Source organism: Homoserinimonas aerilata, from assembly GCF_006716125.1.
In the GTDB taxonomy this organism is placed as follows: domain Bacteria; phylum Actinomycetota; class Actinomycetes; order Actinomycetales; family Microbacteriaceae; genus Homoserinimonas; species Homoserinimonas aerilata.
Genome location: NZ_VFOM01000001.1, coordinates 114,150 through 169,773, shown reverse-complemented (window position 1 = coordinate 169,773; position 55,624 = coordinate 114,150). Strand labels below are relative to the sequence as shown.

Genomic DNA, 55,624 nt, shown 5'->3' with positions numbered 1-55,624 from the left:
AGGCATGCCTTCACGTTGATCTATAGGACGCTCCACGAGCCAACACGAGTGCCTCAGAAAGGTTTGCGCTCGAAGTTCACTTCGCGGCTCTAGCCGCTATGCGTTCACCAGCGCACCGAGCAGCGCTGGCACCACCATCTGGAATGTCACGACTACGAGCGCGATCGCGGCCGCCGCGACCCAGAGCATCCGTCGCGTGCGCGCCTGATTGACTTCTCTGCGAAGCGCCCCGAAAGCCTGCAGGTGGGCATCGTCGACTGCCCCATCCGCCGTCCTATGCCAGGTGCGAGCATCCGATGCAGCCTCCGCGATTTGCACCACATCCGCCGCGTCGAGCGTGGGCTTGCGGCGCTTCAGCCAACGCACCAACTCCCGTGCCGTCAACACCGTCACCCGATCAGGCTGCTGCTTGACAGTGACAGAAGCCGGGTCAACGATGACCAACAGCGAGCGCGCCACCACCGGCAACCCGGCCGCCAGCGACAACAACTTCGACGCCCGCTCAGCCTCATGCACCGAATTGCGCACATGGTCGGTCTTTTGCCCCGCGATCATCACCATGCGCGACCCCACCCAGACCTTCGCCCCCGAATGGTGCTTCGTGTTCACCGTGAACACCCCAGGCGGGCCCACCACAACATGGTCGATATCGCTCTCGCCCTTACCGACCGGCACCGCATGCAGAACCACCCACTCGGGCCCGAGCCGCTCAAGCTGCGAACCCACATGGATCTCGCCGACCGCGCCTGCGAACCAACTGCGAGCATCCGGATGCAACGGATTGAACCCCAGGATGCGCCGGAGCGAGCCGCGAGGCCTGGCCGAGAGCTGAAAGTCCAGGCACTCCCGGATGACCGAGTAGCCAGCCGGCCGACCGCGCAGTGATGCTTGCATAGTGTGCTCCCCCAAGTTGCTGCGCTCCCCCGAACGCCGCGTGGCAACAGGCTAGCGGGTGCCACACCGCCCTAGGAGCCAGCGAACCGACGACGTGTGTGAGAAGGCGCACGGCATCGGGCTCAACGTTGTGCGCCTTTTGTGTCGTTGTGCGCTGCCGGACGTGCACAACGACACAAATCACGCACAACGTTGCGGCGCGTGAGGCGTGGGGTTGGTCTCGAGACTGTCGCGGTAGACCGCGACACCTCGACCAGCGGGGAGGGCGCCGCGACACCTCGACCAGCGGGGTGGGGCGGGGCGTCAGGCGTAGAACTCGCCGAGGGTCAGGGCCAGCGCGTGGGCGTCGTCGACGTGGCAGAGCTCGCGGGCGGAGTGCATGCTGAGCAGCGGCACCCCGACGTCCACAGTGCGGATGCCCAGGCGGGTGGCCGTCAGCGGGCCGATCGTGGAGCCGCACGGAACCGTGTTGTTCGAAACGAAATCCTGCACGCGCGTGCCCGCAGCATCCGCCAGCCCTGCCCACAGTGCCGCACCGTGAGCATCCGACGCATACTTCTGGTTCGCGTTCAGCTTCAGCAGCGTGCCGCCGCCCGCAACCGGGCGATTCGCCGGGTCGTGCCGCTCCGAATAGTTCGGGTGCACCGCGTGGCCCGCATCCGCCGAAACGCACCACGACGCCGCATACGCGCGCAGACGATCCGACGCGGATGCCCCCAGGCCGTCGCCGATGCGCGTCAGGATGTCATCCAGCAGCGGCCCCGACGCCCCCGAGCGCGAATTCGACCCCAACTCCTCATGGTCGAATGCCGCCAGAACGCTGATCGACCCCTTCGCCGGCTTCGCCGCCAGCAGCGCGTGCAGCCCCGCGAACACCGACGACAGGTTGTCGAGCCGCCCAGCCGCGAACAGCTTGCCGCCCACACCGAAACGGGCCGGCGCCTGCGTATCCGCCGTCACAACATCGAAACCGCGCACCTCGCGGCGCCTCACACCCGCACTCGCCGCGAGCGCCTCCAGCACATCACCACCGTCAGCCTCAACACCGAAAACGGGCTGCACATGCTGCTGCTTGTCGAGCTTCAGCCCATCATTCACACCGCGGTCGAGGTGGATCGCCAGCTGCGGGATGCGCAGAAACGGCCCCGTGCGCGCCAACAGCTCACGGCCATCCGACAGCACCAGGCGGCCCGCCAACTCCAGCTCGCGATCCAGCCACGAATTCAGCAGCGGCCCGCCATACACCTCAACGGAAGCCTGGCTCCAGCCGTGCGCAGACGTGCCGCCGTTCGGCTTCAACTTGAAACCCGGCGAATCAGTGTGCGCACCCACAATGTTGAACGGCGTCGACGCCGTCGCGCCCGCCGGCTGAACCCACGCCACGATCGCCCCATCACGCAGCACAAAGAACCGGCCCGCCCTGCCGCGCCGCGGCGCAGGCCACTGGGCACGCTCATCCAGCTGCGAGAAACCCGCCTCGCGCAGCAACCGGGCGGCCTCCGCCGCAGCGTGGTAACTCGACGGCGACTCGCGGATGAACGCGGCGAGTTCCTCTATATAGGTGGCAGCATCCGACATGGCTCTATCCAAGCACGCGGCGGCAGGCGTGCTGCGTCAGGCATGCGGTGTCAGGCCTGGCTATGGCAGGCCTGCTGCGTCAGGAATGCGGCGTCAGCGCTCGGCGAGGATGCCGTCTTCATCGGCCCACAGCATCCGGCCCGGTGTGAATGTGACGCCGCCGAAGGCGAGCGGCACATCGAGCTCACCCTCGCCCAGCTTCGCGCTCTTGCGCGGGTTGCTGCCCAGCGCTCTCACGCCCAGGTCGAGCTCGGCGAGCGCCACCCTGTCGCGGATCGCCCCGTTGATGACCACGCCAGCCCAGCCATTCTCGACAGCGGATGCCGCGATCAGGTCACCCATGAGCGCCGATTCGAGCGAGCCTCCGCCATCCACGACGAGCACCGCGCCACTGCCCGGCGTCGCCAGGGTCTGCTTCACCAGCGCGTTGTCGCGGAAGCAGCGCACCGTGCGGATGCGGCCCGCGAACCGTGGGCGGCCGCCCAGTTCGAGCAGCTGCAGCCCCAGTGATTGCAGCGCGTCGCCGTGCTCGTCGTAGAGGTCGGCGGTCGAGAACTCGGGCTCACTCATGCCTCCACGCTACGAGCCGCGGATGCTCGCGTGCGGCTTCGCGCATCCGTCACCTCTCGCATTCTTCGCGATTGCGCAAAAAAGGCCCTTCTTCGATCGCGTTCGGGCCAGAAGTGACCACTCGCGGGGTTGCTGCGGGGTGACTGCTCCTCGCTCTCGTGGAAACCGTGTGACGCTGTCAGCGGGTACTGAGAGGGTGGGGGTATGACCGACGCGACCCGAGCATCCGCCCTCACCGTACTGCGAACGCTCGTCGGCTCCGACGCGGCCGACTTCCACGATGGCCAGTTCGAAGCCATCGAGACCCTCGTCGACGGGCGCCGTCGCGCGCTCGTCGTGCAGCGCACCGGATGGGGCAAATCGGCCGTCTACTTCGTCGCGACCCTTCTGCTGCGGCAGCGGGGCGCCGGGCCGACCGTGCTCGTGTCGCCGCTGCTCGCCCTGATGCGCGACCAGATCTCGGCCGCCGAACGCGCCGGGGTGCGCGCCGTCGCCATCAACTCCACCAACGCGCACGAATGGGGCGACGTGATCGCCGCCCTCGACCGCGACGAGGTCGACGTGCTGCTCGTGTCGCCCGAGCGGCTCAACAACCCATCGTTTCGTGAGCAGCAACTGCCCGCGCTGATCAAACGCATCGGGATGCTCGTCGTCGACGAAGCACACTGCATCAGCGACTGGGGCCACGACTTCAGGCCCGACTACCGGCGGCTGCGCGACCTCATCGCGCAGATGCCCGAAGGCGTGCCCGTGCTCGCCACCACCGCCACCGCCAACTCGCGCGTCGTCGCCGACGTGGCCGAGCAGCTCGGCACCGACAGCGCCACCGACGTCGTCACCATTCGCGGGCCTCTCGCCCGCGCCTCACTGCGGCTCGGCGTGCTGCGACTGCCCGACTCGAAGGCGCGACTCGGCTGGCTGCTCAGCCACCTCGGCGAGCTGCCCGCATCCGGAATCATCTACACGCTCACCGTCTCAGCCGCAGAAGACACCGCCCGGCTGCTGCGCGACGCCGGCCACGACGTGCGCGCCTACACCGGCCAGACCGACCCGCAGGAGCGCGAAGAACTCGAAGCCCGCCTCAAACGCAACGAAGTGAAAGCACTCGTCGCCACCAGCGCACTCGGCATGGGCTTCGACAAACCCGACCTCGGCTTCGTGCTGCACCTCGGGGCGCCGTCATCACCCGTCGCGTACTACCAGCAGGTCGGCCGCGCCGGCCGCGCCACCGACAACGCCGACGTACTGCTGCTACCCGGAACAGAAGACCCCGAAATCTGGAAGTACTTCGCCACCTCATCCATGCCCGACCAGGCGCGCGCCGAACGCGTCATCGCGGCACTCGGCGACCAACCACTCTCGACCGTCGCGCTCGAAGCGCGCGTCGACATCCGCCGCACCCCACTCGAACTGCTGCTCAAAGTGCTCGACGTCGACGGGGCCGTGCGCCGCGTGCAGGGCGGCTGGGTCTCCACCGGGCAGCCCTGGCAATACGACGCAGACCGCTACGGGCGCATCGCCGCCGCCCGTGTGGCCGAACAGCAGCACATGATCGACTACGAAACCACCGACGGATGCCGCATGGAATTCCTGCAGCGCACCCTCGACGACGACACCGCCACCCCCTGCGGGCGCTGCGACAACTGCGCCGGCGCCTGGTACCCCAGCGACGTCAACTCCGACGCGGCCACCTCGGCGAGCGCCGCCCTCGAGAGGGTCGGCGTGCCCATCGAGCCTCGCGCGCAATGGCCCAGCGGGGCCGACCGACTCGGAATCCCAGCGAAAGGCCGCATCGCCGTCGACGAACGGATGCTCGAAGGCCGCGCCCTCTCCCGCCTCACCGACCTCGGATGGGGCAACACCCTGCGCGAACTCTTCGCCGCAGGAGCACCGGATGCTGCGGTCACGCCCGCAATGACAGCCGCCGCCATCAGAGTGCTCGCCGACTGGGGCTGGGAGGAGCGCCCCGCCGCCATCATCACCATGCCCTCGCGCCGGCACCCGCAACTGATCGCATCCCTCGCCGCAGGACTCTCAACGGCCGGACGGCTGCCCGTACTCGGCGCGCTCGAATACGCGAACGACGGGCCCAGCGGCGAACCCGGCGGCAACAGCGCCTACCGGCTCGCCGGCGTATGGGACCGCATCCGGGTACCCTCCGAACTCGCGGCCGACCTCGCCGGGCTCGCCCAAACAAAACCCGGGGCACCCGTGCTGCTCATCGACGACCTCGCCGACAGCCGCTGGACGCTCACCGTCGCCGCCCGCGAACTGCGGCGGGCCGGGGCAGCCGGAGTGCTGCCGTTCACGCTCGGGGTTGTTCGGTAGCGCTGGAACATCCCGCTGGTCGAGGTGTCGCGCTCTGGCGCGACAGTCTCGAGACCAGGCCCACGCCCAGCGGGGTTGCTCGCGGGCAGGTCTCGAGACGGCACTCCGTGCCCCTCGACCAGCAGAAGCGCGTGCCCCTCTACCAGCAGAAGCGCGTGCCCCTCGACCAGCGGCGGGGCGGGGGCGGGTGGCTGATCACACGGCGGCAGGCAGCACGAAGCCCAGCTTGGCCGACAGCCCGGCCGCCCCGCGCTGCGCGAGCTCCGCCCACTCCGACTCCGGGCGCTGCTGCCAGCGCGCCACAGGAACCGACGTACTGATGGCCGCCACAACCGCGCCCGAAGAGTCGCGCACGGGGGCTGCCGCGCACATGATGCCGGGCGTCGACTCCTCATACTCGAACGCGACACCGCGGTCACGCACCCGCGCCAGCTCCTCCTCCAGCTCAGCCAGAGTGGCGATACTCCTGCCCGTCATCACCGGCAGATGCTCAGGGTCGGCAAAAAGCCCGCGCAGGGTCTGCGGCGAAACATAGGCGAGCAGCACCTTGCCGAGCCCCGTCGCATTGGCAGGCAGGCGCTGCCCGATGCTGGAGGGCAGGCGCAGATTGTCGCGACTCTCCACTTTGGCCAGGTAGAAGACATCCGCCCCCTCCCGCAGGGCCACACTGACGGTCTCGCCGCTCAGGTTGGAGAGTTCGCGGGCCGCCTCATTGGCGGCGGCGAGCATGTCGAAGCGAGCAGAGTAGGCGTTACCGAGCTGCAGCAACCGCACACCGAGCCGGAACGTGTTGGTGGAGTCATCCTTCTGCAGGTAGTCGCGGGCGACGAGAGTGGAGAGCAGTTCGTGCGCGGTGGTGCGGGGCACGCCGGTGAGCCGCACGACGTCGGGCGCGCTGAGCGCGGTGTCATCCTCAAGGAAGAGCTCAAGGATGTCGAGCGTGCGCACAACGGCGGGAGTCAGACGGGCCATGCCTTATGAATACTCGGGATTCAGATGCTGTGCAAATGCGCGCACGCATTGACATCCGTCACACTTCCGTGTTCGATATATAGAACAAGCGCCGAAGTATCGAACAACGCGCACAATCTCCAGCGAAGAAAGGGGCGTGACATGGCCGAGCCAGTACACGCAGCCATCATCGGATCGGGAAACATCGGTACCGACCTGATGATCAAGATGCTCCGAGGCAAGGGCATTCTCAAGGTCACGGCCCTCGTCGGCATCGACCCCGAGAGCGACGGCCTGCGCCGCGCCAACAGTATGGGCGTCGCCGGCATCGCGACCGGCGTCGACGGGCTCATCGCCTCCCCCGAATTCGAGACCATCGACATCGTGTTCGACGCCACCTCCGCGGGCGCCCACCAGTACAACGCGACCCAGCTTCAGGCAGCTAAGCCGGGCATCCGCCTCATCGACCTCACGCCGGCCGCTATCGGCCCGTACTGCATCGCGGCGGTGAACCTCGAGGAGCACATCGACGCGCCCAACCTCAACATGGTCACCTGCGGCGGCCAGGCCACCATCCCCATGGTCGCCGCCGTCGCGAGCGTTGTTCCGGTGCGCTACGCCGAGATCGTCGCCTCGATCAGCAGCAAGTCGGCCGGCCCCGGAACCCGCGCGAACATCGACGAGTTCACCGAGACCACCGCCGACGCCATCCAGAAGGTCGGCGGCGCCGAGGCCAGCAAGGCACTCATCATCCTGAACCCCGCCGAGCCGCCGCTGCTCATGCGCGACACCGTCTTCACCCTGACCGCGGATGCCGACCGTGGCGCCATCGAGAAGGCCATCGCAGAGATGGTCGAGAAGGTGCAGGGCTACGTGCCCGGCTACCGCCTCAAGCAGAGCGTGCAGTTCGATGAGATCACGACGCCCGTGAACGTGCCCGGCATCGGCGAGTTCACCGGCCTCAAGACGAGCATCTTCCTCGAGGTGGAGGGCGCCGCCCACTACCTGCCCGCCTACGCCGGCAACCTCGACATCATGACGTCGGCCGCCCTGCGCGCCGCCGAGACCATCGCGCTGCGCGCCCAGAAGCAGGAGGAGGCGGCATGACCGCGTTCGACCCCACAACAGACAAGCTCTTCATCTCGGATGTCACGCTGCGCGACGGCAGCCACGCCGTGCGTCACCAGTACAGCACCCAGAATGTGCGCGACATCGTCAGCGCGCTCGACAGGGCGGGCGTCGACAGTGTCGAGGTCGCCCACGGTGACGGGCTCAACGGCTCGAGCATGAACTACGGCTTCGCGGCGCACTCCGATGTGGAGCTCATCGAGGCGGCCGCCGAGGTCGCCGAGAACATCGCCATCGCGACTCTGCTGCTGCCCGGCGTCGGAACCATCCACGACCTCAAGCGGGCAGCATCCGCCGGCGTCAGCTATGTTCGCGTGGCAACGCACTGCACCGAGGCGGATGTCTCGGCTCAGCACATCGCGACGGCGCGCGAACTCGGGCTCAACACGACCGGCTTCCTCATGATGAGCGCGCTGACCACACCGGCCGAGCTCGGCAAGCAGGCCAAGCTCATGGAGGGCTACGGCGCGCAGTGCGTGTACGTGGTCGACTCGAGCGGCGGGCAGACGATGGATGATGTGACCGACCGCGTCAACGCGCTGCGCGACGTGCTCGACCCCGGCACCGAGATCGGCATCCACGCCCACCACAACCTGTCTCTCGGCGTCGCCAACTCGGTCGCCGCCGTCAAGGCCGGCGTGAACCGCGTCGACGCGAGCCTCACCGGCATGGGCGCGGGCGCCGGCAATGCGCCGCTCGAGGTCTTCATCGCCGTCGCCGACAAGCTCGGCTGGAATCACGGCACCGACCTCTTCGCCCTCATGAACGCGGCCGACGACATCGTGCGCCCGCTGCAGGTGCGGCCGGTGCAGGTCGACCGCGAGACCCTGAGCCTCGGCTATGCGAACGTATACTCGAGCTTCCTGCTGCACGCCGAGACGGCATCCGCCAAGTACGGTATCTCCACCATGGAGATCCTGCTCGAGCTCGGCAAGCGCAAGATGATCGGTGGCCAGGAAGACATGATCGTGGATGTGGCGCTCGACCTGATCGCGGCGAAGAAGGCGGCGGCGTGAGCGCGGCCAGCACGGTCGGCCTCGGCGATGCGCTGCTCGGGGCGTATGCCTCGCGTGAGCCGATCGCCCCACTCACCGCCACGAATCCAGATCTGAGCGTCGAGGACGCCTACGCGGTGCAGCTGCACCAGGTCGCCGCATGGAAGGCCGCTGGGCGCACCGTCGTCGGCTACAAGGTGGGGCTCACCTCGCAGGCCATGCAGCAGCAGCTCGGCGTCGACCAGCCCGACTTCGGCCACCTCTTCGACGACATGGTTCTGGATGCCTCGGCGCCGATCAACCTCGACGGCCACATCGCGCCGCGCATCGAGCCCGAGATCTCGTTCGTGCTCAAGAAGGACCTCCGTGGGCCGGGGCTCACAGCCCAGGACGTGACGGATGCCGTGGGTCACGCGGTCATCTCCCTCGAGATCATCGACTCCCGCATCGCCGACTGGAAGATCACGCTGGCCGACACGATCGCCGACAACGCGTCATCCGGTGCCCTCGTGCTGGGCGACCGCAAGATCGCGCTCGACGACGTCGATCTGGCGGCCGCACCCGTGACCCTCAGCCGCAACGGCGAGGTCGTCGGAACGGGCCTCGGCTCGGCCGTGCTCGGCCACCCCATCGAGGGCGCAGTGTGGCTCGCGAACACGCTGGGCGCGCTCGGGCAGACGCTCGAGGCGGGCTCGATCATCATGGCCGGCTCGATCACGGCCGCCGTGGCGATCGCGCCGGGAGACACCGTGACCGCCGACTTCGGCGAGCTGGGTGCGCTCACCATCGAGTTCGCGGGATAGAAACGCGCGAAGGCTGCTTGGCTCTGTGTGATGAGCCAAGCAGCCTTCGCGAATTACAGCTAGGCGACAACAGCCTCGGCTTCTTCAGAGTCCGACTCCAGCATCTTTCCGCGAGTCTCCGGCAGGAAGGCGAACACCAGAATCGCGGCGAGGAGATAGAAGCCCGCAGTGCTGCCGAGCGCCACGGCGGGGCCGAACGCGATCAGCAGGAATCCGACCAGAGCCGGGGCGACGGCACTGATGGCACGACCCGTGTTGTAGATGAAGCCCGTTGCGAATGCCCGAATCTCTGTCGGGAACAGCTCGGCGAATGTCGGCCCGAATCCACTGTAGAAGCCGGTGCCCACGAAGGCCATGACCGTGCCGAAGATGATCACCGACACATCGCCCTTGACCAGCAGGAAGATCGGAACCATGACGGCGGCGGCGATGAAGAAGGCCATGAACGTCTTGCGGCGACCGATGCGGTCAGAGATGTAGCCGAAGCTGATGAAGCCGGCGGCGGAACCGACCTGCATGATGATGATCCAGGTGGTCGACTTGAGCAGATCGAGGCCCTGCCCGCCGTCTGCGACCGGGGTGGCCAGATAGCTCGGGATCCAGGTGAACAGGCCCCAGTAGCCGCACGACGCTGCCGCAGTGAATCCGAGGCACGCGAGAACAGCCTTCGGATGCTCGGCGAAGAGCTTCTTCACGGCACCCTTCGCGCTGACACGCTTGGCCTTCTTCCAGATCTCCGGCTCCTCCGTGTTGTGACGCACCCAGAAGGCCAGGACCGCGGGGATGACACCCACGAAGAAGGCCCAGCGCCAGCCGCCCAGCGGGATGGCGATGGCGGCCACGATGGCGGCGAGGGCATAACCGGTGGCGAACGCGCTCTGCACCCACGCCATCACCTTGCCGCGGTGGCGGGCCGGCCACGTCTCCGACACGAGCGCAGCGCCGGCGCCCCACTCGCCGCCGACACCTAGGCCCACGATGATGCGGAAGACGAACAGCATCTGCAGGTTGGGGGCGAAACCGCACAGGAGCGTTCCGATGGAATAGCAGAGGATGCTGAGCATCATCGACTTGGTGCGGCCGATGCGGTCAGCGAGGAACCCGAAGACGATGCCGCCGAAAGCGGAGGCGATGAGGGTGCCCGATGCCACGAGACCGGCGGCGCCGGCATCCGCTTCGAATTCGGCGATCACGTAGGTGATGACGAACGAGAAGATGATGAGGTCCATCACGTCGAGCATCCAGCCCATGTAGGCGCCGGCGAATGCGCGCCACTGGTTCTTCGTCGCTCCGCGATACCAGGGACCGGTTGGGGTCTCGGCGGGGACTGGTGATGACATGTGACTCTCCTTTGATGTCGTGACGCATCACGTCGTGGTGCACGCCTGCCGTGCGTCTCTGCGTAAGCGTGCAGTATTCGAAACCCAATGTCAACAATTTGTATCGATCAGCAATAGATGTATATTGACCAGCGAGACAACCACTGTCGATTGTGATCCCTGAAACGAAGGAGCGCTGCCATGCCGACGCCGACGTTGGTGCTGCACGAAGACGTGCTGGCGCCGAACAACCCACCCGTCTACCTGCCTCGCGGCCCCCGCAGCATCTACGTGCGCGACGGCTCCGTGCACCTCGACAGCGACGCCGCGACCCAATACCTCGCCGAGGCGCACGGCATGGTCACGACAGACCAGCTCACCGTGAGAGCCGGCGCATCGGGTGCCCGCATCTGGCGCTGGGAACTCGTCGACCCCGAATTCGCCGACCAGCCCCAGACACTGCGCTCCGCCCCAACGGCGACATCAGAGCTCAAACATCAGGCCCAGGTCGACCTCGACCCGCGCCTCGACTGGCTCATGCGCCTCGACAGCGTCACCTTCCCCGCCGGCGGCACGGCCTGGACGCACCAGCACCAGGGCCCCGGAATTCGCATCTGCCAGTCCGGCGAGATCACCATCGAGACCAAGGGGACCATCAACACCTACAGCCCCGGCGAAGCCTGGTCAGAGACAGGAGTCGACCCCGTGCTCGCCCCCACGACGCCCGACTCGGCGACCACATTCATCCGCTGCCTCGTGTTGCCCGCCCACACCCGGGGCACATCGTCGCTACGGGTGATGCTGCCCGAAGATCGCACGAAGCCCAACACGCAGAGCTACCACATCTTCAGCGAACGGATGCTCGACCCTGTTTACTAGGACGGAACCAGTGTCTCGACAAGCGAGACACTCCCCGAACGAAGGACACTGCGATGACTGGAGCAGCCACATCCGCCCCTGAGGGATCCGACGCCGCCTCAGTAACGGCGCTGCGCATCATCGAAGCCATGCTCCAGGGCGCCGGAACGAGTGGCGTGTCAGAGATCGCCGCACGCCTCGGCCTGCCCAAAGCGCGCGTCCACCGTCACCTCACCCAGCTGCGCACATCCGGCTACGTTCTGCACGACCCGAAGACTCGGCGCTACGAGATCGGCTGGCGACTGGCCCTGCTCGGCAATCGCATCGCCACACAGGCCAGCTTCGTCATCGTCGCCAAACCACGCATGGAGCAGCTTCGCGACGAGGTGAACCAGACGATCGTCTTCTCCCAGGTCAACGAGACCGGAGTCGTCGTGATGGAGGTTCTGCCCGGCAACGCCCCCATGGACATCCTGTTTCACCCCGGCACCACATTCGGGTTCAATGCCGCCGCGCAGGGCAAGATCGCGCTCGCGTTCGGATCGCTCGAACAGCTGCGAACCTGGGAGAGCCTCGACCCGGAGGTGCGCACGCCGCAGACCATAACCGACCGGGCCCGGCTCGACGAAGCCGTCGCGCAAGCCCGCATCCGCGGCTGGGCCTCCGCGCCCGAAGAGACCTACCTCGGCGTCAACGCCATCGCCGCGCCCGTGCGCGACTCCAAAGGTTCACTCGTCGGCACCCTCGCCATCATCGGCTCGGTGCACTACCTCCCCGACCCTCCCGCGCAGGAGACGATCGACGCCCTGCTGGCAGCATCCGCCCGCCTCTCGGCCGACTTCGGCTTCGAAGCGCCCGACCAGACCACAACCAACCCCAACGAAAACGAGGAACCCTGATGCCCATCGTGCAGATCAGCATCGTGAAGGGCCGCGACCGCGGCGCCATCACCACCTGCATCAAAGAGGTCGCCCAGACAGTGGCGCGAACGCTCGGCGCACCGCTGGCGAGTGTGCGCGTGATGGTCAACGAGATGGAGCCCGACTTCTTCGCCGTCGGCACGACACTGAAAAGCGAGACGCAGACACCGGATGCCGCACCGGCAGCCCCGACGCCACCCACAACCCGCTGGACCATCGACAGCGCCGCCCGCCACCTGCTCGACGCCGAAGCAGATCGCCGCGACGTGACCCGCATCACCGACGAGTGGAGCGAGCTCGACATCCCGACCGGATACCTGGTGCAGGAGGCCATCATCCGCGACAAGGTGGCCAACGGCGACACCGTCGTGGGTGTGAAGTTGGGGCTCACCTCGCGCGCCAAGCAGAAGCGCATGGGCATCGACTCGCCGCTGACCGCCGTCGTCACGCAGCGGATGCACCTGCCGGCGGGAGTTCCCGTCGACATGAGCCGGTTCATCCACCCGCGCATCGAGCCGGAGATCGTGTTCACGATGAAGCACGACCTGCGTGGCCCCGGCGTGACCGCCGACGCGGCGATGGCCGCCGTCGGAGAGGTTCGGGCCGGCTTCGAACTCATCGACAGCAGGTACAAGGACTTCAGCTTCGCACTGCCCGACGTGATCGCCGACAACGCATCATCCGCCGGCTTCTACATCGGCGACATCGCGCACGACCCCGCCGATCTCGACCTCGCGCTGGAGGCCTGCATCGTGCGCATCAACGGCGAAGTCGTCGACACCGCCACCGGCGCTGCCGTGCAGGGGCACCCCGGCGAGGCCCTCGCCCTCGCAGCGAACTCGCTCGCGGCCCGAGGCCAGTACATCAAGGCCGGCGACACCGTGCTCACCGGCGGGATGACCGACGCCGTCTTCGTGAACGCCGGAGACGAGATCTCAGCCCAGTTCACGAACCTGGGCTCGATCGTCGTCACGGCCTAGCCGCAGCATCCGCTGGTCGAGGTGTCGCGCACCGGCAGCATCCGCTGGTCGAGGTGTCGTCGTCTACGGCGACAGTCTCGAGACCGCACCTCGACCAGCAACATGCGGCACGGTCACAGGATGCGTGCCTACGCTGGGCTCATGGCTTTCGACAACATCGAACTCACCCGTATCGACGGCACCCCCGACTCGTTCGACAACTACCGCGACAGGGTTGTGCTGGTGGTGAATGTGGCGTCACGCTGCGGCCTCGCGCCGCAGTACGAGCAGTTGGAGCAGCTTCAGGAGAAGTACGGGCCGCGCGGTTTCACCGTTCTGGGCTTCCCGAGCAACCAGTTCGCGCAGGAGCTGAAGACTGCCGAAGACATCCAGGAGTACTGCTCCACGACGTGGGGCGTCACCTTCCCCATGTTCGAGAAGACGAAGGTGAACGGCAAGAACAAGCACCCCATCTACAAGGAGCTGCACAAGGCGAAGGATTCTGCCGGGCTGGGCGGCCCGATCGTGTGGAACTTCGAGAAGTTCCTCATCCTGCCCGGCGGCGAGGTGCACCGCTTCCGCCCGCCCATGAAGCCGGACGACCCCGAGATCGTGGCGCTCATCGAGGGCGCCCTCGCGAAGGCGGCATGACCATGACCGACACCGCTGATGGCATCCAGCCGAAGGCCACCCATGAGCCGGATGCTCAGCGTTACGTCCTGCGCGTCGGCAGCGAGATCGTCAGCGTGGTCGACTACAGGGTGAACGGCGACCGCGTCTCCATGACGCGCACGTTCACGAATCCTGCGCACCGCGGCAAGGGCTACGCGGCCCAGATCGTCGCATTCGCGGTGGACGATGTGGAGGCGGCAGGCCGCGCCGTCGTGCCCATGTGCTGGTACGTGGCGCATTGGTTCGACGAGCACCCCGAGAGGGTCGCGCTGCTCGCGAAGTGACGCCAGAGCGGCAGTGGGCCTGCCATTTTCGCGACCCCGAGCATCCGGAATCTCTTTCGTTGCCCACATGTTTCTGCTCTGCAGGACTTTTGAGTCGACATGCCGCACCGCGGCCCGTTTCGGTCGGTGTGGCGCGAGTTTCTCCTGCGGAGCGCAGCGTATGCGCATCGTATGCGCATCGGCCGCAACCGCGAAAGGCCGATTCTCGCCTCCAACGAGTTTCGTTGGGGCGAGAATCGGCCTCTCGCGCAGAGGTTGCGTTACTTCGCGACGGCGAAGCCACCCGTCCAGGTGACCTTCTCGCCAGCGGCGAGCGTCAGCTGCAGGAAGCCGAGGGCCTCCAGCTCGCGGGCACGCTTGAGCGCGCCGGCGTCGATGACGGAGATGCCGCCGGCCTCGACGACGGATGCGAAGGAAGCCTTCGCGTCGGCGTCGTCACCCGCGACGAGCACGGTGACGGGGTGGCCGCCGACCTCACCGGTCGCGAGGGTCGCGGCGAAGTTCGTGTTGAACGCCTTCAGAACCTTCGCGCCGGGCACGCGGGCCTGGATCTCGGATGCTGCGGAGCCGTCCGCGGGAACCACCAGGCTGTCGAAGGTGGAGAAGTCGAGCGGGTTGGTGATGTCGACGATGATCTTGCCGTCGAGCTTGCCCTCGTAGGCGGCGAGGACCTCGTCGACTGCGGGGTACGGGAGGGCGAGCACGACGATGTCGCCGGTGATGGCGTCGCCGACGGCGCCTGCGGTGGAGAGCTCACCGGCGGCGGCGGCCGCGGCCTTCTCTGCGTCGCGAGCGAGAACCTGCACGCGCGCTCCGCCCTTTGCTGCGATGCCGGCGATCGCGGTACCCATTCCGCCTGCTCCGATGATGGTGACGTTGCTCATTAGTTTCTCCTTTGCGCCTCGTCGGGTTCACGACTCGCGGGGCATCCGATTGATTGTTGCTACAAGCAATATACGCCTACTTACTTGAAGCGTCAACTATTTGATAGAATGTTTTCATGAACGACACCCCCTGGCTCGACGAGCGGCAACTTCGCGCCTGGAAGAACTTCGTCGCCGTCGTCGAACGGCTGCCCGGAGCGCTCGACAGTCAGCTGCAGCGCGACGCCGAACTCAGCCACTTCGAGTACTACGTGCTCGCCATGCTCAGTGAAGCGCCCGGCCGCACCCTGCGCATGACCGCCCTCGCCGACATGACCAACGCGACACTCCCCCGCCTCTCACACGTCGTCGCACGCCTCGAGAAGCGCGGCTACATCGACCGCAGCCAGTGCGCAGAAGACCGCCGCGCCACCAACGCGACGCTCACCGAACTCGGCTGGACCAAGGTCGTCGCCACCGCACCCGGGCACGTGCGCAACGTGCGCGCCAACGTCATCGACCGCCTCAGCGACGAACAGCTCGACCAGCTCGGCGCCATCGCCGAAGCACTGATGCCGCGCGAGGAGTAGCACGCCCGGCAGGTTGCCCCACGGCGCTCAAGTACGCCAATCGCATGCTCGAGCCCCGATGTGCAGCATCCGGTCTTAGAATCGCTCCACCAAGCTGGAGGTTCCGGATGCGCAAAGTGACGTATGCGATGAGCGTCTCGCTCGACGGTTACATCGCCGGGCCCGACGGCGGCTTCGACTGGGGTGCCCCCAGCGAAGACCTCTTTCGTTTCTATATTGATGAGATGCGGGATGTCGGGGTGCACCTGCTGGGGCGGCGGCTGTACGAGACGATGCTGTACTGGGAGGACCCCGCGCAGGCAGCGTCGTTCGACGAGGCGGAGCAGGAGTGGGCCACGCTGTGGAATCCGCTCCCCAAGGTTGTGTTCTCAACCACGCTGTCCGCCGTGGAGGGCAACGCCCGGTTGGCTTCGGGTGGCCTCGCCGAGGAGATCGAGCGGCTGCGATCCGAGCCTGGCGATGGCGACATCGCGATCGGCGGCGCAACCCTCGCCATCCAGGCCGCCGAGTTGGGGCTCATCGACGAGTATCAGGTCACCATCTGCCCGGTGCTGGTTGGTGGTGGCACTCCCTACTTCGCCCACAACGAGCGCCAGGTTGACCTCGCACTCGTCGAGACCCGCACCTTCGACTCGGGTGCGGTCTTCCTCCGCTACCGCGTGGTCAGTAGTGGTCGCGGGCCTGCAGGATGACGATGTGGGTGTCGGTGACGAGATAGACGAGGCGATTCGCCTCATCGATACGCCTCGACCACGCGCCCGAAAGGATGTGCTTGAGCGGCTCGGGCTTACCCGTGCCAGCGAATGGGTCTCGCATGATCTCCTGGATCAACGCGTTGACCCGCTTCAGAATTTTGCGGTCCTGACTCTGCCAGTAGGTGCAGTCCTCCCACCCGTCCCGGTCGAAGGCGAGCTGTCGACTCACGCCTCGTGCAGCTCGTGAGTCTCGAACTCGCCACGCCCGGCACGCTCGAGGGCGCCGAGTAGCCGCTCCGCGCCTTTCGCGTTGCGCAGCAGGTAGGCCGTCTCGGTGATCGCGTCGTAGTCATCCTTGGAGATGATGACGGCATTGCCATGCTTCGACACGACCTCGACCGGGGCATGGTCGTCGTTGACCTGCTGGATGAGGCCGAAGAGATTGCGCCGAGCATCGGTCGCCGTGATTGCAGACATAGGATCACTCCTTTCGAGTGGTACAAGAAAGCGTACCACTTTCACGACGACTATCTCCTAGCGCCAGCCCGCCGCCGGCGCCACGTACCGCACCACCGAGTCGAGCAGCCGGGCGTTGTAGTCGACACCCAACTGGTTGGGGATCGTCAGCAGCACCGTGTCAGCGGCCTGCACCGCAGCATCCGCCGCCAGCTCTTCCGCGATCTTGTCGGGCTCGCCGATGTAGCTGCGGCCGAAGCGCGCCAGCGTGCCCTCGAGCCGGCCGACCTGGTCCTTGCCGTCGACCTGGCCGCGCAGGCCGAAGTAGCGGCGGTCCTCGCCGGTGACGAGCGGGAACACACTGCGGCTGACAGACACGCGCGGCTGCCAGTCGTGGCCGGCGGCCGCCCACGCGTCGCGGTAGGCCCGGATCTGCTCCGCCTGCAACTCATCGAACGGCACACCCGTGTCCTCGATGAGCAGCGTGGAACTCATCAGGTTCATGCCCTGCTCGGCGGTCCAGACTGCGGTCGCACGGCTGCCGCTCCCCCACCAGATGCGGCGGGCAAGCCCCGGAGACTGCGGCTCGATCGCGAGCGCACCCTCCGCGCCGCCCGTCATCTGCGGGTTCGCGCGGGCCACCCCGGCACCATCGATCGCGGCACGGAACAGCCCTGTCTTCTCGCGGGCCGCATCCGCATCCGTCTGCCCGTCGCCCGCGGCATAGCCGAACGACTCGTAACCGTTGAGAGCCGTCTCGGGTGAACCGCGGCTGAGACCAAGCTGCAGTCGACCGCCCGAGATGAGGTCGGCGGCGGCCGCATCCTCGGCCATGTAGAGCGGGTTCTCGTAGCGCATGTCGATGACGCCCGTGCCGAGCTCGATGCGGCCCGTGCGCGCGCCCATCGCCGCCAACAGTGGGAACGGCGACGCCAACTGCGGCGCAAAATGGTGCACCCGCACGTACGCGCCATCGAACCCGATGTCCTCGGCGGCGACAGCCAACTCGATCGTCTGCAGCAGGGCATCGGATGCGCTGGTCACCAACGAACCGGGCACATCCTGATAGTGGCCGAACGACAGGAACCCGAGTTTCTTCATACCCGGTGCAGCGCCCGGGGCGGCGACGCTATTCCCGGGCCGGATGGTCACCTCCCCCGTGGCTTCTCCCGTGACTTCTCCTGTGGCGGCTGTGGTTTGTCGCGACGGCGGTGGAAAGTTCCGCAGCCGTCGCGACAAAGCACAGCCGCAGCCGCCACCGCCGCGACAAACCACAGCCGCAGCCGCCCCGCACCCGCTGTTCACCTTGCTCGGCTACTTCTTGTCGGGTGGATCAACTGATCGAGTGGGCGACGGATGCTGCGGGCTCACCGTGGGTGTACGCGATCGTCTTCGTGCTGACCGTGTCGGATGCGTTCCTGGTGGTCGTTCCGAGTGAGACGGTCGTCGTAGCCCTGGGCGCGCTCGCGCTGGCCACGGGCGAACCCGAGCTGGCCGTGCTCGTGCCGGTCGCGGCGGTGGCCGCCATCATCGGCGACAACCTCACCTATCTGCTGGGCCGCACCATGGGCGTGACCCGGTTCCGCTGGATGCGCCGCCCCCGCATCGTGGCCGTGTTCGCGTGGGCGTCACGCGCGCTCGGGCGGCGGGCGGCCGTCGTGATGCTGACGGCACGCTTCGTGCCGTTCGGGCGCATCGCCGTGAACCTGGTGGCGGGCGCGACGCGGTTCCGGTACCGCCACTTTCTGCCGCTGAGCGTGATCGCCGGATGCGGCTGGTCGCTCTACAACGCGCTCATCGGCGCCGCGTTCGGCACCTGGTTCCGCGAGAACCCGGTGCTGGCGGTCGTGCTGTCGATCGTGGTCGCCATCTCGCTCGGGCTGCTCGTCGACCAGGTGTCGGCGTGGGTCGCGCGGAGGCGGCTCTCAGGGTCTGAAGCCAAGCAGTCGTAGGGTGGAAGGATGACGGCGTCACAGCATCCGGAGCATGCAGGGCAGGCGGATGCTGCGCGCCTGCACCCGCACCCGGAACGCCTGCCGCGCGGTCGCGCCAGCCTCGAGCTGCTGCGCGCGGAAGCCGCCCAGGAAATCGACACGATCATCGAGGAGCGGCTGCACGGCGGCCAGGACCCGTGGCAGTTCATGGACGAACTGCCGAGCGTCGACGAGATGGTCGTGTACCTGCTGCGGGCGGATGCCATCAATGCGAACGAGGGGCAGCTTCCGTCGCCGACCCGCGAATACAGGGTGCTGCGTCAGATCGCCCTGCAGCATCCGGGGCTCACACCGACGGTGTGGCGGATGCTCGGGCGCGACGGATCACTCGAAGCCGGCTGAGCAAGACCGCTGAACCGAAACCCGCTGAGCAAGACAGCACAGGCCGGGCCCCACGAGGGAACCCGGCCCGCGCATCCGCCACCGCTAATAAGAGCTGCGTGTCAGATGCTCGTGTACGCGCCGTCGACCAGGTACTGCGCGCCGGTGACGAAGCTGGCCTTGTCGCTCAGCAGGAACAGTACGACCTCCGCGACCTCCTCCGAGGTGCCGAGGCGGCCGATCGGATGCTTCGCCACGAGCCCGTCGTAGGCCTCCTTGGGCAGGTTCGCCAGAAGGGGCGTGTCGATGTAGCCGGGGTGCACCGAGTTGACCCGGATGCCCTGCTCGGCATATCCGAGGGCGGTCGCCTTGGTCATCCCTGCGACGCCGTGCTTGGCCGCCACGTAGGGCACCGCAGTCGCGTCGCCCACGACGCCGAGGATCGACGAGGTGTTCACGATCGCGCCGCCGCCCGCCTTCAGCATTTCGGGGATCTGGTAGTGCATGCCGTAGAAGACGGAGTGCAGGTTGACGTCCATGAGGCTCAGGTAGCCCTCGATGTCGATGTCGGCGGTGAGGCCGAGCGGGCCGCCGATGCCCGCGTTGTTGAACGCGAGGTGCAGGGCACCGAACTCCGTGACCGCTGCGTCGACGACGGCCTTCACATCATCCGCCTTGCCGACGTTGCCGGCCACCGCGAGACCCCTGCCGCCCGCGGCGACGATCTCGTCGACCACAGCCTGTGCGACTTCCTGCTTGAGGTCGTTGACGACCACATTCGCGCCCTGGGCGCCGAGTGCGACGGCGACGGCCTTGCCGATGCCGGAGCCTCCGCCGGTGACGATCGCGGTCTTGTCCTCGAACTGCTTGGTCATGATGTCTCCCTCTTCGGGCCCGCGTGGGGCACTCTCTGCTGGCCGACCCGGTCAGTCTGTTCTCTTGATTCAACACCCCCGCACCAGAAACATTCCATGCATATGCATAAAGATTGCGGATGCTGTCCCAGCGCATCATTGCGGTTAGCCTCGAACCATGGCCACCCGCGAAGAATTCACCCCCACTGAGGGCATCACCATGTTCAGCACCACCTGGTGTGGTTACTGCCGAAACCTGAAGGGACAGCTCGACCGGGCCGGCATCCCCTACACGGAGGTCAACATCGAAGAGGTGGAGGGCACCGCGGAACTCGTGGCGGCCGTCAACGGCGGCAATCAGACCGTGCCGACCGTCATCTTCCCGGACGGCACGAGCGCCACGAACCCGTCACTCGCGGAGGTCAGCGCGCGCCTCTCCGCCTGAGTCGCGCACTCCCGAGTCGTTTTCGGCGGTCCGAGCCCGCGATGGCGGGCTCGGACCGCCGAAAACGGCTCGAACCCGCGAGCAACCCGAGCAACCCGAGCCACCCGGGCCGCTCCCCGGCACGAAGAGCACCCGAACTGGGGGCGAATCGCCGCAATTTGTTCACCACGCGTTGGCTACAAGGTGCTGGACTGTGTCGCATGAGTTACACGGCCGCGTACGCGCGCCCCGACCACTTCATCCTGCACCTCAGCGACACGCATCTGCTCGCCGGGGGCAGAAAGCTGTACGACACCGTCGACAGCGAGCAGCACCTGGCCGCTCTGTTCCGGCGGCTCGAGCAGTCGGGCGCCCGGCCGGAGGCGATCGTTCTCACCGGCGATCTGGCCGACCACGGCGAACCGGAGGCCTACCGCAACCTGCGGGCCATCGTCGAGCCGGCCGCCGAGCGGCTGGGCGCGCAGGTGGTGTGGGTGATGGGCAACCACGACGACCGCGGCGCCTTCCATGAGGGGCTCCTCGATGAGCCGGCGTCGACGGCTCCCGTCGACCGGGTGCACGACGTGAACGGGCTGCGTGTGATCGCGCTCGATTCGACCGTGCCAGGCCACCATCACGGCGAGATCAGTGACGCGCAGCTCGCCTGGCTTGCCGGCGTTCTGGAGACGCCCGCCCCGCACGGCACCATCCTCGCGCTGCACCACCCGCCGGTTCCGAGCGTGCAGGATCTTGCCGTGCTTGTGGAGCTCCGCGGCCAGGCCCCTCTCGCCCGTGTGCTCAGGGGCACGGATGTCCGCAGCATCATCGCAGGCCATCTGCACTATTCGACGACGGCGACGTTCGCGGGCATCCCTGTCTCGGTCGCATCCGCCACCTGCTACACGCAGGACATCGGCGGCCCGACGCGCAGCACACGACCTCAGGATGCTGCCCAGTCGTACAATCTCATCCACGTGTTCGACACGACGATCACGCATTCGGTGGTTCCTGTGGCCGGGCCGACGGCGCTCGGATTCACGTCGTCCGCCGAGACCGAGCGCATCCTCGCGAAGGCCGGCGTCAGCATCCCGCCGGCCGTGAACGCCCACGTGACGCCGCAGCCGGCGGCCGTGCCGATCGTCTAGAAGACGTCAGCCCTACTCGACGTCGGGGTTCTCCCACGGCGCGGGGATCGGGTAGTACTGCTCCAGGAAGCGGCGCACCTCGCGCTCCCGCTCGGCGGCGTCGAGCTCAGGGAAGCTGCCGTCGTTGAGGCAGAAGAAGTCGAGGTCGTGGCGGCGCAGCAGCCTGCGCATGTCGGCGACCCCCTGCCGTGCGGTGGTGTCGATGTAGCCGACGCGGGCGTCCTCCTGCAGCACCGCCCGCCCGGTCACGAACGCGTAGTAGTGGTACAGCGAGTTCGTCACCGAGACATCCGTCGCCTGCCGGAATGCCGCCGCAGCCGTGCGCGTGAACTCGGCCGGGAACTCCCGCTCGAGCTCCTCCACGACGGAGCGTCGCAGCGGGGTCGCCGCATGCTCCAGGTGGCGGGTGATGGTCACGCCGAAGCGCTCGCGCAGCAGCGCCCGGTTGACCCGCGCCGCGTTCTCGAAGCCGCTGCGGCCCTGATGCGATTCGCCCAGGCCGATACGCGTCGGCGCCTGGATGAACTTGGTCACCCCGCCGGGCGAGAAGAACATGCTCGGCGCCACCGGCCGACCGAAGAACATGTCGTCGTTGGAGTACAGGAAGTGCTCGCTGAGCCCCTCGATGCGGTGCAGCTGGCTCTCGACCGCGTGCGAGTTGTGGGTCGGCAGCACACTGGGGTCGGCGAAGAACTCCTCGCTGCGCACGAACGTGACTTTCGGATGCTCGGCCAACCACTCGGGCCGGGGCGAGTCGGTCGCCACGAAGATGCGCCGCACCCAGGGCGCGTTGACGTGCACCGAGCGCAGCGCGTAGCGCAGTTCGTCGAGCTGACGGAAGCGCGCCTCGTGATCGTCGCCCTCGCCGACGACGTAGCCGGCCATGCGGGCCGCCCGCTGCCGCTGCCAGTCGAGATCGGAGCCGTCGACCCACGAGAACACCATGTCGATGTCGAAGCGGATGTCCTCCACGAGCGGGTCGAACATGCCCTCAACGCTCGGCCAGTCCGTTCCGTCGCGCTGCACGTTCGTGCGCACGAGCTCCGCCGCGGGCGTGTGCCGGCGCATGAGCGCGTTCGGCGCGGGAGCGACGGCCTCATCGTCGCCGTGCCGCCAGAATTCGAGCCGAACGCCTTCACGCCAGCCGAGGCGCAGACCGCCGTGGTCGCCGACGCGCGGGCGGAACAGTGTGAAGGCCGGCGCATCCGGACGCTGCGACAGCAGCCCCTCGGAGAGCAGCACGGTGCGGTCGCCGCCGCGCGACGGCTTGTCGGCACGCCCGTAGAACGGCTCCCCCTTGCACGCCTCGGCGAGCGCGGCGGAGAGATCCTCACGCGATTCCCGGTCGACGGCGATGACCGGCCTCGCGTCATTGCCGCGCACCAGGATGAACGGGATCTCGGATGCGTCGAGCACGCCGCGCAGAAAGGCCAGATCCTGCCGCGCAGCCTCGGCGGGCGTGACTCCGCCCATGCGGAGCGCGATGCGGCCGCGGCGCTCCACGACGTTGTCGCGGGCTTCGAAGGCAGACGAAGAAGAATCAGTGAACAGGGTGGTCCAATCGTTGGAGCCGGGCGACCACTCAGAGGGCGCATCCGACCTTGAGCATAACCCCGGGCGGCTGTGAACGCGGGCGAGCGCGGTGCTACGCGGCGAGCGCGATCAGCTTGCGAACGGTTGCGAGGTTGCGGGCTGTGCCGGCGACCCCCAGCGCTTTCGCGAGGGCAGCCGAGTTCAGTTGGGCGCGACCGGCCCCGTCGGCGTACTGGATGAACTGCTCGCGGCCCGCCAACTGCCACTGGTCGGCGCCGCACGGCACGAGTCTCGCGCGGGCGATCGCATCCGGTGTCGGCTCCCCGACGAGAAAGTTCACGTACGAGAAGCGCTCCTCCACGACCTCGAAGGGGTAGCCCTCGAGCGCCGCGACCAGCTCATCGCGGCTGCGCGACATGACCTCACGAAAGAAGCCGAAGCGCTGCCGGATGCCCTCCTCGAGCGCCCGGTCGAAGGCATCCGGATGCCCCGGCACGGCGCACAGCAGATTGCCTGACGCGATGTAGGTGGCCACCTGGGTGGCGCCGAGCTCCTCGGCCAGCGCCCGCAGTTCTGCCATGGGCAGCTTTGCGGTGCCGCCGACGTTGACGGCGCGGATCAGGATGATGCGCTTGTCGCTCATGCGAACAGCATGCCACCCCGCACCGAGGCGCGCACGGGCGCGGGAGGGCTCAGTCGCGCCCGATGATCAGCTCGTCGAGCGGCCGGCGGCTGCGCGGCTGCACCTCGCGCTCGCGCAGCACCTCGTTGGTGAGCAGTTCCGGCCCGCCGAGCACGCCGAGCGCGGTGACGGAGAGGGGGCGCAGCGTCTCGTCCAGGCCGAAGGCGGCGCGCAGCCCGTCGACGAGGATGCCGCCCATCTGGTGCACGTGCAGCCCGTCGTGGTGCGCCTGCACGCTGAGGTGCGCGGCGGCCTGGCCGAGGTCGTACTCGGCGAACCTCATCGGCTTGCCCTCGGCATCCTGCGTCACGGCGATGTTCACGATGAGAACCGGGGCGGATGCGGCCCACACCTGGTTGAAGCCCATCAGGTTCTCGACGATGGTCGCATGCTCGGGGGTGCCGCGGCGGGCGACGACGAAGCGCCACGGCTGCGTGTTGCCGGCCGACGGCGACCAGCGGGCGGCCTCCAGCGCGGAGGTCAGCTGCTCCTGCGTCACCTCGACGGTGGTGTCGAACGAGCGGGGGCTCCACCTCTCGGCGAGCACCTCGACGATGGGGGCGCTGGTCTGGGCGGTGCGGCTGGGGATTGTGATCGACATTGTTGTTCTCCGTGGCTCGATGGGCGGTCGGTCGCCTTTGACCCAACTCCATACAACCGCATGAGTATCCGGGTATTCCCTCAGGCCCGCCGCCTATGGTGGAGACCATGCGTCTCCTCCTCATCCGCCACGGTCAGACCCCCGCCAATGTGCTCGGCCAGCTCGACACCGCACACCCCGGGCCGGGTCTCACGGAGCTCGGCCTGCGGCAGGCGGCGGCGATTCCGGATGCGCTCCAGCAGCAGCCCATCGACGCCCTGTATGCGTCGACCCTGCTGCGCACCCACCTCACCGCGGCACCCCTCGCGGGCGCTCGCGGACTCGACGTCGGCATCCGGCCCGGCCTGCACGAGATCGAGGCGGGCCGACTGGAGGGGCTGAACGACAAGCAGTCGGTGCGCGCCTACCTGGAGACCGTCTTCGCGTGGGGCAGCGGGCAGCTCGACGTGGCCATGCCGGGCGGGCCGAACGGTCACGACTTCTTCGGGCGCTACAACGACGACCTCTCAGCGATCGCCGGCTCCGGCGCGTCCGCGGCCGCCGTCGTCAGCCACGGCGCCGCCATCCGCGTGTGGGTGGCCGCCAATGCGCGCAACATCGACCCCATGTTCACGGCCGAGAACCCGCTCGAGAACACGGGCATCGTCGTGCTCGACGGCTCATTCGCCACCGGCTGGGATCTCGTGCAGTGGGCTGGTGAGCCGATCGGCGGCGCAGCGCTCGACGACCTGACGGCCGAAGACGCGACAGGCGAGACGCTGGGCGAAGCGAAAGCCGAAGCAGAGGCCACAGCCCCCGCAGAGTGACTACGCCTTGGCGAACCAGGGCGGGTGGATCGACACCCGCGGCGCGTGCGACGCCGAACGCAACGCCTCGCGCACCTCGTCACGCGCCCTGCTGTTGGCGACACCGATGAGCGAGATCGACTCGAACGGGAACGACTCCCACACGAGCAGTTCGGCGCGCGACAGCGGAGAGACATCGACGGATGCGTCGGCCCCCTCGTCTGCTGCGGCCATCTCGGCGGCCTCGGCGAGCATCCGGCGCAGCTCGCGCTCCCCCGCATCGGGGTCGACGGCGAAGCGCGTTCCCTCGGCGGCGGCGTCACCATCGGCGACCACCAGGTTCTCGCGCCCGGCCGCACCGATGGTGCTCACGAGCACAACGAAATCGGCGGGGGTGTGCGTGCGCGCCTCAGCGCTCAGACGCGGGTCGACGACACCGGAACGGATGCCCCGCCACAGCTGAGAATCAGGCGACACGAAGAACGGCACGAACTGGGCGACCTTGTTGTCGGCGCCATCACCATCGCCGACGGGCGCCTCGCGGCGCTCCTGCCGGGTGCTGCCCGACGAGATGTCGACCTCGGGGGCCGCACCATGGGCATCCGCCAGAAGGCCACCGGATGCGACGATGCGCTCAAGATTGCGGATGTGCGTCACATGAAAGATGCGCTGCTCGACGAGACTCACGGGCGGCTTCATGGGTGCGGCGTTGCGCGGCGAACGGCCCGAACCGCGGCGGGGCGTGGTGGAGCGCACAGGCTTGGGAGGCGCCGTCGGCGCAGCCTTCGGCGTGCACACATCGCACAACACTTCGTCGAGACCGTGAATGCACTCGCTCACGTCTGGTCCTCCACCCCGGCGACCGCACGGAACGGGCACCTACTCCTAGGCTACGTGCTGCTCGCGCCCCTCGTTCACCTGATCGCCGAAGTCAGCCGTCACAAGGATGGGCATGTGGTCGGATGTGCCGCGCGGCAGAGTCTCGACATTGTCGATCTGCAGACCGATCGAGGTGGCCAGATCGAAGTGCCCACGAAAGAACTTGTAGCGGGTGTAGGTGCGGTTGTCGCTGAGCGTGAGGTCATAACCGGATGCGACGATGCGCCTGCTCAGCTGGTTCTTGAAGATGGGGTAGTTGAAGTCGCCGACCATGAGCGTGGGCAGCCCCGGGCCCATGTCGTGCAGCTGCTCATGCGCGGACCGGATCTGCTCGCGGCGCAACGAATTGAGCGCCGTCAACGGTGCCGCATGGAACGACGCGGCAATGAACTCGCGCCCGCTCTCCAGATCGGTGAGGCGGCTGGCGAGCAGCCGCTCATGAGCCGGCTTCATCACGTGGTCGTGCAGCGACTTCTTCAGCTCGAACGCCTTCGTCGCTGTGCAGGTGAACTTCTCACTGCGGTAGTACAGCGCAAGGCCCAGCCTGTTGCGGCGCGTCGAATCGGCCAGACGCAGGCCGCCGACCTCCTCCATGAGCGTCGTCGTGTCCGACTCCTGCAGGCACAGCAGATCGGCCTCGAAACGGTTGACGAGGTCAGAGAGTTCCCCGCTGGCACGGTTGTTTCGCAGGTTGTAGCTGATGATCTTCACGTGGATTTTTCCCCGGGGTTCGTTGCTTCCACCATAGGCCCGCAAGGCCGACAGCCCACACAGGCTATTCAGCGAATCTCACGGCCTCCTGCAGGCGCGTGCGCACCTCGAACAGTTCGGTGCCGCCCAGCTGCGGCGCCCCGTCGAGGCCCGCACGCATGAGGCCGGGCAGTCGCGAACGGTGCACGACCGCTGTGGCGATTCCGCGCATCCGGCCCACTGTGAGCGCCTCGTCGATGGCGTCGTCGGGCACCACGATGGCGAGCGTCGTGAAGCGCACGCGGGCCGCCCGCGCGACCGCCTTGGCACGCACCGCGAGATCATGCAGCGGCCTCTCGCCGGCCGCGAGCACGTCGCCGACGACCTCGTTGCGCCGGATGCCGATCTCGCCGCCCCAGTCCTCCGACTGCACGGCGAAGAGGCCGCTCGGCCCGAGAACGATGTGGTCGAGCTTGGCGGGCACGACGGCGGCATTCGTGGCCACGTCATGCCACAGGGTGAACCCGATTCCGAGCTCGGCGAGCTGGGTGGCGGTCGCCTCCTCGGCGAGCGCATCGGCCAGCAGATGGCGGATGTCGCGCGGCGCCGAGCGCACCAGGTCGGCGGCGTACGGGTCGGCGAGGGGCACACCGCGGCCCACCCATTCGCGCATCAGCGTGAGATAGCGCTCACGATTGTGCCCGCCCGGATGCCCGAAGGCGCGGGCGGCAGGGCGGCTGTCACGAGGCTTGCGCGGCGCGGCGGGTGCCCAGCTTGCGCGGCTCCGCTCGGTGGGCGCACCCTTGCCGCGATCCCAGGCGGCGCGGGCCTGCGGGGTCCCGATGAGCTCCCAGGCGTGCTGCACGGCGTGGAAGCGCTTCGGGTCGCCGCCCGTATCCGGGTGCGTCTTGCGGAGCATCAGACGATACGCCCTGCGCAGTTCGTCGTCACTCGCGCCGGGGTGCACGCCGAGGGTCTCGTACGGAGACGGAGTGAGAGGACTGCGGGGCACCGTACAAGGGTAGCGTCGACTTCTCGCGCGTCACCCGAGGCTGCGCCCCCGGATGTGCGGGGTCAGACGCCGCCCCCGCCTCCGCCTCCTCCGCCACCGCCCGCCATGGCCCCACCGGAGGAGCCACCGCTCGACGCGCTGTAGGAGGAGGCCGTGCTGGTGGCGACGGAACCGATGCTGCTCGCGAAGAGCACCGCGTTGAACCCGCTGTGCCCCGCATACCAGCCGGGCTGGGTTCCGAGGTTCTCATAGTGCACCCCGAGCTCCTGCGCCCAGCGCTTCTCATGTCCGAACAGCATGGCGTAGGGCAGCAGGCGCTCGTTCAGCTTCACCAGCTGCGCCTCGTCGTCGGTGGCGATCGGCTCACGCAGCGCCCCCTCCGGCGACTGCAGGAAGCGGATGCGGTCAGCCTCGGCGAGCGCGATGTACTGCTCCAGCCCGGTCAGGTACTCCTTGAGTTCCACACCCTTCTCATCGAGCGGTGTGCGGAACAGCAGGATGCAGGCCACGACGACCGCCGTGATGGAGGCGCCCAGGAAGAGGCCCGGCCATGCCCCGCCGTACGCCTGATCGAGTGAGATGACGGCGAACAGCGCGCCGACGACAGCCGCGACAGCGGTGAAGCCCAGCACGGCCGAGATCGCGCCGGCCCGCACCTTGCGGCGATAACCCTGCGTGACAGCATCCTTCGGCACTGTCGCCACAAGCTTCGCGATGCGGCCGGCCGCCGTGCTGTCGGCCTTGCCGAGTTCGCGGTGCTCACCCGGGGTGAGTTCCTTGCCGAAGAGGGCATGCAGCATGCCGCGCTCGTAGTCGCCCGCGCCGTCGGCGGTGACGAAATCGAGGCGATAGCGGCCCTTCTTCCCTTCCTTGACGGAGCCGAGCTCGACGATGCGGATGTTGCCGGCGACGGCGAGCGCGATGATCTGCGCGGGAGTCTGGTGCGCCGTCTTTCCTGCCACGAGCGCCGACATGAGCACGCCGACGCCTTTCGGGGGCAGATATTCGGGCACGATGATGCCGCGGCCGGGGGCGTCGCGCAGCCGCGTGGCGCGCAGCACGCCCGCACCGCCCACCCCGAGAAGGGCCAGCAGCGCAGCGCCGAGCGACACCGACGGCCACGGCGCGGCGCCGAAACCGCCGTCGCGTGCCTCGAAGGTTCCCGGCTCGAAGCCGATCGCGAAGGTGAGCGTCTCACCCGGGCTGAGATCGTGGGCCGCAAAGCTCAGCCCATCGACCGTCGCGGGCTGCGCCTCACCCGCCGAACCGGAGACGGCCGTGACATCGCCGGTGAGCCGCGCCTCGAGCGACGCCTCGAGCTGAACGGTGGCCGTCACCTCGCCGAACTGCTGCGACCAGTCGACGCCGTTGACATCCCAATAGAACTCGTCGGCATCCGTGTCGGAGAAATACCGGGTCACATCCTGTTGCGTGTACTCGATCACATACGTCTGCTCGCCGTGCACATAGTCGTCACCGGCGATCGTGAGTTCCTCGCCGTCGAGCTCATACTCGCGCGGCTGGCCGGCCTCATCGACTACGGAGACAACGTTCAGGCCCGTCGGATGACCGTCATAGCGATCGACAAGGATGCGCCGGATGCCCCGATTCTGGTCGAAATCAGGGAACACGGCCACGATCGTCTCGACCACCCGCAGCGTCGACCGGCCCTCAGCATCCGTGCCCAAGTGGTACTGGCCGTCGAAACTGGCGAAACTGAAATCGTCGACATCGGCGGATGCGGCAGTCGCGGGCAGCAGACCGACAGCGAGGCCCAGCGCGGCAGTGATCACGAGGATGAGTCTCTTCACCCACCCCACGATAGGCGCGGATGCCGGCGCGGCGCCTCCTCCCGTCGGGTTACACCGTGCGACGGATGCGGCCGGCTGAGGGCCAGTCGTAGCCTCTGGCCAAGAAACTGTTACGAATCTGTGCGATTCCTCCCCCCGATGGGGGCGGTCGAGCGGTAAGACTTGAGTCAACCCACAGAAAGGTCGTCGTCGCGCCATGCCGGATCTGCAGCACATCCGACTCCCGGCCGGGTGGTACCCCGATCCTGATGGCGGCGATCACCGGCGCTGGTGGGACGGCAAGGCCTGGACGCAGCACACGGCACCCTTCCAGCGACCCGCGCCCGTCTACGACGTCGACGACCTCGCCGAACTGCGGGCGAAGGATGCCGTGGTCGGCTCCGTGAAGGCGCCACGACGCATCCGCACCGCCGTTCGCATCGGCGGCAAGCTCGCCGCGCTCGCGCACAAGCTGCCGTTCTCGCGGCCGCGCGACGACGAGCAGGAGGCGGCCGAGGCCTCGGCTGAGGCTGGGACTGAGACCGGAGCTGGGGCTCCCGCGAAGGCGGCACCGCGACCGCGCAGCACGCCGGCCCGCGCCGCGAAGGCCGCACCCGCCGCGAAGAAGAGCACGGGCGCCGCCGCGAAGGATGCCCCGGCGAAGGCTGCTGCGAAGGCGGCAGCGAAACCCGCCGCGAAGCCGAGCAAGGCCACGCTCGCCGCGAAGGGTTCCACGGTGACGACCCGCACGCCATCGAAGCGCACCCAGCCGAAGAGTAGCCAGCCGAAGCGCACCCCGGCGCAGACCACGGATGCCACAGCCAAGGCGGCGCGCCCGGCGGCGAAGACCTCCGCCCGCGGCCGCCACTCGCTGTAACCCGCTGTAGCTCGCTGCCGCCCGCCCGCGGCGCGCACTCCCTGCCCCGACGGCTGTGTTTTGTCGCGACGGCTGCGGAAAGTTCCGCAGCCGTCGCGACAAAACACAGCCGTGGCGACCACCGCAGGAGGTGGGGCCGCGGGCACGGGAGGCCGAGCAACGCGGGGTGCGGTCGCGACGTTTTCTCAGCCTCCCTCACTTAGGGGATTCCCTCGCGGTATATTCGGCCGCTATCCTGAGCTGTCAAGGCACAGACCGGAGGGGGAACCGGCGTGAGTAACGAGCCTTTCGGATATCCGAGCGCTCCAGATCCGCACGCGCAACTGCGTGCGCAACTGCAGGCGCAGCAGGCTGCCGCGCAGCAGGCATCCGCGCAGTACCCGTCGGGCCAGCTGGCCCCGCAGGAGCTGGGCGGTCTTCCCGCGCCACAGCCTGTCGCGCCCGGGAACCAACCGCTCGCCAACAGCGATCTCAGCGAGGACGCCTGGAAGGCATCCCTCCCCTCCTGGGGCGGCCCCATCAACATCGGGCCCGCCTCCCCCACCGCGGTGGCGCCCCCAGCGGTGACACCCGCCGCGAGCCAAGCGCCTCAGATGCAGGCAGCCCCCATGCAGACAGCCCAGACGCAGGCGGCCCCGGCCGCGCCCGCATTCCCCGTCGCTCCCGCCCCGGTTCCGCCCAGCAGCCTGCTCGGCACCGGCTTCGGCCTCGGCCCGGCCAAGCTCTCCGGCGGCCAGACGCTGCCCGCGATCGACCCCAGCAGCGACGCCGCGGGGCTCACGCAGCACACCCTCACCCGCACCTCGGGCGGGTTCCCTGTCGCTGCCGCGCCCGGAGCATCCGTCGCCCCTCCGCGCACGAGCGCGTACCAGAACTGGACCCCACCGCCCAGCACAAGCAACACTGCCGCCGTCTGGTGGCTCGTGGTCTCTCCCATCATCTTCTCTGTGCTGATGGTCGTCCTCGCCGTCCTGGCCTTCGGGCCGACCTTCATCGCCGTTCTGGCGGAGCTCGTACAGAATCCGGATGCCGCCTCCGCAGCGGTTCCGGCCTCATTCGTCGAAACCTACCTGGGGTTCCTCGGAGTCAACGCCGTCGCCAGTTTGGTGTTCCTGGTCGCGAGCATCTGGCTCGGCTACCGCGACCGCCAGGCGCTGAACCAGCTCGGCTTCACCGCCGCCGCATCCCCCTGGTGGATGCTGCTGTCGATGTTCATCTACCTGATCGTGCGCACCGTGCACGTGCGCAGGGTCACCGGCGGAGGCCAGGCGCCGCTCGTCGTCTACATCCTCGTGTACGTGCTCCCGCCGATCCTGCTGTCCGTCGGAATCGTCGTGCTCATGGTGATGACGGCAGGCACGACACTCTCGTAGCGGCGACGCCGTGAGACGCTAGGGGCATGGCGAACTCCCCGAGCGGTGACTCCCTCATCAGCAGGGTCGTGCGCATCCTCGAGACCTTCGACACCGACCGCAGCAGCCGAAGCATCAGCGACATCGCCCGCCGCACCGGACTGCCCGCATCCACCACCCACCGTCTCGTCGGCGAACTCGCCGAATACGGCCTGCTCGAGCGCGACGAACGCGGCAACGTGCACGTCGGCATGCGACTGTGGGAGCTCGCCATGCGCGGTTCACAGGCGCTGCGGTTGCGCCAGATCGCGACCCCGTTCATGGAGGATGTGCAGGCGAAGGTGCGCCAGCACACGCAGCTGGCCGTGCTCGAAGACGATGAGGCGCTGTTCATCGAGCGGCTCAGCGACCGCAACTCGGGCGCCAACATCACGCGCATCGCGGGGCGCCTGCCGCTGCACGCCTCCTCCTCGGGGCTCGTGCTGCTCGCCTACGGTGAGCACGAGCTCCAGCAGCGGGTGCTCGACGGGCCGCTCGTGCCGCGATCGGCCGAGACGATCGTCGACCCGGATGCCCTCAGAGTGAAACTCGCCGAGATCCGCAGTCTGGGCCACGCGATCGCGCCCGGCTACATCGCACCGGAGTCGACGGGTATCGCGGTGCCCGTGCGGGTGCCCGGCGGTGCCGTGCTGGCAGCGCTCTCGGTTGTGCTGCCGCGCGAGGAGACGCGGCACGAGTCGACGATCCTGCTGCTGAAGGCGGCGGCGCAGGGGATGTCGCAGGCCATGCGAGCGCAGCAATCCATATCCCATTGAATGAGATTTAGCTTGGGCTCTGCTGCCGGCGTGCCCAGAATGATGCTCACGGCACAGCACACGCGACAGCCCACGATCGCAGTGCGCGACCGCAGAGACAAGGAAGTCCCCATGGCAACACCCATCCGCACCCAGGTCGGCATCATCGGCGCAGGCCCCGCAGGTCTGCTCCTCTCGCACCTCCTCGACCGCGCCGGAATCAGCTCCGTCGTCATCGACAAACGCAGCCGCGACGACATCGAGAAGACCATCCGCGCCGGAATCCTCGAACAGGGCACCGTCGACGTGCTCGTAGGTACAGGCGTCTCCGACCGCGTGCTGCGCGAAGGCCACAAACATGACGGCATCGAACTGCGCTTCAAAGGCGAAGGCCACCGCATCGACTTCCCCGCGCTCGTCGGACGCTCCGTGTACCTGTACCCGCAGCACGAAGTTCTCAAAGACCTGGTCGCCTCGCGCCTCGCCGCCGGCGCCGACATCCGCTTCGAAGCATCCGACGCCGAACTGCACGGCCAACTGAGCGACACCCCCACCATCACCTTCACGGATGCCCAGGGCACCGAACACGAGATCCAGTGCGACTTCATCGCCGGCACCGACGGCTCGCAGAGCATCGCCAGGCGCAGCATCCCGGATGCCGACCGCCGCGACTACTTCAGGGCCTACCCCTTCGCATGGTTCGGAATCCTGTGCGATGCCGCCCCCAGCAGCGACGAGCTCATCTACTCGGCCGCGGACCGAGGCTTCGCGCTCATCAGCCAGCGCAGCGAAACCGTGCAGCGCATGTACTTCCAGGTGCCCACCGACACGAAGACCGACGACTGGAGCGACGCCCGCATCTGGGACGAACTGCAGGCCAGGGTTGACGGCGTCGACCTCCTGGAGGGGCCCATCTTCCAGAAGGATGTGCTGCAGTTCCGCAGCTACGTCTGCGAAACCATGCGGCACGGGCGCCTGTTCCTCGCCGGCGACGCCGCCCACACGGTGCCGCCCACCGGCGCGAAAGGCATGAACCTGGCCATCGCCGACGTGCTCGTACTGGCGGATGCGATGGGCGCCTACTACGACAACGGCAGCACCGAAAAACTCGACGGCTACGCCGACACCGCACTGCGGCGCGTGTGGCGCGGCCAACAGTTCTCCTACTGGATGACCTCCATGCTGCACGCCACCCCCGACGAGCAGCCCTTCGACCGGCAGCGCCGCTACGGCGAACTCGAAACCGTCACCAGCTCGGAGGCGGGGCGCACGTACCTGGCCGAGGCGTATACGGGTTGGCCCTTCGACGTGGGTTACAACTCTCCAGCGAGTAGTCCTGCGGGCTGAGGGAGCGCCGTCCACGGCGCTCGTCTCGAAGCCCAACCCCCGAAACAACTCAGAGGGCACCACCTCGACCGGCGGCTTCGCAACGGAATCGACAACCGGGGCACACGCATCCGCCCGTTCCGCTGTGGACGCCGCGCAATGACGTGGCGCCTGCGGCCCGCCTCGCCATACTTGAGGGCATGACGACGTCGTTTCCCCGCCTGCTCGCGCCCCTCGATCTGGGGTTCACGTCGCTGAAGAATCGGGTCATCATGGGCTCGATGCACACGGGCCTCGAGGACCGCGCCCGCGACGTGCCGCGCCTGACCGCGTTCTTCACGGAGCGCGCCCGCGGTGGCGTCGCCCTCATCGTGACGGGCGGTTTCTCGCCGACGCTGCGCGGCACGCTCATGCCGTTCGCCGCGAAGTTCACGACCCGGCTGCAGGCCAGGCGGCACAGGGTGATGACCGACGCCGTGCACGCGGAGGGCGCCAAGATCGCCCTGCAGGTGCTGCACGCCGGACGCTATGCCTACCACCCGTTCAGCGTCTCCGCATCCGCCATCAAGTCGCCGATCACGCCGTTCCGTCCGCGCGCGCTCAGCAGCCGCGGCGTCGCCCGCACCGTTCGCGCTTTCGCCCGCGCCGCGCGCCTCGCCCGCGAGGCCGGCTACGACGGCGTCGAGATCATGGGCGGCGAGGGGTACCTGATCAACCAGTTCCTGAGCGAACGAACCAACACGAGAACGGATGCCTGGGGCGGCACCCCCGAGAAGCGTCGCCGTTTCGCCGTCGAGATCGTGCGCCAGAGTCGCGCGGCCGCCGGGCCCGACTTCATCATCCTGTACCGCCTCTCCATGGCGGATCTCGTCGAGGGCGGGCAGGAGTGGAACGACATCGTCACGCTCGCGCGTGAGGTGGAGGCGGCCGGGGCGACGATCATCACGACCGACATCGGTTGGCACGAGTCGAGGGTGCCGACGATCGTGACGAGTGTGCCGCGGGCCGCATTCGCCGATGTGACGGAGAAGCTGGCGCGTGAGGTCAGCATCCCCGTGGCGGCCGCCAACCGCATCAACATGCCGGAGGTCGCGGAGGAGATCCTGTCGCGCGGCAGCACCGCGCTCGTCGCCATGGCGCGGCCCATGCTCGCCGACCCGGGCTGGGTGCTCAAGGCGCAGGCCGGGGCATCCGATCTCATCAACACCTGCATCGCCTGCAACCAGGCCTGCCTCGACCACACCTTCGAACGCAAGGAGGCGAGCTGCCTCGTCAACCCGCGCGCCGGGCGGGAGACGACGCTCGTGCTGGCGCCCACGCGGCGGCGGGGGCGCATGGCCGTCGTCGGTGCGGGCCCGGCCGGGCTGTCGGCGGCGCTCGGGCTGGCGCAGCGCGGGCACGCCGTCACGCTGTTCGAGGCGGGCGAGCGCATCGGCGGGCAGTTCGGCATCGCCCAGCGCATTCCCGGCAAGGAGGAGTTCGCCGAGACGATCCGCTACTTCACCCGGCAGCTCGCCGAGAACGGCGTCGACGTGCGCCTCAGAACGCGCGCCACAGCATCCGAACTCAGCGGCTTCGATGAGGTCGTCATCGCCACGGGGGTACGGCCGCGCGTTCCCACAATCGACGGCATCGACCACCCGTCCGTCATCAGCTACCCGGATGCGGTGCTCGGCAGGAAGGCGGTCGGCCGGCGGGTGGCCGTGATCGGCGCAGGCGGCATCGGCGTCGACGTGAGCGAGTTCCTCAGCCACGACAGCTCCGCCACCCTCGACCTCGCCGAATGGCAGCGCGAATGGGGTGTCACCCCCGACCCGGCGGATGCTGCGGGCTCGCTCACGAAACCGCAACCGTCACCATCACCGCGAGAGGTCGTGCTGCTGCAACGCAAGCCCGGCCGCATCGGCGCAGGGCTCGGCAAGACCACCGGATGGGTGCACCGGGCGTCGCTGAAGCACAAGCAGGTGCGGCAGATCTCCGGCGTCAGCTACGACCGCATCGACGACGACGGGCTGCACATCACCCACGCGGACGGCACCCGGGCCGCGATCGCCGTCGACTCGATCGTCATCTGCGCCGGGCAGGAATCGGTGCGCGAACTCGCCGACGAACTCATCGCATCCGGGGTCACCCCGCATGTCATCGGAGGTGCGGATGTCGCGGGCGAGCTCGACGCGAAGCGCGCCATCGAGCAGGGCACGCGACTCGCGGCCCGGCTCTGAGGTGCCCCGGCTCGCTTGCGGGTGAGGTTTCGAGACGCTCGTTCCTCGCTCCTCAACCAGCAAAATGACCCGCTGGTCGAGGTGCACGAGCGCGGAGCGATCGCGCAGTCTCGAGACCGGCCCCCGGGGCAACCCGCTGGTCGAGGTGCACGAGCGCGGAGCGATCGTGCAGTCTCGAGACCGGCCCCCGAATCGCCCACCGGACACTTCGCGACAGAGCAGCCAAGTGCACTGGTACATCCGTGTCGCGAAGTGTCAGGCGGGCGGGGTCGAGTCGCTGCCCCTACTGCTGGCCGACGGCGAAGCTGACGGAGCCGTCGCTGGCGACCTGGGCATCCAGAACCTTGTCGGAGAGCACGAGTGTGGCACCTTCGTCGAGGTAGACGCGCGCGCCGTCCTGCTCGATGACGGCGTCGGCCGGCTCGGGTGCTTCGGCGATTCCCACCCCGAGCTCGGCGCCCGTCTCGGGGGCGTTGATGCGCAGGCCGACGGTTTCGGCGCCCGGGTTCTGGTCGATGATCGCCTTGACGATGTTGCTGGCGGTGTCGGTCAATGTGAGCATGTTGCTGCCTTTCGGATCGCGATCGAATCCTCCACGTTTCAGCACGGGGGCGGCAGCCACAAGCTCGGGGGCGGGACTCTGCGCGAACTCTGCGGCGATTCTGCGCGGATTCACACCTTCGGCGGCCGCCCCGCTGCTGAGTTTCCCCTAAGTGCTCTTCATCGGCAGCAGGAAGAGCGTTTGGCGGCAACTCAGCCAGCGCGCGGGCCGTGGGGTGTGCATCCGGATGCCCCGGCACCCGCTCCGTAGACTGGGGCGAGTACGGCAGACATGAGGGAGCCCAGCGCAGCAGTGAACGACGACACCCCGAACCCCGCACCCCAGACAGGCCCCGCCCAGCCCGCGCCCGCCCAGCTCACGAAGTTCGAGACCGCGCAGTCGGTGGACGACTTCGCCCACAACCTGGCTGCCGTGAACGCGCGCATCGCCGCCGCAGCAGCGCGTGCCGATCGCGACGCCGGCGAGGTGCGCCTCCTGCCGGTGAGCAAGACGGTGCCCGAGGAGCGGCTGCGCAACGCGATCGCCGCCGGGGCGACCTTCCTGGGCGAGAACAAGGTGCAGGAGGCGCTGCGCAAGTCTGAGGAGTTGGCCGACATCGAGGGCCTGCGGTGGGCGGTCATCGGCCATCTGCAGACCAACAAGGCCAAGTATGTGGCGCGCTTCGCATCCGAATTCCAGGCGCTCGACAGTCTGCGCGTGGCGGAGGCTCTCGATCGGCGCCTCGAGGCTGAGGACCGCACGCTCGACGTCTTCGTGCAGGTGAACACCTCGCAGGAGGACAGCAAGTTCGGCCTGCCGCCCGAGGAGGTTGCCGCGTTCATCACCGAGCTGCCCACCTTCTCGCGGTTGCGCGTGCGCGGTCTGATGACGCTGGCCGTGTTCTCCCCCGACATCGAGCGGGTGCGCGGATGCTTCGTGCTGCTGCGCGAACTGCGTGACCGGATGCGCGACAACGCCCCCGAAGGCATCGCCCTCGACGAGCTGTCGATGGGCATGAGCGGCGACTTCGAGACCGCAATCGAGGAGGGCGCGACCGTCGTGCGGGTCGGCCAGGCCGTGTTCGGCTCGCGCGCGACGCCCGACAGCATGTACTGGCCGGCGACGTGAGCGGCTCTGCTCACACAAGCGACTCCGTTCTGACGAGCGGCTGGGAGATGGATCGCCGCCCCGTCGAGGTCGTCGTCATCAGCTCGCAGGTGGCGTACGGCGCGGTCGGCAACACGGCGTCGGCGCGCGTGCTCACCGAGGCGGGGCACCGCTGCGTGCAACTGCCGACGGTGCTGCTGGGCACGCTCCCCCACTACCCGGTGCTGCACGGCGGGCCGGTGCCCGACGAATGGCTGGCCGGCATGCTCGACGACCTGCTCACTCTCGATGCGCTCGCGTCGCTGCGTTTCGTGCTCGTCGGCTACCTCGCGCATCCGGGGCAGGCCGCCATAATCGCCGACTGGTTCGGCAGGCTTCGGGATGCGGTGCCCGGCGTCGAGCTCGTCGTCGACCCCGCGATGGGTGACGACGATGTGGGCCTCTACACCGATCCGGCGGTGGCGGCGTCGTACGGCGAGCACTTGGTTCCGCTGGCGACGGGGCTCACGCCGAACCGTTTCGAACTCGGGCTCTTGACGGCTGACGCGCCCCGCGCATCCGGAATCGACGGCGTCTTCGAGGCCGCAGCGGGCCTCGTTCGGCCCGGCGTCTGGGTCGTGGTGACGAGCGCGACGGGCGGCGACGCTTCGACGGTGGCCAACGCGATCGTCACCGCCGACGGCATCAGCACGGTGCAGGAACACGAGCGCCTACCCACGGCCGCGAAGGGTGCCGGCGACATCTTCGCCGCCACGATCGTCGCGAGTCTGCTCGACGGGGCCGAGCTGGCGGATGCGACGGCGCGCGCGGGTGAGGCCGTCACACGGGCGATCGCGGCTCTGCGCTGATCGCACGCGAGGTCGCTGACGGCGCGAAGTCGCGGCCGCAGATCGCGCGAGGGGTCGCAAAGTGCCCTCCGCGTGCGCCCGGAAGGGCACTTTGCGACCCCTCACACGCCCGGCGGGGCCACCCTGCGGGCGCAGGCCCTCACGCGCCGGGTAGCGCCGCCAGCCACTCCTCGTACGTCTGCACGCCGTGGTCGACATCCGCCTCGCCGAGCAGCGTGCCGTCGCGCAGCGCCCTGCCGAACCCGCCCGGCAGCGGCACCTCCACGATGCGACCGCGCCCGCCGATGGCGGCGGAGTACGCCCTGACCATGTCCGCCATCCGCCTCTCCTCGGGCCCGACGAGGTCGCGCACGCGCCCCGCCGGCACACCGGTGGCGAGTTCGACGAGCCGTTCCGCGACCTCACGCGCGGCGATGGGCCGCGATCTCATTCTGGGTACGAGCATGAGCGGGCCGACCATGATCTGCCCGTGCATCTGCGCCGCGAATTCGTGGAACTGGGTCGCCCGCAGCAGAGTCCATGGCACGTCACCGGCAGCGACGACCCGTTCCTGTTCCGCCTTGCCCGCGTAGTACCCGTATGGCGCCTTGTCGCTGCCGACGATGCTGAGCGCGACGTGGTGCGCGACGCCAGCAGCCTTCTCTGCCTGGAGCAGATTCGTCGTGACCGTGCCGAAGAACTGCTTCGAGGCATCCGCTGACTGGGTCTGCACCGAGGCCACGTCGATCACTGCGGTCACGCCCTGCAGCGCCTCCGCGAGGCCCACACCCGTGACGAGGTCGATGCCCTGCGACCGAGCGAGCACGACCGGCTCGTGCCCGCGCTCCCGCACGACGTCGACGACGTGCCGGCCGACGGCCCCGGTTCCTCCCGCGACTGCGATTCTCATGTGCTCGCCACCCTTCGCTCTCTGGTCTACACCCTCTACGCCGAGGCGTCACCTTGCAGCGGGGAGGGCGAGGGCGGCCAGCTCGCCCAGCCGTCGGGAACGGAATCGATGACGGATGCTGCGGCAGCGAGCCGCTCCGGCGCCACCTGTTCGATCAGCGACTCCCCGCCCGACCTCGCACCGCCATCGACTGCCTCAAGGGTGTGCCCGAACTCCCTCCCGCTGTGGCGCTCGCTGAGCCCGCCGGCGACGACGGCGAGCACTCGCCATTCCAGTTCGTCGACCTCGTACTCCCACGGGGTGTCGCAGGCGTCGCATCCGCAGAACGGGAACAGGAAATCGACGAGGGTGCCGGCGTGCACGATCACGGAGGGGAAGGAGGTGAACACGAAGGTGAGCGGGGCCGCCGCCGGGTCGCGCGGCACGATCCGCACGGCCCGGATGATGTCGTCGCGTTCGTGCAGGATGTCCGCCCCATTCGCGAGGTCGTCGTCGACGCTCACATCGTAGGCGGCGGTGAGGTGCTCGATCAGCGCGGCGGCGACGGTGTGCAGCGGGAGGTAACGTTCCAGGTTCGAGGTGACGCTGCACGAGTCGTCGGGCGGCGAGTCGGCGCCCCACCGGTTGCCGTACTCGATGACCTGACCGGCGGCATCCGAGAACTGCCGAGTCTCGATGTGCGGACGACGGTACGGATTCATGGGGCGAGCCTACCGAGCGGCGCACAGAACGCCCCCATGCAGGCAGATGCCAGACTGTGCGGATGACCGTCCACCTTGTCCCGATCAGCGTCGAGCAATTTCCTGCCTGGCTCGAGCGGAGCCGCAAGGAGTACGAATCCGATCTCATCGAGTCAGGAGAGTCACCGGAGGATGCCCGCCGGCACGCCGCCGAGAGCCTCGCGGGCGAGTTCCCCGCACACGCCCCAACGGCGGACAACGCCGTGTTCGACGTCGTCGATGACGCCGGGGCGGTCGTCGGCTATCTCTGGGTCGGTCGCGATACGTCTGGGGACAGCCGGTCATGGTGGATCTGGGACATCGTCATAGATCCGGAGCAGCGCGGGAAGGGCCTCGGCCGGGCGACCATGCGACTCGCCGAAGAGTATGCGCGCTCCCAGGGCGCCAGCACCATGGGGCTCAGCGTCTTCGGGTTCAACCACACGGCACGGGGGCTGTACGAATCCCTCGGATACGAGACCGTGACCGTGAAGATGCGCAAGACCATCTGAGGGCTCAGAACCCGCGGCGGCTGGCTCGCTGCGCAAATTCGTCGACGACTCCGCGCAAACGCGATCAGTCGGATTCCGCGAGGCCCACCGCCGCCGCGCTGACCTCCCACAGCCTGCGAGCGAGCTCGGCATCGTAGGCCTGCGGGTTGGTTCGGGCGATGTGCTGGTTCTCGTAGAACTCGCCCGAGACCCAGTCGACGCCGGGTGCTCCTTCGGCGAGCGCGACGAGCCCGCTGGCACCCTGCTCCGGGGTGAGCAGCCGCATGAGGTGCCGCAGGGGTGTGCGGTAGGCGATCCGCATGAAGCTGGTGGTGTCTGAGGCGAAGCTCGTCGCGACGACGCCCGGGTGGAACGCCGCCGCCGACAGCCCCTCGTCGCCGAAGCGCCTGTCGAGTTCGCGCGCGAACAGGATGTTGGCGAGCTTCGCATCCCCATACGCCTTGTTGATCGTGAACCTGCGCTCATTGTCGAGGTCGTCGACGTCGAGGCGGGCGAAGAGCCTCGCTGCGGCGCTGGAGGTGTTGATGACGGATGCGCGGCTCGCCAGCAGCGTCGGCATCAGCAGATTGGTCAGCAGAAATGGTGCCAGGTGGTTGATCTGCATCGTCTTCTCGTGCCCGTCTTCGGTGCGCTCGCGGCTGCCGAAGATGCCGCCGGCGTTGTTGGCGAGAACGTCGATGTGCGGGTGGGCGGCGGCGAGAGCATCCGCCAGTTGTCGCACCTCGCTGAGCCTCGCGAAGTCGGCGATGTGAAACGGTGCGCCCAGCTCATCGGCGATGCGCTTGGTCTTCTCCGGCGAGCGCCCCACGATGACCACGCTGTGGCCGTCGGAGTGCAGTTGCCGCGCGGCGGCCGCACCGATGCCGTCGCTCGCCCCCGTGATGATGATGGTCTTCATGCGCCTACTCTGCACCATGCGCTCACAGCAGGTAGGCATCCACCATGAACGAGCCGCGGATGTCGCGGAGCCGGTCGATCAGTCGGCCCAGTGCGCGTTCGGTCACGGATGACAGCTGCAGGTCGTACGGCCCGAGCGGCTGCAGCTTGCCGGCGCGGATGCGCACGACCTCCCATCCGGCGCCGCGAAGTGCGCGGTCTTTGCGGCGATCGGCCTGCTCCTTCTTGCCGACGTGCTCGAGCCCGTGGCGTCCGGTGCTGTCGTACTCGATCGCAATGCGAAGCTCTGGCAGCAGGATGTCTGGCCAGACCTCCAGGTGTCGAAAGAACGGTCGCGCAACGCGCACCGCGTTCACGCCCTGGGTCTGCTCGATTCGGTCGAACAGGTCTGCTCGCAACTGCGCTTCGACCGCGGATGCCGGCTTCGGCGCGCACACACTGGCGAACGGTTCGCCGACGGGCAGCAGTGGTGTCTTGTCGCACACCGGCGGCGCGGGGCGCCTGGGTTTCGCCTTCGACGGCACCGCGATGCCGGCCTGTACCGGCCGCGGCTTCGCTTGGGCGAAGCATTCCGGGCACCAGGATGATCGCCGTCGCTCTCGCCCGGGCCGCTCACGCTGCTCGGTGGGCGTCGCGACGAATTTGTGCCCGAACTCGCACTGCCACAGCAGGAGCACCTCGGCAGCAGGCGGGATCTGCGTGAGGGTGATCCCGCCGTTGAACTCGGGATGGTACTGCCGCACCAGCGCCGGGAACTGCGCCCACGCATCCCGATACGTGCCCACCGGGTAGGGCACCTCAGCCCCGCGCGAGAACTGGCGGCGCGCCCACCAGTCCTGAATCCTCTCGGCCATGCACGGAACGGTACCCGCAGCCGCTGACACTGCAGCGGCCAGCTCCGCTCGCGCCGAACGCAGGACAGCAGCGCCGAAGGTACAGACGACAGTTAGCGACATAGGTGTACAGCTAGATCTGTCGCCCATGTCGCCAAGTGGCCCCTGAAACACCACTAACCCGCTGGTCGAGGTATGGCGCTCTCGCGCCGTGGTCTCGAGACCAGCCCGCCTGCAAACGTTGGGGTCTCAAGACTGCCGCGTAGAACGCGGCACCTCGACCCGCAGGTCAACGAGCATACGCACAGGGTGCCCCTGGAGGGATTCGAACCCCCAACCTGCTCCTTAGGACGGAGTTGCTCTTCCGTTGAGCTACAGAGGCCAGCCCTGCGAGTTTAGCGAAGATCGCGGCAGGGAGAGGAACGCGGCGCTCTCGCCCTGAAAACAAGGACGAACAGACGGAGTCGAGCAAGAAAGTCCTTCATCTCGCGCTGACCGCCGAAAAGCTCCTCGATTTTGGCGGGGCGGGGTGCGGGGTGCGGGCGGGGGCGGGGTGCGGGCGGGGTGCGGGGGCCTGCGAGAATTGGGGCGTGCTGACGTTCACCGATCTGGGGCACGGCGCCCACTTCGGCTGGGCGCGCGTCGACGAGCTGGCCGAGCACCATGATCGCGCGCTCGCCCTGCTGAGCCCGGCCGAGCGCGAACGCTACGACGGCACCGCATCCCTCACTGCGGCGGAGGGGTTCCTGTGGGGGCGGATGCTGCTGCGCGAGCTCGTAGGCCGCCTCACGGACGTGCCCGCCGCATCCGTCGCCTTCGACGCCACCTGCCCCGACTGCGGTCGCCAGCATGGCAAACCTCGCCTCAAGAAAGGCGACCTCGCGGTCAGCGTCTCGCACTCCCCCGGCGTGGTCGCGGTCGCCGCAGCGTGGGGTGCCGCCGTCGGCGTCGACGTGGAGCCGCGCTCCGGCAGCACGCGAACGGCGGATGCGATCACCGCCGTCGCCGGGGCATCCGCCGACCCTCTACGGCACTGGACGCGCATCGAGGCCGTGCTCAAGGCCGATGGCCGCGGCCTGCGCGTCGACCCGCGCACGGTGGCCGTCGCGCGACGACACGCGACAGTCGACGGCGTCCGCTATCGGCTGCTCGAGCCGACCGTCGCCGAGCATGCGATCACCGTCGCGGTCAGCGAGAAAAAAGCCAGCTGACGAGCAGCCGACAAGACGACCTCACCGCCGCCGCGACTTCGCCTTAACCAGCGACTTAGCCGGCGACGCAGACGACGCAGGAGACGACACCGTCGGCAGCGTCGGCAGCGGCAGCGAGAACAGCCACGCCTCGAACACCCCGTCGAGCGACTCGTCGTAGCCTGCGGCGAGCGCCCTGAAGTCGTCGGTCGTCGCGGTGGAGTGCCTGTGGGCATCCGTCCATTCCTTGACGAGCGAGAAGAAGGCCGAGTCGCCGATGGTCAACCGCACCGCGTGCAAGGTCAGGGCCCCCCGCTTGTAGATGCGGTCGTCGAACATGTCGGCCGACCCCGGGTCGCCTACGAGGATGTCGGCGGGCAGCCCTTTCAGCTTGGTGCGGGCCGCGCGGGCGAGGCTGTCGGCGCTCTCCTTGCCGCTGTGCTCCGACCACAACCATTCGGCGTAGCAGGCGAATCCTTCGTTGAGCCAGATGTGCTGCCAGGCGTCCAGGCCGACACTGTTGCCGAACCACTGGTGCGCGAGCTCGTGCGCCATCAAGCGCTCCTCGCCGCCCTCACCGTCGATGTGGTTCGCGCCGAAGATGGCCATGCCCTGCGCCTCGAGCGGAATCTCGAGGTCATCGGGCGTCGTCACGACCGTGTAGCCGTCGAACGGGTACGGGCCGAACGCCTCCTCGAAGCAGGCCATCATGCCGGGCAGTTGACCGCAGTCGGCCTCCACCCGCGCCTCGATCTCCTTCGGGTAGGCGAGCGTGCCGGGCACCCCGCCCAGCTCGATCGGGGTCGTCGTGTAGCGGCCGATCTGCACGGTCGCCAGGTAGCTGGCGGTCGGCTGCTGCTGCTCGAACTGCCAGCTCGCCCGCCCCGAGCTGACGCTGTGGCCGGTGAGCACGCCATTGCACAGCACCGTGTACGCCTGCTCTGTGGTGACCCGGATGCTGTAGCGCGCCTTGTCAGACGGGTGGTCGTTGCAGGGGAACCAACTGGGCGCCCCCGACGGCTGTGAGGCGACGATGACGCCGTCCTCAAGCTCCTCCCAGCCGACGAGCCCCCACGCGCTGCGGCGCGGCGCCGGTGAGCCCGAGTATTCGATGACGACGGTGAAAGCCGCCCCCGAGTCGATTGGCGTCGCCGGTGTGATGGTGAGCTTGCCGGGCGACAAGACGCTCTTCGCCCGGCGCCCGTCCACGAGCACGCGGCCCGCCTGCAGGCGGTTGAAGTCGAAGCTGAAGCGCGTCAGCTGCTGGGTGCTGACCGCCTCGATCGTGGCCGTCGCATCCAGCCGGTTGGTGAGCATCCGGTAGCGAAGGTCAAGCGTGTACGACTCGGTGCTGTAGCCGCCGTTGCCGCTGCCGGGCAGGTAGGGGTCGCCGGCGGTGCGCGCGCCGACAGCGGGGCTCATGAGCGCTTCGCGTGGTAATCCGCGGTGGTGACCTCACGCCAGGGGCCGATCGGGTTTCCACTCCAGCGCGTGCCAGCGGGCACCGTCTCGCCGCGCATCACGAGGGACGCGGGCCCGACCGTGCCGTCGGTTCCGATTGTCGCGGCCGGGAGGACCACACTGTGCGGCCCGAGGGTCGCGCCGGCGGCGAGGGTGACGGTGTCCATGCTCATGATTCGATCATGGAACAGGTGCGTCTGCACAACGCAACCCCGATTGACGGTCGCGCCGTCGTCGAGATGCGCCAGGTCGGCCTCGGGCAGCCAGTAGCTGTCGCACCACACGCCGCGGCCGATCTTCGCGCCCAGGCTGCGCAGCCACCACACGAGGGCGGGCGAACCGGCGGCGGCCTGCGCGAACCACGGTGCCGCGACCATCTCCACGAAGGTGTCGGCCACCTCCGTGCGCCACACGAATGACGACCAGAGCGGATGTTCCCCCGCCCGAATGCGCCCGACGAGCGCCCATTTCGCGGCAGTCGACAGGCCGGCGGCCACGGCCCCCGCGGCGAGCATGACGACGCCGCTGAGCAGCACCGCCCACACGATTCCCCAGTACAGGGCGAGCGCTGCGAGCGCGAAAACCACCCCGAAGCCGATGGCGCAGGTGACGACGACGGGCACGAAGCGGCACAGTTCCCACAGGGCGCGCGCGACGCGCAGCCCGACGGGCGGGTTGAAGGTGCGACTGTCGTCGGAGACGGTCACCTGGCGGCGCATCCGCACGGCCGGTGAGCCCATCCACGACGAGCCCGACTTGGACTTTCGCGGTGCCGACGACAGAACGGCGACGAGGCCATCGCGCGGCACCTTGTGCCCGGCAGCGGCCATGCCGGAGTTGCCGAGGAAGGCACGCTTGCCGATCTCGACCTCGGCGATGCGCATCCACCCGCCGCCCAGCTCGTACGAGCCGATCATGGTGTCGTCGGCGAGGAACGCGCCGTCCTTGATGGTGGTCATCGACGGCAGCAGCAGCACGGTCGACGCCTCGACCCCGCGGCCGACCTTGGCCCCCAGCATCCGCAGCCAGACGGGCGTGAACATGCTCGAGTAGAGGGGGAACAGGAAGGTGCGGGACAGGTCGAGCACCCGCTCGATGCTCCACGCCTGCCAGCCGATGCGGCTGCGCACCGCGAAGGTTCCCTCCGTCAGGCCCAGGCTGAACAGGCGCACCAGCAGCACGACGAGCCCGGCGAAGACGACGCCGGCGATCGCCACGGCGGGCACAAGCCAGGCCGCGGCCCGCAGACCCGCCTCGCCCAGCGATTCGGAGCCCCGGATGCCCGCCACAACCAGCAGGAATCCGGCAGCCAGCGACACCACCGGCAGCAGCGAGACGACGAGCGACGACAGCCCGAAGGCGGCCACCCAGCGGGTCGCCTGCGGCGGGCGGTCGCCCGACCACCAGGCCCGGCTGGTGCCCACACGCTTCGCCGGCGAACCGGCCCACAGCTGCCCGGCCGGCACCCGCCCGAACACGGCGGAGCCCGGCGCGATCTCGGCATGCTTGCCGATGCGGGTGCCCGGCAGCAGCGTGCTGCGCGCCCCGACCGTGCTGCCCGCGCCGATGCGGATCGCCCCGATGCGCACCACGTCGCCGTCGATCCAGTATCCGGCCAGGTCGACCTCCGGCTCGACGGATGCTCCGGCGCCGATGGTCAGCATGCCCGTCACCGGGGGCAGGGTGTGCAGGTTGACGCCCTCGCCGATGCGGGCGCCGAGCGCCCTCGCGTAGTAGCTGATCCAGGGTGCGCCCGCGATGCCGACGGCGCCCACGAGGCGCGCCGCCTGCTCTGCCAGCCACAGTCTCAGGTGCACGCTGCCGCCGCGGGGGTGGTCGCCGGCCTGCACCCCGGAGAGCAGCAGGCGGGCGCACACGACGGCGATCGCCATCCGCCCGAACGGGGTCGCGAAGACGAGCAGCCCCACGATGAGAACACTCACGGGCGCCGTCGGCAGAAAGTCGAAACCGCCCAGCCACGACAGCACGGTGCCCGCCGTGAGCAGATACAGCAGCCAGCGCACACCGTTCAGGATGAACAGCGGAACCACCAGAACCGTCTGCAGCACGCGCATCCGCAGCGGGGTCGGCAGCACCGTGTGACGCCGCTCGGCGGCCACCGGGGCGTCCTCATCGGCCGCGGCGAGCGCATCCGCCATCGACCGCAGCCTCGGATGCGCGTAGATGTCGGCGACCGAGAAGTCGGGGTTGTTCTGCCGGATGAGGCTGACCAGTTGGGCCGCGGCGAGCGAGCCGCCGCCCAGGTCGAAGAAGTTCGCGGCGGCATCCGTGACGGGGAATCCGAGCACCGCCTGCCAGCTCTCGGCGAGGCGCTGCTGCGGCTCACTCAGCGTCGACGGGCTCGTGTCGAGATCGGCGAGCGGCCATGGCAGCGCGGCCCGGTCGACCTTGCCGGAGGTGCGCACGGGCAGCTCCGTCAGGAGCGCCAGCAGCGGCACGAGCGCGGCGGGAAGCTCCTCGCGCAGCCGGGCCACCGCAGCGGCCCGGTCGAAAGCGGCGGGGTCGGCGACCTCGAGATAGCCGACCAGAAGCTGGTTGCCCGCATCCGTCGTCTTCACGGCCACGGCGACACCCGAGACCCCGGCAAGCTGCTGCAGCGCGGCCTCGATCTCGCCCAGCTCGATGCGGCGACCGCCGACCTTCACCTGGTCGTCGGCGCGGCCCTGGAACACCAGACCGGCCGACTCGAAGCGCACCAGGTCGCCCGAACGGTAGGCGCGCGCCCAGCCGAGGCCCTCATGCGCGGCGTATTTCTCGGCATCCTTCACGGGGTCGAGGTAGCGGGCCAGACCGACCCCGCCGATGACGAGCTCGCCGACGCCGCCCTCCTCCACAGGTTTGCCGTCCTCCCCCACGACGGCCAGATCCCAGCCGTCGAGCGGAAGACCGATGCGCACGGGGTCGCTGCCGTCAAGCAGAGCAGCGGATGCCACGACCGTCGCCTCGGTCGGACCGTACGTGTTCCACACCTCGCGGCCGTCGACGGCAAGCCGCGCGGCAAGCTCCGGTGGGCACGCCTCCCCGCCGAAGATCAGCAGGCGCACATTGTCGAGCGACTCGGCCGGCCACAGCGACGCCAGCGTCGGAACCGTCGACACGACCGTGATGCCGCGCGCCGTCAGCCACGGTCCCAGGTCCATGCCGCTGCGCACGAGCGAACGCGGTGCCGGAACGAGGCACGCGCCGCCCCGCCAGGCCAGCCACATCTCCTCGCAGGAGGCGTCGAACGCGACCGAGAGCCCGGCCAGCACGCGGTCGCCGGGGCCGATCGGCTCGTCCTGCAGAAAGAGGCGCGCCTCAGCATCCACGAATGCGGCCGCCGAGCGGTGCGTCACCGCGACGCCCTTCGGCGTTCCCGTCGACCCCGAGGTGAAGATGATCCACGCGTCGTCCTCGAGCTGCGGCGGCGCCACAACGGCCACGCTCGCGGTACTCGGATGCGGCGGCACCAGATCGAAGAGCGGCGACGGCCCGAGCACTGCGACAGCAGGCTCCTCTGCGGCACCGACTTCGCCGGCAGCATCCGTTTCACCGACGGGATCCGGCCGCACCGAGCGGTATTCGCCCGCGCCCGTGATCACGCCGACCACGTCGGCCTCCGAGAAGACAAGCTCGGCGCGCTCCTCCGGGTCGTCGGCATCCACAGGAACGTAGGCGGCCCCCGCAGCCAACACCGCCAGGATCGACACATACAGTTCACGGGTGCCCGACGGCATCCGCACGCCGACCCGGTCACCGCGCCCCACACCCGCAAGCTGCAGCCTCGACGCCGCCTTGATGACGCGCGCCATCAACTCGCGATAGCTGAGCGCTCCCGCCGCGTCCTCGATGGCGGACGCCTCCGGGTGCAGCCGCGTCGTCTCGCGCAGCACATCGAGCAGCGTGCGCTCAGCCGGCGCCCGCTCGCCCCCCAGCATGATCCCAGCTGAGGCTTCGCTCACAGTGTTGCTCCGATTCGAGACAGGCAGCCGAGCGGATGTGTGCCCGGCGAAGAGGATGCGTCACCGTAACCCCACAAGGTAAAGCTCCGGTAAACGCGCCCCGCGCTACTTCTGCGCCAGCCTCTCCACCAGTTCGGCCTTCGTGAGGCGCGAATAGCCGCTGAGGCCGGCAGCCTTCGCCTGCGCGCGCAGCTCCACAAGGGTGGGGCCGGATGCGGTGCTCGCCGTGGCCGCAGAGGCCTTGGTCGCAGGCGTCTTGGTCGTGGGGGTCTTGGCCGCAGGCGCCTTCGGTGTTGCGGCCTTCACCGCAGGGGTCTTCGCAGCGGCCGTCTTCTTGGGTGCGGATGTCTTGGGTGCAGCAGCCTTCGCGGCAGCAGGCTTCGCGGCAGCAGGCTTCGCGGCAGCAGGCTTCTTCGGCGCGGCAGCCTTCTTCGCCACCGGCTTCTCTACGGCGGCGACCTCTGTGCCGGCAGCCTTCACCGCAGCCGGCTTCGCCTTGTCCGCAGCCTTGCCCTTGTTCGAACCCTTCGGCTTCGCCCCCGTTTCGACCTTGTCGAGGCCCTTCTCCAGTTTGCCGACCAGGGCATCCGCATCCTTGCGCGCGCTCTTGTCGAGCTTTCTGGCCGCCCTGATGGCCTTCTCTATGGCCTTCTTCGCGTCCTGCACGGCCTTCTTCGCCGCTATCTCCAGCTTGTTCGGTTTCGCCATGTCGTGCCCTCCGTCTGTTCTCGTCGCGGACTTCGCGACCCCTGCCATTCTCAGATCTCTGATCCCGGCAGCGAGCATACGTGCCCGGCAGCGCAGCCTACGCCGCGACCGGCGTCAAGAATTCTTCCCACTGCGGCAGCGCGCTCTCCACCCCGCGCACCATCCACGATGTTCCGTGTGGCGGCTGCGGGCGGATGCGCAGCTTCCACCCCATCTCGCGCGGGGTGTGGTCGCTCTTCTTGTTGTTGCAGCGCAGGCAGCAGGCGACCAGGTTCTCCCAGGTGTCCTTGCCTCCCCGCGAGCGCGGCAGCACGTGGTCGATGGTGGTGGCACCCTGCCCGCAGTAGGCGCACCGCTGCTGGTCGCGGCGCAGCACTCCCCTCCTGCTGACGGGGATCATCCGGCTGCTCGGGATGCGCACATAGCGCGTCAGCAGGATCACGGACGGCCGATCGAACGACGCCGAATGGGCCCAGACCGGATGCTCCGCGTCGTGGGCCACGACGGTCGCCTTCTGATTCATCACGAGCACGAGTGCCCGTTTGAAGCTGACGATGGCGAGCGGCTCGTAGCCTGCGTTCAGTACAAGGGTGCGCATTGCTGTCCTTATCGATCTCGCCCTGGACGGCTTCCAGGGGCCCGACTGCCCTGCGATTCTGCGGAGTGGGAGCGGCCTTTAACGACAAAAGGCACCGCCATGATGGCGATGCCTGGGGTCTGGGGCGCGCAGAACACTGCTCCGCGCCGGCCGCTGGGGCGTATGAGTCCGTACCGGAGTGCGTGCGCACCCCGGGGGCGGACAGGGCGAGTCGCATCCGCGGTTCGGATGGTCTCACCCCTGTTCATACGCTCTCCCGACTTACTCTCAGAATTGCAAGGACTCCAGATTAACGCATCCGCGCCCGGGTGCCGCAGTCATACGGCACCGTTTCGCGCAGCCGTAACCAAGAGTTCATAGAACGTCGAGGCTACTTGATGCCGACGTAGACGTGCTGTGCGACCTCATTGGGCAGCTCGAGCCCCTCTTCGTTGCCGTCGACCTCGACGAGAACATAGGAGCCGGATGCTGTGAAGGTCGCCTTCGCGCCCGGCACGACGCCGGCGGAGCGCAGCTGCTCGAGCAGCTCCATCTCGTACTGCACAGGCTCGCCGAGGCGACGGATGACACCGTTGATTCCGCCGACGGCGCCCAGCGTGTAGTTGACGATGTTGACGACGCCGCTGCCGAAGCTGGCGGTGGGCGTCTCGCCCAACTCGTCGAGCCCCGGGATCGGGTTGCCGTACGGGGAATGCGTCGGGTGATCGAGGAGCGTGAGGATGCGACGCTCCACCTGCTCGCTCATCACATGCTCCCAGCGACATGCCTCGTCGTGCACGAGCGCCCAGTCGAGCCCGATGACGTCGGCGAGCAGCCGCTCGGCGAGACGGTGCTTGCGCATGACGGAGACTGCCTTCGCGCGACCCTCCTTGGTGAGCACCAGATGCCTGTCGCCTTCAACGACGACGAGACCATCGCGCTCCATCCGGCCGACCGTCTGCGAGACGGTGGGGCCGGAGTGGCCGAGGCGCTCGCTGATGCGCGCCCGCAGGGGGATGATGTTCTCTTCTTCGAGTTCGTAGATGGTGCGCAGGTACATCTCAGTGGTGTCGATCAGATCAGCCAAAGTCGCCCCTCCCGGTGCCGCAAGCCTGTCAGGCAAGCCTAACCTGTCAGGGGTGTCAGCATCCCCATCCGCCGCCGTAACCGAGGCCGGCGCGACTATAGAATTGCGCCATGGCCGAGCTGACGATCCCCACTGACCTCCTGCCCACCGACGGACGATTCGGATGCGGCCCCTCCAAGGTGCGTCGCGAACAGCTCGACTACCTGGTCGGCGAGGGCGCGAAACTGCTCGGCACCTCCCACCGCCAGGCGCCCGTGAAGAACCTGGTGAAGCGCGTGCAGGATGGCCTCGGCCAGCTGTTCGACATCCCTGAGGGCTACGAGGTGGTGCTCGGCAACGGCGGCTCGACCGCGTTCTGGGATGCCGCATCCTTCGGCCTCATCGAGAAGCGCAGCCAGAACCTCACCTTCGGCGAGTTCGGTGGCAAGTTCGCGAAGGCCGCCGGCGCCCCCTGGCTTGAGGCCCCCGATGTGATCACGGCAGAGCCCGGCTCACGCAGCGAGGCGGTCGCCCGCGAGGGCATCGACGTGTACGCGTGGCCGCACAACGAGACCTCGACGGGCGTCATGGCCCCCGTCACCCGGGTGAACGGCGACCAGGGTGCGCTCACCGTCATCGACGCGACGAGCGCAGCCGGCGGCATCCTCTTCGACGCGAAGCAGGCGGATGTCTACTACTTCGCGCCGCAGAAGAACCTCGCCTCCGACGGCGGCCTGTGGTTCGCCCTGTTCTCCCCGGCAGCCCTCGAGCGGGTCGACCGCATTGCGGCGAGCGACCGCTACATCCCCGAGTTCCTCAGCCTCAAGCAGGCCGTCGACAACTCGCGCCTCAACCAGACGCTCAACACCCCCGCCGTCTCGACGCTTCTGCTGCTCGAGAACCAGCTCGACTGGATCAACGGCAACGGCGGGCTGGCGTGGGCGGATGCGCGCACCCGCGAATCCAGTTCGGCTCTCTACGACTGGGCCGAGGGCGTGTCGTATGCGACGCCGTTCGCTGCCGACCCCGCCCACCGCTCGCAGGTGGTGGCGACCATCGACTTCGACGACAGTGTCGACGCATCCGCCGTCGCCAAGGTGCTGCGCGCGAACGGCATCGTCGACACGGAGCCGTACCGCAAGCTCGGCCGCAACCAGCTGCGCGTGGCCACCTTCACGGCGATCGACCCCGCCGATGTGCGCAAGCTGATCGCGTCGATCGAGTACGTGGTCGGCGCCCTCTAACCTCGACGAACGCCCCGGGCCGCGGCCCGGAGCGGGAGGCTACTCTTCTTCGGAGTCGTCGTCTGACTCGTCATCCGAGTCGTCGTCGGAGTCGTCCGAATCATCATCGTGCTCGTCGATCGAGTCGATGTCGACGCCGTCGAGGTCGCCGCCGTGCAACAGCGGGACGTCGTCGTCATCATCGTCGTCGTCATCGTCATCGTCATCGTCATCATCGTCGTCTTCGTCATCGAAGTCGTCGTCATCATCCGAGTCGTCGCCGTCGTCGGTGTCATCCGAGTCGTCATCCGCTTCGCCCGCTTCAGCGGCGGCAGCCTTCTCGGCCTCCTGCGCAGCCTGGTAGTCGGCGAGCCGATCGGCCCACGGAATCCAGTCCGGAGAGAGGAGCGCGTCATCGCCGGGCGTCAGCTCGGTCTCGAGCACCGTCGGCTCTGAGCCTTCGACGCGGGCCATGCTGACCGTCCAGCGCCAGCCCGGGTATCCGGCCTTCTTCGACTCGAAGTACATCGTGACGGTGCCCTGGCCCTCATCGACGGAGCCGGCGGGTTCACCGATGGTGTCCGCTGAGGTGATCTCGAGCAGCGCGGTGCGGGCCAGCTCGAAGTCGGCCGGCATGGCTGCCGCCCCCTCGGAGGGCGTCACGTCAGGCATCCAGCTCCTCCGCGACCTTGCGCAGCATGGCCGCGATCTTGCGACTGTGGCTGGACTCGGGGTAGCGGCCCCGCTTGAGGTTGCTGCCGATACCGTCGAGGAGCTTGACCAGGTCCTCGATGATGATGGCCATGTCGTCGGCCGGCTTGCGGGCCATCTTGACCATGCTCGGCGGGGCGTCGAGCACCCGCACCGACAGTGCCTGGGCTCCGCGCTTGCCGTCGGCGATGCCGAACTCGAGCTTCATCCCCGCGCGAACGACGGTTCCGGCTGGCAGCGCTGAGGCGTGCAGGAAGACCTCCTGGCCGTCATCAGAACTGATGAAGCCGAAGCCCTTCTCGTCATCGTAAAACTTAACCTTGCCGGTGGGCATGGCACTACCTTCCGTTGCTGTCTGCCGCTGTGACCCCTAAGCCTAACGGGCTTCTCCGACCCCGTATTCTTGTGTTCGTGAGCAATTCCGAGCCTGAGCCCGCCAACCGCCTCCAGCGGGTCCTCGCCTTCATGGTGGCGGCCCTCGTAATCCTGGCGCTCCTGTGCTTCGCGGGGGCGATGGTCGGCTACTTCATGGGCGCGCTCGAGAACGGCGTCTCCGGCTTCTGGATCACCCTGGTGATGATCCCGTGGTTCGCTCTGCCGGCCGCGCTGCTGCTGACGGTCGCCCTGCTCATCGTGACGGGCATCCGCCGTTCGCGAGAGAATCGCCGGTAGCCGAAAGCCAGCCGAACACGTCAGCAACCGGCATCGACGCCGAGACAGATCGCGGGGAACAATGAGCAGCACCCTCTCCCTCGCCACCCGACTGCGTTCGCTCGGTGACGAGCAGCTGCATGAGGCGATCACCGCACGCGAGCTTGTGATGACGCCGTCGACGCTGGCCGGAATGGCCGACTTCTTCGATCTGGCCGACGTGTTGCTCGACCATTCGGCGATCCAGCGGGCCCTCGTGCGCCTCGACCGCGGCATGCTGTCGTGTCTGGCCGTGCTGGCCGATTCGGGTCAGCCGTTGACTCCGGATGCTGTGGCTGAGCGCCTGCGCGGCCTCGGCTCCGAGCATCCGGACCCCGCTGCGCTGCGTGCCCGGCTCGATCGTGCCGCCGCATTGCTGCTCGCAGAAGAGTCGGACGGCGCCTTCGACGTCTACGACGGCGTGCGCGAGCAGCTGAGGTCCTGGCCCGTGTTCGGGCTTCCGGGGCTGGAGCAGCTGGCCGGCACGACGGCGCCGGCCGCGCTGGAGCCCGTGCCCGAGGTCGAGCGGCGCTTCGTGGATCGTCTCGCCGCGGAGCGCGCCTTCGCCTCGACGGGCGCCGTGACGGAGCTGCTGTTCGAGTTGGAGCGCCAGCCCGCCCGCGAGCTGGCCAAGGGCGGCGTCGCACTGCCGGATGCGAAACGGCTGGCGAGCACCATGTCGGTCGATCTCGACACGGTCGGCGTCTACCTGCACCTCGCCGAGCGCGGCGGGCTGGCCTGCCGTGAGTCGGGCACCTGGATGACGACGGAGCGGGGCAGCGGATGGCTGGGGCGACCCGTGCGCTCCCGGTGGCGCGCGCTCGGCGACGCCTGGTTCGGGATGCTGCCGCCCGACATCCGCCAACTGCTCGGCGAACGCTCCCACTCCGTGTGGGGCGACGGGCTGCGCTCCTACCTGGACTGGTTGTACCCGGCCGGCGTCGACTGGGTGGGCGAACGCATCGCCGCCTACGTGCACGAGGCGGAACTGCTCGGCATCACCGCCGGGCAGGCGCCGAGCAGCCCGGGCGCGCTGCTGCTGCAGGGGCGCGGCGATGACGCCGAGCAGGCGGTGCGCGAGCTGCTGCCGGCCGAGGTCGACAGCGTGTACCTGCAGCACGACCTGTCGGTCGTCGCGCCGGGCCCGCTCGAGCCGGCCATCGACGAGCGCCTGCGTGTGCTCGCCGATGTGGAGAACCACGCCCTCGCCGCCACCTACCGGGTGTCGGCGGCGAGCGTGAACAGGGCGCTGACGGCCGGGGAGACGGCCGAGAGCATGCGCGAGTTCCTGTCGGCGATCTCGAAGACGGGCATCCCGCAGCCGCTCGACTATCTGATCACTGAGGGCGCGACCCGCTACGGCCTCATCCGCGCGGGCGAGCTCAGCGGCGAGGCCGACCCCGATTCGCCTGAGGCCGGCGCGCACAGCTACCTGCGGTCATCCGACGCTCACCTGCTGCGCACCGTCGCGGTCGACCAGTCGCTCGCCGCGCTCGGCCTGGTGCGGGTGGACGACCACCGCCTCGTCAGCCGCTTCGCGCGCGAC

Annotated in this window: 57 protein-coding genes and 1 tRNA gene (1 of these 58 running past the window's edge); 28 read left to right on the top strand and 30 right to left on the bottom strand. The window is 68.5% G+C overall.

Translation table 11 applies throughout. The features are described from left to right. Positions 1-96 precede the first annotated feature (96 nt). From FB562_RS00795 to rraA, 3 genes are all read right to left on the bottom strand, one after another. On the bottom strand, positions 97-894 hold the full coding sequence (locus FB562_RS00795) for a nuclease-related domain-containing protein (RefSeq protein WP_141879403.1): 798 nt from the start codon (positions 892-894) through the stop codon (positions 97-99). Between the two features lie 303 nt (positions 895-1,197). Then, a complete protein-coding gene (locus FB562_RS00790; protein ID WP_141879402.1) occupies positions 1,198-2,472 on the bottom strand; it encodes a M18 family aminopeptidase in 1,275 nt (424 codons plus the stop codon). Positions 2,473-2,565: 93 nt separating this feature from the next. Next, positions 2,566-3,042 (bottom strand): ribonuclease E activity regulator RraA, encoded by a 477-nt coding sequence (gene rraA / locus FB562_RS00785; protein WP_141879401.1) that lies wholly within the window; start codon positions 3,040-3,042, stop codon positions 2,566-2,568. A gap of 204 nt (positions 3,043-3,246) precedes the next feature. Between rraA and FB562_RS00780 the strand changes: the two genes are divergently transcribed. Continuing rightward, positions 3,247-5,370, top strand: coding sequence for a RecQ family ATP-dependent DNA helicase (locus tag FB562_RS00780; RefSeq protein ID WP_141879400.1), 2,124 nt, complete (start codon positions 3,247-3,249; stop codon positions 5,368-5,370). Between the two features lie 195 nt (positions 5,371-5,565). On the opposite strand, the gene FB562_RS00775 is transcribed toward FB562_RS00780, so the two are convergent. Further along, positions 5,566-6,342: an IclR family transcriptional regulator gene (locus FB562_RS00775; protein ID WP_141879399.1), complete on the bottom strand. Its 777-nt coding sequence runs from the start codon at positions 6,340-6,342 to the stop codon at positions 5,566-5,568. A 141-nt stretch (positions 6,343-6,483) separates the two neighbouring features. Between FB562_RS00775 and FB562_RS00770 the strand changes: the two genes are divergently transcribed. From FB562_RS00770 to FB562_RS00760, 3 genes are read left to right on the top strand one after another with little or no spacing between them, the layout of a single operon-like run. Continuing rightward, positions 6,484-7,428, top strand: coding sequence for an acetaldehyde dehydrogenase (acetylating) (locus FB562_RS00770; protein ID WP_141879398.1), 945 nt, complete (start codon positions 6,484-6,486; stop codon positions 7,426-7,428). After that, the gene (gene dmpG / locus FB562_RS00765; protein ID WP_141879397.1) at positions 7,425-8,465 is read left to right on the top strand and encodes a 4-hydroxy-2-oxovalerate aldolase; all 1,041 of its coding nucleotides are present in this window, start codon (positions 7,425-7,427) and stop codon (positions 8,463-8,465) included. Before FB562_RS00770 ends, dmpG begins: the two co-directional genes overlap by 4 nt. Further along, complete coding sequence (locus FB562_RS00760; RefSeq protein WP_141879396.1) at positions 8,462-9,247, top strand: 2-keto-4-pentenoate hydratase; 786 nt, start codon at positions 8,462-8,464, stop codon at positions 9,245-9,247. The genes dmpG and FB562_RS00760 overlap by 4 nt, the downstream gene beginning before the upstream one ends. Before the next feature lie 59 nt (positions 9,248-9,306). Here FB562_RS00760 and FB562_RS00755 read toward each other — a convergent pair whose 3' ends face one another. After that, positions 9,307-10,587, bottom strand: a complete 1,281-nt coding sequence (locus FB562_RS00755) for an MFS transporter (RefSeq protein WP_141879395.1) — start codon at positions 10,585-10,587, stop codon at positions 9,307-9,309. 180 nt (positions 10,588-10,767) lie between these two features. Here FB562_RS00755 and FB562_RS00750 point away from each other — a divergent pair, with 180 nt between their 5' ends. The 5 genes from FB562_RS00750 to FB562_RS00730 all read left to right on the top strand — a co-directional run bounded on the left by FB562_RS00750 (position 10,768) and on the right by FB562_RS00730 (position 14,259). Next, a complete protein-coding gene (locus FB562_RS00750) occupies positions 10,768-11,445 on the top strand; it encodes a cupin domain-containing protein (RefSeq protein ID WP_141879394.1) in 678 nt (225 codons plus the stop codon). A 53-nt stretch (positions 11,446-11,498) separates the two neighbouring features. Continuing rightward, complete coding sequence (locus FB562_RS00745) at positions 11,499-12,323, top strand: IclR family transcriptional regulator (protein WP_141879393.1); 825 nt, start codon at positions 11,499-11,501, stop codon at positions 12,321-12,323. After that, on the top strand, positions 12,323-13,324 hold the full coding sequence (locus FB562_RS00740) for a fumarylacetoacetate hydrolase family protein (RefSeq protein ID WP_246081286.1): 1,002 nt from the start codon (positions 12,323-12,325) through the stop codon (positions 13,322-13,324). The genes FB562_RS00745 and FB562_RS00740 overlap by 1 nt, the downstream gene beginning before the upstream one ends. A gap of 141 nt (positions 13,325-13,465) precedes the next feature. Beyond that, positions 13,466-13,954: a glutathione peroxidase gene (locus FB562_RS00735; RefSeq protein WP_221625347.1), complete on the top strand. Its 489-nt coding sequence runs from the start codon at positions 13,466-13,468 to the stop codon at positions 13,952-13,954. A gap of 2 nt (positions 13,955-13,956) precedes the next feature. Beyond that, a complete protein-coding gene (locus FB562_RS00730; RefSeq protein ID WP_141879391.1) occupies positions 13,957-14,259 on the top strand; it encodes a GNAT family N-acetyltransferase in 303 nt (100 codons plus the stop codon). A gap of 260 nt (positions 14,260-14,519) precedes the next feature. Here FB562_RS00730 and FB562_RS00725 read toward each other — a convergent pair whose 3' ends face one another. Continuing rightward, entirely contained in the window at positions 14,520-15,143 is a 624-nt protein-coding gene (locus FB562_RS00725) for an NADPH-dependent F420 reductase (protein WP_141879390.1), read from the bottom strand. A 116-nt stretch (positions 15,144-15,259) separates the two neighbouring features. Between FB562_RS00725 and FB562_RS00720 the strand changes: the two genes are divergently transcribed. Beyond that, positions 15,260-15,712 (top strand): MarR family winged helix-turn-helix transcriptional regulator, encoded by a 453-nt coding sequence (locus FB562_RS00720; RefSeq protein ID WP_141879389.1) that lies wholly within the window; start codon positions 15,260-15,262, stop codon positions 15,710-15,712. A 107-nt stretch (positions 15,713-15,819) separates the two neighbouring features. After that, the gene (locus FB562_RS00715; RefSeq protein ID WP_141879388.1) at positions 15,820-16,404 is read left to right on the top strand and encodes a dihydrofolate reductase family protein; all 585 of its coding nucleotides are present in this window, start codon (positions 15,820-15,822) and stop codon (positions 16,402-16,404) included. On the opposite strand, the gene FB562_RS00710 is transcribed toward FB562_RS00715, so the two are convergent. From FB562_RS00710 to FB562_RS00700, 3 genes are read right to left on the bottom strand one after another with little or no spacing between them, the layout of a single operon-like run. Then, positions 16,376-16,636: a Txe/YoeB family addiction module toxin gene (locus FB562_RS00710; RefSeq protein ID WP_141879387.1), complete on the bottom strand. Its 261-nt coding sequence runs from the start codon at positions 16,634-16,636 to the stop codon at positions 16,376-16,378. The genes FB562_RS00715 and FB562_RS00710 overlap by 29 nt on opposite strands. Continuing rightward, entirely contained in the window at positions 16,633-16,884 is a 252-nt protein-coding gene (locus FB562_RS00705; RefSeq protein WP_141879386.1) for a type II toxin-antitoxin system Phd/YefM family antitoxin, read from the bottom strand. The genes FB562_RS00710 and FB562_RS00705 overlap by 4 nt, the downstream gene beginning before the upstream one ends. A 57-nt stretch (positions 16,885-16,941) precedes the next feature. After that, the gene (locus FB562_RS00700; RefSeq protein ID WP_141879385.1) at positions 16,942-17,964 is read right to left on the bottom strand and encodes an LLM class flavin-dependent oxidoreductase; all 1,023 of its coding nucleotides are present in this window, start codon (positions 17,962-17,964) and stop codon (positions 16,942-16,944) included. Between the two features lie 227 nt (positions 17,965-18,191). Between FB562_RS00700 and FB562_RS00695 the strand changes: the two genes are divergently transcribed. Together FB562_RS00695 and FB562_RS00690 are read left to right on the top strand one after the other, a co-directional pair. Then, a complete protein-coding gene (locus FB562_RS00695; RefSeq protein ID WP_246081285.1) occupies positions 18,192-18,815 on the top strand; it encodes a DedA family protein in 624 nt (207 codons plus the stop codon). Positions 18,816-18,824: 9 nt separating this feature from the next. Continuing rightward, entirely contained in the window at positions 18,825-19,199 is a 375-nt protein-coding gene (locus FB562_RS00690; RefSeq protein WP_342777266.1) for a tryptophan synthase subunit alpha, read from the top strand. Positions 19,200-19,300: 101 nt separating this feature from the next. Here FB562_RS00690 and FB562_RS00685 read toward each other — a convergent pair whose 3' ends face one another. Continuing rightward, on the bottom strand, positions 19,301-20,053 hold the full coding sequence (locus FB562_RS00685; RefSeq protein ID WP_141879384.1) for an SDR family NAD(P)-dependent oxidoreductase: 753 nt from the start codon (positions 20,051-20,053) through the stop codon (positions 19,301-19,303). A 157-nt stretch (positions 20,054-20,210) separates the two neighbouring features. On the opposite strand from FB562_RS00685, the gene FB562_RS00680 reads away from it, so the two are divergent. Continuing rightward, the gene (locus tag FB562_RS00680; RefSeq protein WP_141879383.1) at positions 20,211-20,477 is read left to right on the top strand and encodes a mycoredoxin; all 267 of its coding nucleotides are present in this window, start codon (positions 20,211-20,213) and stop codon (positions 20,475-20,477) included. Positions 20,478-20,677: 200 nt separating this feature from the next. Next, a complete protein-coding gene (locus FB562_RS00675; protein WP_141879382.1) occupies positions 20,678-21,601 on the top strand; it encodes a phosphodiesterase in 924 nt (307 codons plus the stop codon). A 12-nt stretch (positions 21,602-21,613) separates the two neighbouring features. On the opposite strand, the gene FB562_RS00670 is transcribed toward FB562_RS00675, so the two are convergent. The 3 genes from FB562_RS00670 to FB562_RS00660 form a co-directional block, all read right to left on the bottom strand. Beyond that, complete coding sequence (locus FB562_RS00670) at positions 21,614-23,104, bottom strand: stealth family protein (protein WP_425459808.1); 1,491 nt, start codon at positions 23,102-23,104, stop codon at positions 21,614-21,616. A gap of 142 nt (positions 23,105-23,246) precedes the next feature. Next, positions 23,247-23,777, bottom strand: a complete 531-nt coding sequence (locus FB562_RS00665; protein ID WP_141879381.1) for a DUF1697 domain-containing protein — start codon at positions 23,775-23,777, stop codon at positions 23,247-23,249. 49 nt (positions 23,778-23,826) lie between these two features. After that, the gene (locus tag FB562_RS00660) at positions 23,827-24,417 is read right to left on the bottom strand and encodes a nitroreductase family protein (RefSeq protein WP_141879380.1); all 591 of its coding nucleotides are present in this window, start codon (positions 24,415-24,417) and stop codon (positions 23,827-23,829) included. Between the two features lie 107 nt (positions 24,418-24,524). Here FB562_RS00660 and FB562_RS00655 point away from each other — a divergent pair, with 107 nt between their 5' ends. Beyond that, complete coding sequence (locus FB562_RS00655; protein ID WP_141879379.1) at positions 24,525-25,223, top strand: histidine phosphatase family protein; 699 nt, start codon at positions 24,525-24,527, stop codon at positions 25,221-25,223. Here the strand turns inward: FB562_RS00655 and FB562_RS00650 are convergent, their stop codons facing one another. From FB562_RS00650 to FB562_RS00635, 4 genes are all read right to left on the bottom strand, one after another. After that, positions 25,224-26,042, bottom strand: coding sequence for a DarT ssDNA thymidine ADP-ribosyltransferase family protein (locus FB562_RS00650; RefSeq protein WP_141879378.1), 819 nt, complete (start codon positions 26,040-26,042; stop codon positions 25,224-25,226). A gap of 45 nt (positions 26,043-26,087) precedes the next feature. Continuing rightward, entirely contained in the window at positions 26,088-26,792 is a 705-nt protein-coding gene (locus tag FB562_RS00645; RefSeq protein ID WP_141879377.1) for an endonuclease/exonuclease/phosphatase family protein, read from the bottom strand. 64 nt (positions 26,793-26,856) lie between these two features. Then, complete coding sequence (locus FB562_RS00640; RefSeq protein WP_141879376.1) at positions 26,857-27,783, bottom strand: J domain-containing protein; 927 nt, start codon at positions 27,781-27,783, stop codon at positions 26,857-26,859. A gap of 62 nt (positions 27,784-27,845) precedes the next feature. Next, positions 27,846-29,594, bottom strand: coding sequence for a DUF2207 family protein (locus FB562_RS00635; RefSeq protein WP_246081284.1), 1,749 nt, complete (start codon positions 29,592-29,594; stop codon positions 27,846-27,848). Between the two features lie 196 nt (positions 29,595-29,790). Between FB562_RS00635 and FB562_RS13700 the strand changes: the two genes are divergently transcribed. The 5 genes from FB562_RS13700 to FB562_RS00610 all read left to right on the top strand — a co-directional run bounded on the left by FB562_RS13700 (position 29,791) and on the right by FB562_RS00610 (position 36,144). Continuing rightward, on the top strand, positions 29,791-30,450 hold the full coding sequence (locus FB562_RS13700) for a DUF2510 domain-containing protein (RefSeq protein ID WP_141879374.1): 660 nt from the start codon (positions 29,791-29,793) through the stop codon (positions 30,448-30,450). Between the two features lie 272 nt (positions 30,451-30,722). Then, positions 30,723-31,823: a hypothetical protein gene (locus FB562_RS00625; RefSeq protein WP_141879373.1), complete on the top strand. Its 1,101-nt coding sequence runs from the start codon at positions 30,723-30,725 to the stop codon at positions 31,821-31,823. Between the two features lie 26 nt (positions 31,824-31,849). Then, entirely contained in the window at positions 31,850-32,617 is a 768-nt protein-coding gene (locus FB562_RS00620) for an IclR family transcriptional regulator (protein WP_141879372.1), read from the top strand. A 111-nt stretch (positions 32,618-32,728) separates the two neighbouring features. After that, on the top strand, positions 32,729-33,943 hold the full coding sequence (locus FB562_RS00615) for a 4-hydroxybenzoate 3-monooxygenase (RefSeq protein WP_141879371.1): 1,215 nt from the start codon (positions 32,729-32,731) through the stop codon (positions 33,941-33,943). 179 nt (positions 33,944-34,122) lie between these two features. Continuing rightward, the gene (locus FB562_RS00610; RefSeq protein WP_141879370.1) at positions 34,123-36,144 is read left to right on the top strand and encodes an NADPH-dependent 2,4-dienoyl-CoA reductase; all 2,022 of its coding nucleotides are present in this window, start codon (positions 34,123-34,125) and stop codon (positions 36,142-36,144) included. A 283-nt stretch (positions 36,145-36,427) separates the two neighbouring features. Here FB562_RS00610 and FB562_RS00605 read toward each other — a convergent pair whose 3' ends face one another. Then, on the bottom strand, positions 36,428-36,706 hold the full coding sequence (locus FB562_RS00605; protein ID WP_141879369.1) for an iron-sulfur cluster assembly accessory protein: 279 nt from the start codon (positions 36,704-36,706) through the stop codon (positions 36,428-36,430). Positions 36,707-36,976: 270 nt separating this feature from the next. Between FB562_RS00605 and FB562_RS00600 the strand changes: the two genes are divergently transcribed. Further along, positions 36,977-37,813: a YggS family pyridoxal phosphate-dependent enzyme gene (locus tag FB562_RS00600; protein ID WP_141879368.1), complete on the top strand. Its 837-nt coding sequence runs from the start codon at positions 36,977-36,979 to the stop codon at positions 37,811-37,813. Further along, positions 37,810-38,640 carry a PfkB family carbohydrate kinase gene (locus FB562_RS00595; protein ID WP_141879367.1) on the top strand — a complete coding sequence of 277 codons (831 nt, stop codon included), beginning with the start codon at positions 37,810-37,812 and terminating at the stop codon, positions 38,638-38,640. The genes FB562_RS00600 and FB562_RS00595 overlap by 4 nt, the downstream gene beginning before the upstream one ends. A gap of 139 nt (positions 38,641-38,779) precedes the next feature. Here the strand turns inward: FB562_RS00595 and FB562_RS00590 are convergent, their stop codons facing one another. Beyond that, complete coding sequence (locus tag FB562_RS00590) at positions 38,780-39,529, bottom strand: SDR family oxidoreductase (protein WP_141879366.1); 750 nt, start codon at positions 39,527-39,529, stop codon at positions 38,780-38,782. A 35-nt stretch (positions 39,530-39,564) separates the two neighbouring features. Continuing rightward, a complete protein-coding gene (locus FB562_RS00585; RefSeq protein ID WP_141879365.1) occupies positions 39,565-40,230 on the bottom strand; it encodes a DUF6226 family protein in 666 nt (221 codons plus the stop codon). Between the two features lie 62 nt (positions 40,231-40,292). Here FB562_RS00585 and FB562_RS00580 point away from each other — a divergent pair, with 62 nt between their 5' ends. After that, a complete protein-coding gene (locus FB562_RS00580) occupies positions 40,293-40,760 on the top strand; it encodes a GNAT family N-acetyltransferase (RefSeq protein ID WP_141879364.1) in 468 nt (155 codons plus the stop codon). A 64-nt stretch (positions 40,761-40,824) separates the two neighbouring features. Here the strand turns inward: FB562_RS00580 and FB562_RS00575 are convergent, their stop codons facing one another. The 3 genes from FB562_RS00575 to FB562_RS00565 form a co-directional block, all read right to left on the bottom strand. Next, positions 40,825-41,658: an SDR family NAD(P)-dependent oxidoreductase gene (locus FB562_RS00575; RefSeq protein WP_141879363.1), complete on the bottom strand. Its 834-nt coding sequence runs from the start codon at positions 41,656-41,658 to the stop codon at positions 40,825-40,827. Positions 41,659-41,680: 22 nt separating this feature from the next. Continuing rightward, positions 41,681-42,511, bottom strand: coding sequence for a zinc-ribbon domain-containing protein (locus FB562_RS00570; protein ID WP_141879362.1), 831 nt, complete (start codon positions 42,509-42,511; stop codon positions 41,681-41,683). A gap of 289 nt (positions 42,512-42,800) precedes the next feature. Next, positions 42,801-42,872: transfer RNA gene (locus FB562_RS00565), tRNA-Arg, on the bottom strand. Between the two features lie 208 nt (positions 42,873-43,080). Here FB562_RS00565 and FB562_RS00560 point away from each other — a divergent pair. After that, positions 43,081-43,701, top strand: coding sequence for a 4'-phosphopantetheinyl transferase family protein (locus FB562_RS00560; protein WP_141879361.1), 621 nt, complete (start codon positions 43,081-43,083; stop codon positions 43,699-43,701). A 21-nt stretch (positions 43,702-43,722) separates the two neighbouring features. Here the strand turns inward: FB562_RS00560 and FB562_RS00555 are convergent, their stop codons facing one another. From FB562_RS00555 to FB562_RS00535, 5 genes are all read right to left on the bottom strand, one after another. Continuing rightward, positions 43,723-45,102: a M1 family metallopeptidase gene (locus FB562_RS00555; protein ID WP_141879360.1), complete on the bottom strand. Its 1,380-nt coding sequence runs from the start codon at positions 45,100-45,102 to the stop codon at positions 43,723-43,725. Then, positions 45,099-49,079, bottom strand: coding sequence for a Pls/PosA family non-ribosomal peptide synthetase (locus FB562_RS00550; RefSeq protein WP_141881009.1), 3,981 nt, complete (start codon positions 49,077-49,079; stop codon positions 45,099-45,101). Before FB562_RS00550 ends, FB562_RS00555 begins: the two co-directional genes overlap by 4 nt. Before the next feature lie 129 nt (positions 49,080-49,208). Further along, positions 49,209-49,811, bottom strand: coding sequence for a Rho termination factor N-terminal domain-containing protein (locus FB562_RS00545; protein WP_185740410.1), 603 nt, complete (start codon positions 49,809-49,811; stop codon positions 49,209-49,211). Positions 49,812-49,908: 97 nt separating this feature from the next. Further along, positions 49,909-50,409, bottom strand: a complete 501-nt coding sequence (locus FB562_RS00540; RefSeq protein ID WP_141879358.1) for an HNH endonuclease — start codon at positions 50,407-50,409, stop codon at positions 49,909-49,911. A gap of 370 nt (positions 50,410-50,779) precedes the next feature. After that, on the bottom strand, positions 50,780-51,475 hold the full coding sequence (locus FB562_RS00535) for an iron-dependent transcriptional repressor DtxR (RefSeq protein ID WP_141879357.1): 696 nt from the start codon (positions 51,473-51,475) through the stop codon (positions 50,780-50,782). 110 nt (positions 51,476-51,585) lie between these two features. On the opposite strand from FB562_RS00535, the gene serC reads away from it, so the two are divergent. Next, positions 51,586-52,698 carry a phosphoserine transaminase gene (gene serC / locus FB562_RS00530; protein ID WP_141879356.1) on the top strand — a complete coding sequence of 371 codons (1,113 nt, stop codon included), beginning with the start codon at positions 51,586-51,588 and terminating at the stop codon, positions 52,696-52,698. A 39-nt stretch (positions 52,699-52,737) separates the two neighbouring features. Here serC and FB562_RS00525 read toward each other — a convergent pair whose 3' ends face one another. Then, positions 52,738-53,349: a DUF3027 domain-containing protein gene (locus tag FB562_RS00525; protein WP_221625346.1), complete on the bottom strand. Its 612-nt coding sequence runs from the start codon at positions 53,347-53,349 to the stop codon at positions 52,738-52,740. Then, complete coding sequence (locus FB562_RS00520) at positions 53,342-53,722, bottom strand: cold-shock protein (protein WP_141879355.1); 381 nt, start codon at positions 53,720-53,722, stop codon at positions 53,342-53,344. The genes FB562_RS00525 and FB562_RS00520 overlap by 8 nt, the downstream gene beginning before the upstream one ends. Before the next feature lie 77 nt (positions 53,723-53,799). Between FB562_RS00520 and FB562_RS00515 the strand changes: the two genes are divergently transcribed. Both FB562_RS00515 and FB562_RS00510 read left to right on the top strand, forming a co-directional pair. Further along, positions 53,800-54,060 (top strand): hypothetical protein, encoded by a 261-nt coding sequence (locus FB562_RS00515; protein ID WP_141879354.1) that lies wholly within the window; start codon positions 53,800-53,802, stop codon positions 54,058-54,060. A 61-nt stretch (positions 54,061-54,121) separates the two neighbouring features. Next, positions 54,122-55,624 carry the 5' portion of a helicase-associated domain-containing protein gene (locus tag FB562_RS00510; RefSeq protein WP_141879353.1) on the top strand. The gene runs 402 nt beyond the window's last position, so 1,503 of the gene's 1,905 nt are visible here — the first part of the coding sequence; the start codon lies at positions 54,122-54,124; its stop codon lies off the right edge, out of view.

Coding starts and splice junctions, on each gene's coding strand:
- FB562_RS00795 (WP_141879403.1), bottom strand. CDS start 894: ATGCAAGCATCACTGCGCGGTCGGCCGGCTGGCTACTCGGTCATCCGG.
- FB562_RS00790 (WP_141879402.1), bottom strand. CDS start 2,472: ATGTCGGATGCTGCCACCTATATAGAGGAACTCGCCGCGTTCATCCGC.
- rraA (WP_141879401.1), bottom strand. CDS start 3,042: ATGAGTGAGCCCGAGTTCTCGACCGCCGACCTCTACGACGAGCACGGC.
- FB562_RS00780 (WP_141879400.1), top strand. CDS start 3,247: ATGACCGACGCGACCCGAGCATCCGCCCTCACCGTACTGCGAACGCTC.
- FB562_RS00775 (WP_141879399.1), bottom strand. CDS start 6,342: ATGGCCCGTCTGACTCCCGCCGTTGTGCGCACGCTCGACATCCTTGAG.
- FB562_RS00770 (WP_141879398.1), top strand. CDS start 6,484: ATGGCCGAGCCAGTACACGCAGCCATCATCGGATCGGGAAACATCGGT.
- dmpG (WP_141879397.1), top strand. CDS start 7,425: ATGACCGCGTTCGACCCCACAACAGACAAGCTCTTCATCTCGGATGTC.
- FB562_RS00755 (WP_141879395.1), bottom strand. CDS start 10,587: ATGTCATCACCAGTCCCCGCCGAGACCCCAACCGGTCCCTGGTATCGC.
- FB562_RS00750 (WP_141879394.1), top strand. CDS start 10,768: ATGCCGACGCCGACGTTGGTGCTGCACGAAGACGTGCTGGCGCCGAAC.
- FB562_RS00745 (WP_141879393.1), top strand. CDS start 11,499: ATGACTGGAGCAGCCACATCCGCCCCTGAGGGATCCGACGCCGCCTCA.
- FB562_RS00740 (WP_246081286.1), top strand. CDS start 12,323: ATGCCCATCGTGCAGATCAGCATCGTGAAGGGCCGCGACCGCGGCGCC.
- FB562_RS00735 (WP_221625347.1), top strand. CDS start 13,466: ATGGCTTTCGACAACATCGAACTCACCCGTATCGACGGCACCCCCGAC.
- FB562_RS00730 (WP_141879391.1), top strand. CDS start 13,957: ATGACCGACACCGCTGATGGCATCCAGCCGAAGGCCACCCATGAGCCG.
- FB562_RS00725 (WP_141879390.1), bottom strand. CDS start 15,143: ATGAGCAACGTCACCATCATCGGAGCAGGCGGAATGGGTACCGCGATC.
- FB562_RS00720 (WP_141879389.1), top strand. CDS start 15,260: ATGAACGACACCCCCTGGCTCGACGAGCGGCAACTTCGCGCCTGGAAG.
- FB562_RS00715 (WP_141879388.1), top strand. CDS start 15,820: ATGCGCAAAGTGACGTATGCGATGAGCGTCTCGCTCGACGGTTACATC.
- FB562_RS00705 (WP_141879386.1), bottom strand. CDS start 16,884: ATGTCTGCAATCACGGCGACCGATGCTCGGCGCAATCTCTTCGGCCTC.
- FB562_RS00700 (WP_141879385.1), bottom strand. CDS start 17,964: ATGAAGAAACTCGGGTTCCTGTCGTTCGGCCACTATCAGGATGTGCCC.
- FB562_RS00690 (WP_342777266.1), top strand. CDS start 18,825: ATGACGGCGTCACAGCATCCGGAGCATGCAGGGCAGGCGGATGCTGCG.
- FB562_RS00685 (WP_141879384.1), bottom strand. CDS start 20,053: ATGACCAAGCAGTTCGAGGACAAGACCGCGATCGTCACCGGCGGAGGC.
- FB562_RS00680 (WP_141879383.1), top strand. CDS start 20,211: ATGGCCACCCGCGAAGAATTCACCCCCACTGAGGGCATCACCATGTTC.
- FB562_RS00675 (WP_141879382.1), top strand. CDS start 20,678: ATGAGTTACACGGCCGCGTACGCGCGCCCCGACCACTTCATCCTGCAC.
- FB562_RS00665 (WP_141879381.1), bottom strand. CDS start 23,777: ATGAGCGACAAGCGCATCATCCTGATCCGCGCCGTCAACGTCGGCGGC.
- FB562_RS00660 (WP_141879380.1), bottom strand. CDS start 24,417: ATGTCGATCACAATCCCCAGCCGCACCGCCCAGACCAGCGCCCCCATC.
- FB562_RS00655 (WP_141879379.1), top strand. CDS start 24,525: ATGCGTCTCCTCCTCATCCGCCACGGTCAGACCCCCGCCAATGTGCTC.
- FB562_RS13700 (WP_141879374.1), top strand. CDS start 29,791: ATGCCGGATCTGCAGCACATCCGACTCCCGGCCGGGTGGTACCCCGAT.
- FB562_RS00620 (WP_141879372.1), top strand. CDS start 31,850: ATGGCGAACTCCCCGAGCGGTGACTCCCTCATCAGCAGGGTCGTGCGC.
- FB562_RS00615 (WP_141879371.1), top strand. CDS start 32,729: ATGGCAACACCCATCCGCACCCAGGTCGGCATCATCGGCGCAGGCCCC.
- FB562_RS00610 (WP_141879370.1), top strand. CDS start 34,123: ATGACGACGTCGTTTCCCCGCCTGCTCGCGCCCCTCGATCTGGGGTTC.
- FB562_RS00605 (WP_141879369.1), bottom strand. CDS start 36,706: ATGCTCACATTGACCGACACCGCCAGCAACATCGTCAAGGCGATCATC.
- FB562_RS00600 (WP_141879368.1), top strand. CDS start 36,977: ATGAGGGAGCCCAGCGCAGCAGTGAACGACGACACCCCGAACCCCGCA.
- FB562_RS00590 (WP_141879366.1), bottom strand. CDS start 39,529: ATGAGAATCGCAGTCGCGGGAGGAACCGGGGCCGTCGGCCGGCACGTC.
- FB562_RS00585 (WP_141879365.1), bottom strand. CDS start 40,230: ATGAATCCGTACCGTCGTCCGCACATCGAGACTCGGCAGTTCTCGGAT.
- FB562_RS00580 (WP_141879364.1), top strand. CDS start 40,293: ATGACCGTCCACCTTGTCCCGATCAGCGTCGAGCAATTTCCTGCCTGG.
- FB562_RS00575 (WP_141879363.1), bottom strand. CDS start 41,658: ATGAAGACCATCATCATCACGGGGGCGAGCGACGGCATCGGTGCGGCC.
- FB562_RS00570 (WP_141879362.1), bottom strand. CDS start 42,511: ATGGCCGAGAGGATTCAGGACTGGTGGGCGCGCCGCCAGTTCTCGCGC.
- FB562_RS00555 (WP_141879360.1), bottom strand. CDS start 45,102: ATGAGCCCCGCTGTCGGCGCGCGCACCGCCGGCGACCCCTACCTGCCC.
- FB562_RS00550 (WP_141881009.1), bottom strand. CDS start 49,079: ATGCTGGGGGGCGAGCGGGCGCCGGCTGAGCGCACGCTGCTCGATGTG.
- FB562_RS00545 (WP_185740410.1), bottom strand. CDS start 49,811: ATGGCGAAACCGAACAAGCTGGAGATAGCGGCGAAGAAGGCCGTGCAG.
- FB562_RS00540 (WP_141879358.1), bottom strand. CDS start 50,409: ATGCGCACCCTTGTACTGAACGCAGGCTACGAGCCGCTCGCCATCGTC.
- serC (WP_141879356.1), top strand. CDS start 51,586: ATGGCCGAGCTGACGATCCCCACTGACCTCCTGCCCACCGACGGACGA.
- FB562_RS00525 (WP_221625346.1), bottom strand. CDS start 53,349: ATGCCTGACGTGACGCCCTCCGAGGGGGCGGCAGCCATGCCGGCCGAC.
- FB562_RS00520 (WP_141879355.1), bottom strand. CDS start 53,722: ATGCCCACCGGCAAGGTTAAGTTTTACGATGACGAGAAGGGCTTCGGC.